The organism is Stenotrophomonas maltophilia (assembly GCF_039555535.1).
In the GTDB taxonomy this organism is placed as follows: Bacteria; Pseudomonadota; Gammaproteobacteria; order Xanthomonadales; family Xanthomonadaceae; genus Stenotrophomonas; species Stenotrophomonas maltophilia_Q.
Window position 1 is genome coordinate 3316687 of record NZ_CP154630.1, and the last position, 57671, is coordinate 3374357.

Sequence of the window (57671 nt, forward strand, 5' to 3'; positions counted from 1 at the left end):
GCGGTACGGGGCCGGCACGTGGCGCGACAGCAGGTACTTCGCCGCCTCGACGTTGGCCGCGATCATGCATTCCTCGATCAGCTTGTGCGCGTCGTTGCGCACCAGCATGCCGGCCTGGGTGACTTCACCGCGGTTGTCCAGCACGAAGCGCACTTCACTGCTTTCGAACTCGATGGCACCGCGCTTGGTGCGCGCCTTGGACAGCACCTTGTACAGCTGGTGCAGGCGCTGTACCTGCGGCAGCAGGTCGCCCATCCAGGCTTTGGTATCGGCATCGTCCTCGCCCACCGCCTTCCACACCTGGGTGTAGGTCAGGCGCGCGTGCGAGTTCATCACCGCTTCGTAGAAGCGCGAATGCGTGACCAGGCCGTCGCGGTCGATCTGCATGTCGCAGACGAAGCACATGCGGTCGACCTTCGGCATCAAAGAGCAGATGCCGTTGGACAGCGTCTCCGGCAGCATCGGCACCACGAAGCCCGGGAAATACACCGAGGTCGCGCGCTTCTGCGCTTCCTCGTCCAGCGGCGTGCCGGGGCGAACGTAGTTGGATACATCGGCAATCGCCACCACCAGGCGGAAGCCATCGGCATTCGGTTCGCAGTACACCGCGTCGTCGAAGTCCTTGGCATCTTCACCATCGATGGTCACCAGCGGCGTGCTGCGCAGGTCGACGCGGTCGCCGATCATCGCCGGCTCGACCACCATCGGCACCGACGCGGCTTCGTCCAGCACTTCCTGCGGGAACTCGAACGGCAGTTCGTGGCCGTGGATCGCGGTTTCCACCACCAGCGAGGCGGTCAGCTTGTCGCCGAGCACGGCGATGATGCGGCCGATCGGCGGACGGCGGCTGTCCGGCGCCTGGGTCAGCTCGCAGACCACCAGCTGGCCGTCACGCGCGCCACCGGTCTGGTCCGGCGGCACCTGCACGTTGCGCTGCACGCGCTTGTCGTCGGGCACCACGTAATTGATACCCATCTCGATGCTGAAGCGGCCGATCAGGCGGGTCATGCCGCGTTCGAGCACGCGTGCAATGCTGCCTTCGCGACGGCCACGGTGGTCGATGCCGGTCACGCGGGCCAGCACCTTGTCGCCGTGCATCACCTTGCGCATTTCATACGGCGGCAGGAACAGATCATCGCCACCCTCGACCGGGCGCAGGAAGCCGAACCCTTCCGGGTTGGCGATCACCACGCCGGTCACCAGGTTCAGGGTCTGGATCGGGGCGAAGCCGCCACGGCGGTTCTGCACCAGCTGGCCATCACGGACCATGGCGCCGAGCCGGCGCGACAGCGCCTCGGCACGGTCCGGCGCGGTCAGTCCCAGGCGTGCGCCCAGTTCCTCGGCGGTCTGCGGCCCTTCGCAACGCTCCAGCAGGGCCAGGATGGCCTCGCGGCTGGCGATGGGCTGTTCGTATTTCTCGGCTTCGCGCGCGGCATAGGGATCGTCGATCACCTTGCCGGTCGGCGGCAGCTTACGGCCCGGCGCCGGGCCGGGGGCAGTGGCATCGGTATTGCGGACCTTGCGGCCGCGCGGCGGTGCGCCGCCTTCATTCAATTCGGGGAACCAGCCCGGCAACGGCTTGCCCGGCTTGGTGATGCGGGCTGCGCCCGCCTTGGCGCCCTTCTTTGGGGCCTGGCTGCGGGAATTGCTCCCGCCCTTGCTTGGTTTTTTGGTAGTCATCGCCCTACATGGTAGCCGTTGATGGCGTGCAGAACGGGTCAGCGCCCGCCTTGGAGGCGTTGGATTAATAAATTTCAGAAAGTCGTTGACAGTCCCCGGATTCATCTTCACAATTGCGCCTCTGGAACGCCCAGGTGGCGGAATTGGTAGACGCACTAGTTTCAGGTACTAGCGGGTAAAACCGTGGAGGTTCGAGTCCTCTCCTGGGCACCAACGAAAAAACTCCTCGCTTCGGCGAGGATTTTTTTTGCCCGCGATTTGGCGTCGAGGGTCGGATCGCTTTCCGCGAGGCAAAGGGCTCTGACCCCGACACCAGCCCTTGGGGTCAGAGCCACTTTCGCACGCGAAACGGGTTCCGACCCCGGCCCTGCAAAAAGTATTGACACCCCCGTCACAGCACCCCATAATCTCGCTCCTCGACGCCCAGGTGGCGGAATTGGTAGACGCACTAGTTTCAGGTACTAGCGGGTAAAACCGTGGAGGTTCGAGTCCTCTCCTGGGCACCACGTCGAGAATGAGAAAAACCCGCGAAAGCGGGTTTTTTCATGCCCGGAATCCGGCATCAGAACAGCGGCCGCAACACCAGTTCCAGCCCAAGCAGCAGCAGGAACCCGAGGAAACAGGCGCGGAACACCCGTGCGCTGATGCGCTGCCGGATCACTTGGCCCAGCCACATGCCCAGCAGCGCCGGCACCACCGCCAGCGCACTCAGGCCCAGCTGCTGGATGCCGAATGCACCGTGCATCACCAGTCCGGTGGTCAGCGAAATCGTTGACACGGTGAACGCCAGCCCCAGCGCCTGCACCAGTTCCTCGCGCTGCAGCCCCAGCGACTGCAGGTACGGCACCGCCGGCATCACGAACACACCCGTCGCACCGGTGACCACGCCCGACAGCGCACCGACCAGCGGCCCCAACCAACGCTCGCGCCGCTGCGGCACGCGGAACACCGGCGCCAGCAGCGCATAGGCCGCATAGACCACCAGGGCCAGGCCCAGGGCAACGCGCGACCCGGTGCGGTCGACCCGCACCAGCAGCGCTGCCGAAGCCAGGGTCACCACCACCACTGCCAGCATCATCGGCCACAGCCGCCGCACGATGCCGCCCAGCGACGGACCGGACACCAATTGCCACGCGTTGGTGACGAAGGTGGGAATGAACAGCATCGATGCGGCCGCCACCGGCGACAACGCGCCGCCCAACAGGCCCATCGCCACCGTCGGCAGCCCCATGCCGGTCACGCCCTTGACCACGCCGGCCAGCACGAACACCACCACCAGCAACCCATAGAAGTACATCGCCTCGTTCATGCCGCCATTGGAGCGGCCGCGGCAACGGCGCACAATGCGGCTTTGCGGCCCCACCCTTCGGACCAGCCGAAGGCAGCCGCCCTGCCGAGGTCATTCCCATGCGACTGGACATTGCCGATCTGCGCCTGTTCCTGGCCGTCGCCGACGCGGGCAGCATCACCGCCGGTGCGGCACAGGCCAACCTGGCCCTGGCATCGGCCAGTGAACGCCTGCGCGCCATCGAAGCCGATGCCGGCAGCACGCTGCTGGACCGGCATCCACGCGGGGTAAGCCTGACCGAAGCCGGTGCCGCCCTCGCCCACCATGCGCGCTTGATCGTGCAGCAGCAGACGCAGCTGCGCGGCGAGCTGCAGGCATTCGCACAGGGCGCGCGCGGCACCCTGCACCTGTATGCCAATACCGCTGCGCTGACCAACTACCTGCCCTCGCGCCTGGCACCGTGGCTGGCCCAGCGGCCACGGCTGCGGGTGGAACTGCACGAGCGCACCAGCAACGAAGTCGTGCGCGCACTGCGCGCCGGGCAGGCCGAGGCCGGCATCATCAGCGACGCCGTGCCGGCCGAGGGACTGCAGCGCCATGTGGTGGCCGAAGATCCGCTGGTGATGCTGTTGCCGGGCCACCACCGTTTCGCCCAGCGCCGCAGCGTGTCCTTCGCCGATGTGCTGGGTGAAACTTTCGTCGCGCTGGCCGACGGCAATGCCCTGCAGACCTACATCGAAGAACTGGCCGCTGCCGCCGGTCGCGTGCTGGATGTGCGCATCCGCATGAAAACCTTCGAGGGCCTGTGCACGATGGTCGGCCACGGCATCGGCGTGGGCATCATGCCGCGCACGCTGGCCCGGCAACACCGGCGCAGCACCGGCACCGTTGCAGTTCCACTGGAAGATGCCTGGGCACAGCGTCGTCTCTGCGTGTGCATTGCCGACGCGCAGGCACTGTCAGCACCGATGCGCAGCCTGCTGCAGCACCTGGGCGTTCGCACTGAAAAATAAGTGTGAAATTGTGTTGACACATCGGCGTGCTTACCGCACAATTTCTCTCCTGAGTCGCCCAGGTGGCGGAATTGGTAGACGCACTAGTTTCAGGTACTAGCGGGTAAAACCGTGGAGGTTCGAGTCCTCTCCTGGGCACCATGACTCAAGATGATCAAACCCGCGAAAGCGGGTTTTTTCGTTTCTGCAGTCCCCGTCGACCTGGATTGACAGCGCGCCCATCCTGAGCGCCTGCAACTGATTCAAGTCCGCCCATCCGGTACCGATATGGAAGGCAGGACCGTGAACATCTGGGCTTATGGACAAGGCAAAGAAAGACCCGATCACACTGGATGTTGCCTCGCTCTTCAACGAGATGAAGGAATTTGATGGCGCTTATGTGAAAGCGCGCAAGGCACACTCCCCTCCGATCCTCAGCGATACGGTACTGGTCGCCCTCGGAATCGCGCTCGCCGTCCTGCTGACCGTGATCGCAATGGCCGCCATCATCAAGCAATTTGCGTATGAAGGCGACCAAACCTTCTGGAATCCCATGGGTCTGGGATTCATGATTTTCCTTGTGGTCCTCGCGCTGCTCTGGGCAGTCTGGTTCGCACTGGATGCCGTTCACTCGGCATTGACGATGTATCGCACACGACTGACAGGTATCGATCAAGCACTCCGCCGCGACGATTGGGTCGCTGCCGCACTTCAGGAGCGGATCTACAGTGCGCAGAAGCAAGCAGCGAATGGCAAGGCTTCCTCGCCCATGGAGCCCGCCGGGACATGCGCGCGTTTGCAGCAATTGATCCGCCACCTGCAGTCGGAATGCCGAGTCCGCTTGGCACGTGCCAATACTGGAGGTCTACTGGGCGCAATGGCGGGCTTGATCATCACCGGGTCGGATACGGCGCAGAAGCTCATGCAGATCAAAGTGCCGATCGAGGTCCCCTCCTACACTGTGGCACTGGCCATCGGAATCATGCTTGGCGCAATCCTCCAAACCTACTTCGCCGCCAGACTCTCACGACTGGCGGAACTGCTGGAACGGGTCGTACTGGGCCTTCAGTCGCATTCATCGGCCAGCGCGGGCCAAAGCCGATAGCCCGTAGCATGCATTTCAGGTGTGACGGCCGCCACGACACCCCTCAAACAAAAACCCCGCCTTGCGGCGGGGTTCTTGCATTTCAACGGCAATGATCGATCAATGGCCGCCGGCAGACGCCGCACCCGCACCCGCGCCGAACGGTGGTTTGGCCAGCCACAGGAACGTGATGATCGCCAGGAAGATCCAGCCCAGCAGGAAGAAGATGTCGTTGAAGCCCATCTGCGAAGCCTGGTGGTTGATCATGTTGTTCAGCACCGCTGCACCGTTCTGCAGGTTGCCCTGCCCCATCGCGGTCACCTGGTCCTGCATGCCCGGCTGATAGGCCGAGATGTGCTCGGTCAGATCCGCATGGTGCACCTGGGTACGACGCGCCCACAGCCACGTGGTCAGCGATGCTGCGAAGCTGCCGCCCAGCGTACGCAGGAAGGTGGCCAGGCCGGAACCCGCCGCGATCTCGCGGCCATCCAGGTCCGACAGCAGGATCTGCAGCACCGGCATGAAGAACAGCGCCACGCCGATGCCCATGATCAGCTGCACGCCGGCCACGTGCATGTAGTCCACCTGCAGGTTGAAGTTCGAGCGCAGGAAGCTGGTCATCGACAGCACGATGAAGGCGATCGTGGCCAGCATGCGCATGTCGAAGCGCGATGCGTACTTGCCCACGAACGGGGTCATGATCACTGGCAGGATACCGATCGGCGCGGTCGCCAGGCCCGCCCAGATCGCGGTGTAGCCCATGTCACGCTGCAGCCACTGCGGGATCAGCAGCGCCACGCTGAAGAACGCCGCATAGGCCACCACCATCGCCAGCGTGCCTGCGCGGAAGTTTCGATGCCGGAACAGCTTGAGGTCGACGATCGGATCCTTGTCGGTCAGCTCCCAGATCAGGAAGACCGTCAGCGTCACCACTGCCACGCAGGCCAGCACCACGATCTTCATCGACGAGAACCAGTCCTCGTCATTGCCCAGATCGAGCACCAGCTGCAGCGCGCCGACACCGATCACCAGGGTGACCAGGCCGACATAGTCCATCTTCGGCTTCTCGATCTGCTCCGGGCGCCCCTTCAACTGGTTGCCCACCACCAGCGCGGCAAAGATGCCCAGCGGCACGTTGATCAGGAAGATCCACTCCCAACTGTAGTTGTCGGTGATCCAGCCACCGAGGATCGGGCCGCAGATCGGCGCCACCACCGTGATCATCGCCAGCAGCGCCAGCGCCTGCCCGCGCTTCTCGCGTGGATAGATCGAGACCAGCAGCGACTGCGTGATCGGATACATCGGGCCGGCCACGAAGCCCTGCAGCGCGCGTGACAGCACCAGCATGCCCATGCTCTGGGCCAGGCCGCACAGCAGCGAGGTGATGACGAAGGCCAGCGTGGCCCAGACGAACAGCTTGCGTTCGCCGAAGCGGCGGCTGAGCCAGCCGGTCAGCGGCAGCGCGATGGCCGTGCTGACCGCGAACGAGGTGATGACCCACGTCGCCTGCTGCGAACTGGCGCCGAGATTACCGGCGATGGTCGGCAGCGAGACGTTGGCGATGGTGGTGTCGAGCACCTGCATGAACGACGCCATCGCCAGGCCCACGGTGCACAGGGCGACGCTGGGCGGCAGGAATCCGGAGGCCGCTCCCGGCGCCGCCGGTGCGCCCGGAGCGCCGGGCGCGGCTGGAGCTTGTGCGGACATGGCGACCTCAGCCCGCCTTCGCCTGCTGCTGCGGCAGGTTGCCCTGGATGATCGTGTGGATCACCTCGTCGGCATCATGCAGCTGCTTGGCATACACGTCGGTGTCGAACACCGTGCCCTTGGCCGGGGTGCTCGGCAGCACTTCACCCTTCTGGTCGCGCAGGCTCACTTCAGCCTTCATCGACAGGCCGATGCGCAGCGGGTGTTCGGCCAGCTGCTTGGCATCGATGGCGATGCGCACCGGCACGCGCTGCACGATCTTGATCCAGTTGCCGCTGGCGTTCTGCGCCGGCAGCAGCGAGAACGCCGAACCGGTGCCCAGGCCCAGGCTCTGGATGCGGCCCTTGTACTTCACGTCACCGGCATACAGGTCCGACTTCAGCTCCACTTCCTGGCCCAGGCGCATGTGGCGCAGCTGGGTTTCCTTGAAGTTGGCCTCGACCCACATCTGCTCGGTCGGCACTACCGCCATCAGCGCGTTGCCCGGCTGCACGCGCTGGCCGACCTGCACCGAACGACGGGCGACGTAGCCGGTGACCGGCGCGACGATGCCGGCGCGGGCGTTGTTGAGGAAGGCCTGGCGCAGCTGCGCGGCTGCCGCCTGCACGTCCGGCTGGGTGGCGATCACGGTGTCGTCGACCAACGCGCGGTTGCGTTCGACGGTCTCGCGCGACCCGGCAACGGCCGCTTCGGCCGCAGCCAGCTCATCGCGGGCGTGGGCCAGTTCTTCGTTGGAGATGGCGCCGGTGGCGGCCAGGTCCTTGCGGCGGGCGAAGTCATCACGCACGCGCTTCAGGGTCACCTGGCGCGCGTTCAAGTCCGCCTGCGCGCCTTCCACGCTGCGGTACAGGCCACGGGTCTGGCGCACGGTCTTGGCCAGGTTGGCTTCGGCCTGCTGCAGCGCCACCGAGGTGTCGGACGGGTCCAGCTGCACCAGCAGCTGGCCGCGCTCCACGCGCATGCCGTCATCGGCGTTGATGGCGACCACGGTACCGGCCACCAGCGGGGTGATCTGCACTTGGTTGCCCTGCACGTAGGCATCGTCGGTCTCTTCGAACCAACGACCGAACATGAAGTACCACAGCGCCAGCGCGGCAAGCAGCAGCACGACGATCACGAACAGGCCGCGCAGCAGGTTGCCACGGCGGTTGGAGGCGGCCGGGGCCGCGGTGTCTTGGGTCTGGCTCATGGCAGGGGTCTTCAGGAATGCGAGGAATCGGAATGGGAGGCGATCGGTGCGCGGTCGGCGTCAGCGGGCTGGAAACCACCACCCAGCGCCTTGCTCAGGCGCACCGAAGTCTGCACCTGCTGCGACTGCAGGCCGGCCAGCTGCTGCTGCGACTGCAGCAGGGTGGACTGCGCGGTCAGCACGTCCAGGTAGCTGCCGATGCCGGCGCGGTAACGCTGCCGGGCCAGGTCGAAGGCCGAGCGGGCGGTGTCCACCGCCTGCTGCTGCGAGTGCGCCTGCTGCGCCAGCGAGCGCACCGCATTGACCTGGTCGGCCACGTCGCGCAGCGCGTCGAGCACGGCCTGGTTGTAGTTGGCCACCGCCAGGTCGTACTGCGCATCGGTGTTGGCCAGGTTGGCACGCAGCTTGCCGCCTTCGAAGATCGGCAGGCTCAGCGCCGGGCCGATGTAGGCGAAGGTGGAGCTGCTCTTCAGCAGGTCACCCACGTTCGGGGCGACCACGCCAGCCAGCGCGGTCAGGTTGAAACTCGGGTAGAACTTGGTCCTGGCCACCTTGATCTGCTTGTCGGCTGCTTCCACGCGCCAGCGTGCGGCAACAATGTCGGGGCGACGGCCCAGCAGTTCGCTGGGCAGCACGCCCGGCAGCTGCAGCGCCAGCGGGTTCAGCGGCTGCGGGCGCTGGATCGACAGGCCACGGTCCGGGCCCTTGCCGACCAGCGCGGCCAGTGCGGTGCGGGCCGCGTCGATGCGCTGCTGCGCGGCCTGCACCTGCTGCTGCGCGGCCGGTACGCGAGCCTCGGCCTGGCGCACCTGCAGGTCGCTGTCGATGCCGGCACTGCGGCGCTGGCGGGTCAGCTCCAGCGACTTCTGCGAACGGGTCAGCTCTTCCTCGGCCACGTCATTGAGCTGCCACGCATAGGCCAGGTCGGCATAGGCCTGGGTGATGCCGGTGGACAGGTTCAGGCGGGCGGCCTGGGCTTCGACGGTGGCGGCGTGGGCACCATCCACGGCGGCTTCCCAGGCAGCGCGCTTGCCGCCCCACAGGTCCACGCCGTAGCTGAAGTCGAAGGCGACCTGGCTGCTGCCGCCGTAGCGGCCACCCATTTCGCTGCCGACCATCGACTCAGGCAGGCGCAGGCCGGTGTAGCCGCCGGACACCGACAGGCTGGGCAGCTGGTCAGCGCGCGCGGTACCGACCTGGGCCTGGGCCTGGCGCAGGCGCGCGTCGGCGGCGTCCAGGCTCGGATGACCGGCCAGGCCCTCGGCAACCAGCGCGTCCAGCTGCGCATCGCCCAGCGCCTTCCACCAGTCCTGCGCCGGGAAGCCGGTGGCGCTCAGGTCGGTGTCGGCCAGGGTGCGTTCGCTGTGCAGGCTGTCCACGTCTAGCACGTGGCCCTGCGGGGTGAGGCCACGGCTGCTGGCGCAGGCGGCCAGGGCCAGGGCCAGCGCTGACACCAGCAGCGCGCGCCCGGACCGGCGGAGAGTGGGATGCGGGATCGGGTTCATGGGGTCGTCAGTGAATCGCGGATTCGGGTAAGGAGGGACAGCAGCAGCGTGCGCTCGTCGGTGGAAAGATCGCGCAAGGCGTAATCCATCACCGCGTCGCCGCGCAGCTTCAGCCGCGCCCACAACGCGCGGCCTTCATCGGTCAGCACGATCTGCAGCGCGCGGCGGTCCTGCGCATGCGGTTCGCGGCGGACGCAGCCCAGCGCCTCCAGCTTGTCCAGCAGGCGGGTGACCGCGCTGGGCACCTGGTCGATGGCCTGGGCCAGCTCGTTGGCGGTGCACGGGGCCATGTGCGAAAGCACCTTCAGCCCGATGTAGTGGGTGAAGCCGATACCCAGATCTTCTTCGGCCATGGACGCGTCGAGTTGCCGGACCAGGCCGTCGCGCACCTGGCGCAGCAGCAGGCCGAAGCTGGGGGGAGTGGTTGCAGGACAGATCATGGGGGAGCATTCTCTTCCAAAAAAAATATTTCTCAATGGAAATATTTGATCTGGCATCGAATGCTGTGTTGCAGCAGTGGGCTGGATCAGTGACGGCGCACACCTTAATGGCCCGCTCAGCTGGCCCGGTAGTACAATTAAGCCAATGGATGACACATTTCAGCCAGCGGATATGATGAACAAGGCAGAAATCCCCCCTCCGAAACGCCTGCTGCGTGACGACGCACTGGACTGGTTCGAGCGCAACGACGGCCCGCCGGTGGTCGCCTTCCGCTTCGACAGCCCCCTCGGCCTGGTCCGGGAAGTGGACTGGCACCACCACCAGCGCGCCCAGCTGATCTGCGTCGAACGCGGCCTGCTGACCACCCGCACCTCGCACGGGACGTGGTCGCTGGCGCCGGGCTCGGCCGGCTGGATGCCGCCGCTGGAGCCGCATACGGTGACCCTGGACGGTCCGCTGCGTGGCTGGGGCATGGCGCTGGCCGCACCGGCCTGCGCCACCCTGCCCGCCGATCCCTGCGTGCTGGGCCTGTCCAAGCTGGCGCAGGCGCTGGCCGACCGCATCTGCGAATGGCCGCTGGGCTACGACACCACGCCCGAGCGCCAGCACATCATCGACGTGCTGCTGGACGAGATCCGCACTGCGCCGCGCCAGCGCATGCACCTGCCGATGCCGCATGACCGGCGCCTGCTGAAGATCGCCTCGCAGCTGCTGGCCGACCCGTCCGACGAGCGCAGCCTGGCCGAATGGGCGCACTGGGCCGGCCTGTCGCCGCGCAGCCTCACCCGCCACTTCCGCGACGAGACCACGCTCAGCTTCGCCCAGTGGCGGCAGCAGGCCCGGCTCTCCGAAGCCCTGCGCCAGTTGACCGATGGCCGCAGCGTGGCCGACATCGCCCACGCACTGGGCTTCAGCAGCGCCAGCGCCTTCGTCACCGTGTTCCGCCGCCACTTCGGGCTGCCGCCCGGGCGCTACCTGGCGCGGGCCGGGCATGGCCTGGAAACCGGGCTGGACCCTGCGCGCGGCTTGGCATCCCCCGCCGCATCCGGATAATCACAGGATTGCGAGCGGCGACCGCCGTCGCCGCCTCCCGACAACAGGTAACAACGCCGCATGACCGAACTTGCCCGCCCCGTGTTCCACGGATTCGAACAACTGCCGCTGCGCGAGTACGCCGAACGCGCCTACCTCGATTACTCGATGTACGTGGTCCTGGACCGCGCCCTGCCGTTCATCGGCGACGGCCTGAAGCCAGTGCAGCGCCGCATCATCTATTCGATGAGCGAGCTGGGCCTGAATGCCGCGTCCAAGCCGAAGAAGTCCGCGCGCACCGTCGGTGACGTCATCGGTAAGTACCACCCGCACGGCGACAGCGCGTGCTACGAGGCGCTGGTGCTGATGGCGCAGCCGTTCTCGTACCGCTACCCGCTGATCGAGGGCCAGGGCAACTTCGGCTCCAGCGACGACCCGAAGTCGTTCGCGGCGATGCGTTACACCGAATCCAAGCTGACCCCGATCGCCGAAGTGCTGCTGGGCGAGCTGGGCCAGGGCACCACCGACTGGGCGCCGAACTTCGACGGCACCCTGCAGGAACCGACCTGGATGCCGGCGCGGCTGCCGCACCTGCTGCTGAACGGCACCACCGGCATCGCCGTCGGCATGGCCACCGACGTACCGCCGCACAATCTCAGCGAGATTGTCAGCGCGCTGCTGCACCTGCTGGACAACCCCGATGCGACCGTGCGCGACCTGTGCGAGCACGTGCAGGGCCCGGACTACCCGTCCAGCGCCGAGATCATCACCGCGGCCAACGATCTGCGGAACATGTACGAGACCGGCAATGGCAGCGTGCGTGCGCGTGCGACCTTCACCAAGGAAGCCAACAACATCGTGGTGACGGCGCTGCCGTTCCAGGTGTCGCCGTCGAAGGTGATCGAGCAGATTGCCGCGCAGATGCGCGCCAAGAAGCTGCCGTGGCTGGAAGACATCCGCGATGAATCCGACCACGCCAACCCGGTGCGCGTGGTGCTGGTGCCGCGTTCCAACCGCGTCGACGCCGAGCAGCTGATGGGCCACCTGTTCGCCACCACGGACATGGAGCGCAGCTACCGCGTCAACCTCAACGTGATCGGGCTGGACGGCCGTCCGCAGGTGAAGAACCTGAAGATGCTGCTCAGCGAATGGCTGACCTTCCGCAGCAACACCGTCACCCGCCGCCTGCAGCACCGCCTGCAGAAGGTCGAGCGCCGCCTGCACCTGCTGGAAGGCCTGCTGATCGCCTTCCTCAACCTGGACGAGGTGATCCACATCATCCGTACCGAGGACGAACCGAAGGCGGCGCTGATCGCGCGCTTCGGCCTGTCCGAGGAACAGGCCGAGTACATCCTGGAAACCAAGCTGAAGCAGCTGGCCCGCCTGGAGGAGATGAAGATCCGCGGCGAGCAGGACGAGCTGGCCAAGGAGCGCGAGAAGATCCTCGGCATCCTCGACAGCAAGGCCAAGCTGAAGAAGCTGATCCGCGACGAACTGACCGCCGACGCCAAGAAGTTCGGCGACGCACGCCGTTCGCCGCTGGTGCAGCGCCAGGCCGCGCAGGCCATCGATGAGACCGAGCTGGTGCCGAGCGAGCCGATGACCGTGGTGCTGTCGGAGAAGGGCTGGATCCGTGCCGCCAAGGGCCACGACGTCGATGCATCGGCCCTGTCCTACCGCGAAGGCGACGGACTGCAGGGCGCGGTGCGCGCGCGCAGCACCCAGCAGGTCGCGTTCCTCGACAGCGAGGGCCGCGCCTACTCGACGCCGGTGCACACCCTGCCCTCCGCGCGTGGCAATGGCGAACCGCTGACCGGCCGCTTCTCGCCGGCGCCGGGCACCAGCTTCGTGACCCTGGCCAGTGCCGAGCCGGAGGCCCGCTTCGTGCTGGCCTCCAGTCATGGCTATGGCTTCGTCACCCGCTTCGAGAACCTGATCGGTCGCAACAAGGCCGGCAAGGCGATGCTGAATCTGTCGTCCGGCTCGTCGGTGCTCACTCCGTCGGTGCTCGCCAACGTGGCCACCGACCGCATCGTGGCGGTGACCAGCTCGGGCAACCTGCTGGCGATCGCCGCCAACGACCTGCCGGAACTGGACAAGGGCAAGGGCAACAAGATCATCGAGATCCCGAAGGCCAAGCTCGCCACCGAACGCGTGGTCGCCATCGTGGCGATCAGCCCGGGGCAGACCCTGCAGGTGCGCAGTGGCCAGCGCACGATGGGGCTGAAGTTCAACGAGCTCGACGCCTACCTCGGCGCCCGCGCCACCCGTGGCCACCTGCTGCCGCGCGGCTGGCAGAAGGTGGAAGGGTTGTCGGTGGAATAAGGGCTGGGGCCCTGCCCTGGTGGGTGTCAACCTTGGTTGACACGCCTTGCCGGGGATCAGACACGAAAAAGCCGGGGCAATCCCCGGCTTTTTCGTTGTCGGCTGGCGGGCGGTGGAGCAGCTGGCGGGCGAAGGCTGGCTGGCGGTGCGCCGGTGCTGGCGGGCGACAGAACGTTGTAGAGTCGAGCCATGCTCGACTCGGATCCAACAGCAGCCGAGCATGGCCCGGCTCTACAGAGAGCGGTGCCGGCTCAGTGCGCCGGGGCGCCGCTGCCGTCGATCTTGCTCAGCTGGTACAGCTCCAGGCCGATGCGCTTGATCAGGCCGAGCTGCTGTTCCAGCCACCAGGCGTGGTCTTCTTCGGTGTCCTTCAGCTGCGCCAGCAGGATGTCGCGGCTCACGTAGTCGCCGTTCTCCTCGCACAGCTTCATGCCGGCGGCGAGATTGTTCCGAACGGCGTATTCAGTGTCGAGATCCTTCTGCAGCATCTCTTCCACAGTCTTGCCCGGCTCGGTGGCATGCGGGCGCATGTCCGGGTCGCCGCCCAGGAACAGGATCCGGCGCAGCAGCGCATCGGCGTGCTGGGTTTCCTCTTCCATCTCGTGGTTCAGGCGTTCGTACAGCGCGAACAGGCCCTGATCCTCGTAGCGGCGGGAATGGATGAAGTACTGGTCGCGGGCAGCGAGCTCGCCGCGCAGCAGTTCCTTCAGACAGGCGATGACGTCCGGGTTGCCTTTCATGGGGGGGCTCCTGTGAATCGATGTGGCATAGGGTGCCGCATTTCAGAATACGGTGATCTAATCGGAATCAGTCGCAGTTGCGCCTGCGGCTACAATCGGCCCACGAGTTCGGAAAGGACGTGCGATGCGACGTACATGGCGTTGGGTGCTGGGCGTATTGATCGCCATCGTCCTGGTCACCGCCCTGGTGCTGTGGCTGCTGCTGCGCGGCAGCCTGGCCGACCTGGACGGCGAGCATGCGCTGCCGGGGCTGGCCAAGCCGGTCACCCTCGAACGCGATGCGCTGGGCGTGGTGACCATCACCGCCGCCAGCCAGGCCGACGCGATGCGCGCATTGGGTCGCGTGCATGCGCAGGAACGTTATTTCGAAATGGACCTGATGCGCCGCAGTGCCGCCGGTGAGCTGTCGGCGCTGTTCGGGCCGAAGGCCATCGACGCCGACAAGCGCATGCGCGTGCATCGGCTGCGCGCGCGCACCGAGGCGAACATGCAGGCTGCACTGGGCGACAACATCGAAGCCGTGAGCGCCTACGTCGGTGGGGTCAATGAAGGCCTGGCCGATCTCTCCGTGCGCCCGTGGGCCTACCTGCTGCTGCGGCAGTCACCGCAACCGTGGAAGGCCAGCGACAGCGTGCTGACCGGGCTGGCCATGTACGCCGACCTGCAGGACCCGGGCAACCAGACCGAGCTTGCACTGAGCCGCATCCGCGCAGTGGTGCCGTCCGCGCTGTACGCGCTGATCGCCCACGACGGCACCGAATGGGATGCACCGCTGTTCGGCGAACCGACCGGCAACGCCACGCTCCCCGATGCCAGCCAGCTCGACCTGCACACATTGAAGGGAAAATCCGGCACCGCGCAGGAAGAGGCGGACGCTGTCGGCAGCAACAACTTCGCGGTGGCGGGGGCGCTTACCGCCGATGGCCGCGCTATCGTCGCCGACGACATGCACCTGGGCCTGCGCGCACCGGGCCTGTGGTTCCGCGTGCGCCTGCGCTACCCCGACCCGCAGGCTGCCGGCGGCCAGGTCGACGTCACCGGCTTCTCGCTGCCCGGCCTGCCGGCCGTGATCGTCGGCAGCAACGGGCACGTGGCCTGGGGCTTCACCAACAGCTACATCGACACGGCGGACTACCGGACTGAACCGGCCAACGCCGCCGCGACCGTACATGAAGAACGCATCACCGTAGCCGGCCGGGCCGACGTGGTGTTCCCGGTGCGCGAAACCGCCTGGGGCCCGATCCTGCACACCCATGCCGATGGCCGCAGCGACGCGCTGCGCTGGGTCGCCCATCTGCCGGGCGCGGTACGGCTGGACTTCAGTGACCTGGCCCGCGCTGGCGATCTGGACGCGGCCCTGCGGTTCGCCGACCACGCCGGCATTCCCGCGCAGAACCTGGTGGTCGGCGACCGCAGCGGACGCATCGCCTGGCGCCTGATCGGCGCCCGCCCGGACCGCGGTCCGGGCTGTGCACCGGCCGGCTTCACGGCCACCAGCAACCAGGACTGCGCCCCCTGGCCGATCCGCAGCGATGCCTCGCCGGCACTGATCGACCCACCCAACCATCGCCTGTGGACCGCCAACGGCCGCGTCCTCGACGGCGAGGCACTGGCCAGTGTCGGCAACGGTGGTTATGACCTCGGCGCTCGTGCGCGGCAGATCCGCGACCTGCTGGCGATCCAGGAGCGCTTCGACGAACACGACCTGCTTGCGATCCAGCTCGACGACCGCGCGGTGTTCCTGCAGCGCTGGTGGGCACTGCTGCACGACGTCATCGAACGCAGTGACGATCCCGCGCTGAAGCGATTGAAGGCGGTCAGCCATCAGTGGGGCGGGCGCGCTTCCGCCAACTCGGTCAGCTACCGGGTGGTGCGCGAGTTCCGCACGCAGGTGATGGAGACGCTGTCCGATGCGCTGCTGGCACCGGCCAATGCGCAGCTGGGTGAGGACTACCTCGATCCGCGCCTGGCGCAGCTGGAAGGCGTGGCCTGGCCGATGCTGCAGCAGCGCCCGGCCAACCTGCTGCCGCCAGCGTTCGACAGCTGGGATGCGCTGCTGATCGATGCAGCACGTCGCACGGAAGCCGAGCTCTCCAGGCAAGGCCCACTGGCCAAGCGCACGTGGGGGGAACGCAATACCGCGGCAATCTGCCATCCGATCGCACGCGCGCTGCCGGAGTTCGCCAAGCGCTGGCTGTGCATGCCGGCCGACCGCCTGCCTGGTGACCGCGACATGCCGCGGGTGCAGACGCCGAACTTCGGTGCTTCCGAGCGCATGGTGGTATCGCCCGGCCACGAGGCCGACGGCATCGTGCACATGCCCGGCGGCCAGAGCGGGCATCCCCTGTCTCCGTACTGGGGCGCCGGCCACGAAGACTGGGTGCATGGCCGCCCGACCCCGTTCCTGCCCGGCAAGGCGCAGCACACCATGACGCTGGTGCCAGCGCGCTGACGGCGGCACCCACGTGCCCGAGGGTGCGCTGCACGCTGTAGAGCCGAGCCCATGCTCGGCTGCTTCTGGCGCGGAGCCGAGCATGGGCTCGGCTCTACGGAATGCCCTCGCCGCGCTACCGGGTCAGCTTCTACGCCGCTCGATCAGGTTCAACAGCGGCCCGGTCATCGCCGTGGTCACCAGCGCCATGATCACCAGCACCGCAAACAGGCGGTCACCGAGCAGGCCCAGCTCGTAGCCCAGGTTGAGCACGATCAGCTCCATCAGGCCGCGGGTATTCATCAGCGCGCCCAACCGCCATGCCTCACGCGTGGGCATGCCGGCACTGCGCGCAGCACTGAAGGTGCCCAGCAGCTTGCCGGCCGTGGCCACCACGATCACCACCGCGCACAGCACGATATCGCTGGCCTGCAATGCGTCGGCGCGCATCCGCAGACCGGTCATGGCGAAGAACAGCGGCAGCAGCAGCGTCACCGCGAACGGTTCGACGCGGGCCATCAGCAGCTCGCGCAGCTGCACGTTGGACGACACCGCCACGCCCGCAGCAAAGGCACCGAACAGCGCATGGATGCCGAGCATCTCGGTGAACAGCGCACTGGCCAGCGACAGCAGCAGGATGCCCAGCAGCCAGCGCCCTTCGCGTCCCGGCGCGATCTGCTGGCGGGCGAACCAGGGCTTCACCAGCCCCAGCATCAACGCCACGAACGCAACCACGCACAGCAGGTTGAGGCTGGCCGGCAGCCAGCCACTCGCCTGGGCCGCGGCAACGATCAGCGCCAGCAGGCACCACGCGGTGGCGTCGCCCAAGGCGGCGCAGGCGATGGCGGTCTGGCCCAGCGATGTCTGGGTGATGCCACGGTCGGCGAGGATGCGCAGCAGCACCGGGAACGCGGTGATGCTCATCGAGATGCCGACGAACAGCGCGAACGCAGTGAAGCCCACACCTTCGGGGCCGTGCTGCGGGTACAGCCAGATCGCCAGCGCGATGCCGAGCACGAACGGCACCGCGATGCCGGCATGGCTGACCGTGAACGCAAAACGCCGTCGCCCGCGCAGCGCAGCCAGATCCAGCTCGGCACCGGCCACCAGCAGGAACATCAGCACGCCCAGCTGGCTGAGCATGCCCAGCGGCCCCAGCGAACTGCCCGGGAACAGCGCCCCATGCAGCTGCGGCAGCACGCTGCCCAGCACCAACGGGCCCATCATCAGGCCGGCCGCCATCTCGCCGATCACCGCCGGCTGGCCCAGCCGCTTCAGCAGTGCGCCCGCCCCCTTGGCCACCAGCAACAGCACCAGCAACTGCAGCAGGAACAGGCCCAGCGGCGAGGCCAGATGCTGCGCCCAGCCGCCCTCTGCCACAGCCGTAGCGCGGGCAACCGCAGCGGGTGCAGCAGGGCCAGCGAAGCGTGCCAGCAGTACACCGGCAAGCAAGGGCAGCGCGGCCCATGCCAGATAGCGCCATCCCCACTTCATCGGCGGCCGTTGGCTACCGCGCGGTACGTCCATGAACATTCCCCAATGTGCAGGGCGCCGATGATACGTCGCAAAAAGGGGACGGAGGGGACTAAGTCCTCCTTGTGCTCGCCGGTCATGGCCCGGCGGAAGCATTACGCCAGGGCTTGTTCGTGCACGCCGGCGATCGCGCGTCCGGAAGGGTCGGCCGCCGCCGCGAAGCTGGCATCCCAGGCGATCGCCGCCGGCGAGGAACAGGCAATCGATTTGCCGCCCGGCACGGTCTCGGCCGCCGCGCGGCTCGGGAAGAACTGCTCGAACAGGTGGCGGTAGTAGTACGCCTCCTTGGTCTGCGGCGGGTTGTGCGGGAAGCGCTTGTCGGCGGCCGCCAGCACACGATCGCTCACCTGCGCTTCGGCATGCGCCTTCAGCCCATCGATCCAGCCGTAGCCGACGCCATCGCTGAACTGCTCCTTCTGCCGCCACAGGATGCTGTCCGGCAGGTAGCCATCGAACGCCTCGCGCAGCACCGCCTTCTCGATGCGACGGCCACCGAACCCGGCACCGACCATCTTGTGCGCGGCATCGAAGCGCATCGCCACGTCGAGGAATTCACGATCCAGGAACGGCACGCGCGGCTCCACGCCCCAGGCCATCATCGATTTGTTGGCACGCAGGCAATCGTAGTTGTGCAGGGCGTCGAGCTTGCGCACCAGCTCGTCGTGGAATTCGCGCGCATCCGGCGCCTTGTGGAAGTACAGGTAACCACCGAAGATCTCGTCGCTGCCTTCGCCGGACAGCACCATCTTCACGCCCATCGCCTTGATCCGCCGCGCCAGCAGGAACATCGGCGTCGACGCGCGGATGGTGGTGACGTCGTAGGTTTCGATGTGGCGGATCACTTCCGGCAGCACGTCCAGGCCTTCTTCGAAGGTGTATTCGAACCCGTGGTGCACAGTACCCAGCGCTTCGGCAGCAACCGCGGCAGCGGCCAGATCGGGGGATCCCTTCAGCCCGATCGCGAACGAGTGCAGGCGCGGCCACCAGGCTTCGGTCTGCCCGCCGTCCTCGATGCGACGGCGCGCGTAGCGTGCGGCCACGGCGGCCACCAGCGATGAATCCAGACCACCGGACAGCAGTACGCCATACGGCACGTCGCTCATCAGCTGGCGCTCCACGGCGTGCTCGAAGGCCTGCCGCAGTTCGGCGAGGTCGGCCTGGCGGCCCTGCACATCCGCATACTCACGCCACGGCTGCTGGTAGTAGCGCACCAGTTCACCACTGGCGCTGTCGAAATAGTGGCCCGGCGGGAACTGCGCGACATCGGCGCAGGAATCGACCAGCGCCTTCATCTCCGAAGCCACGCGCAGGCGCCCCTGCGCATCGTGGCCCCAGTACAGCGGCACCACGCCGACCGGGTCGCGCGCCACCAGCACGCGGCCGCTGTCACGGTCCCACAGCGCAAAGGCGAAGATGCCGTTGAGCTGCTCCAGCCACTGCGCCGGCGATCCGCCCTGGCGGTACAGCGCGTTGATCACTTCGCAGTCCGAGCCGGTCTGGAAGTCGTAGGCGGTGGTCAGCGCGGCCTTCAGTTGCTGGTGGTTGTAGATTTCGCCGTTCACCGCCAGCGCCAGCTGGCCGTCGGCAGACAGCAGCGGTTGCGAGCCGCCGGCCGGATCGACGATGGCCAGCCGCTCGTGGACCAGCAATGCGCCTTCGTCCAGGTACACGCCGCTCCAGTCCGGGCCACGGTGGCGCTGGCGCTGCGACAGTTCCAGCGCGTGCCGGCGCAGGGCGGGAAGATCGTCACCGGCCTGCAGGCCGAAGATTCCGAAGATCGAACACATGGCGGAGCTCCTGTTGGGGGATTTCACGAGGGGAAGGTGTTCGACCGGCCATCCAGGCCCGGGAAGGCTGCGCCCGGGCACAAAAAAACCCGCATCGGCCGATGCGGGTTTTCTGGTGTCCGGGCGTGTGTTGCTGTCTATCTACCCAGGGCGCAGTCCCGCATCGGCCGCGCACGATTATTCGCGCGCAGATTATTGCGGTTGTTGTTATTGACGGCGGTGGCCAGGCGGATCGACATGGGATCGACCGTACCCCGGTTTCCGGCGCGGCGCAACAGTTGCGTTGGCAACCACGCGTGAAGCGCATAATGGCGCGCCCAGCAATGTGTAATGGAAATGCAACACCGCACTGGATGCACTGCCGTACTGGCCGCCCTGCTCTGCCTGGGCCTGGCGGCCTGCCATACCCTGTCCCCGCCCTCCAGGCTGCCGCCCGCGCAGCAGCAGGCCCTGGAACAGCGCGGCAGCGACGGCAGCTTTGACGGCGCCTGGGATACCGCAGAGACCTTCGAGCGCTTCAACGACCCGCGCGCGATCGCCTACTACGAGCGTGCCGCTGCGGCCACGCCCTGGACCTTCCACAACACCAAGGCGGAAGAAGCACTGGGCCGGATCTGGACCTTCGGCACGCTGCGGCATGCCGACAGCCCCCGCATCGATCCTGCACCGGTGCTGCGCGCTTCGTGGCGACGCGGCGAGCGCGCCTACCTGGCTGCGGCCAACCACGGCAATCCCTACGCGTTCCACGACTTGGCTGCAGCCTATCGCCAGCAGGGCGACGCACAGCAGGCCCTGCGCTGGGACCTGCGCGCGATGATCCATCACCGCTATCCAAGCCGTTCCTCGCGACTGCCGGATGCAGTGGCCGCGAAGGCCGGCACCGTGCACCCGCTGGTCGCCCACCTGCAGCGTCGCGCGGCGCGTGGCGATGCCGAGGCGCAGGTGGATCTGGGCGCGCTGCTGGAACGCGGCGTGGGCGTGCCGAGCGATCCGGCACATGCGTTGCAGCTGTATCAGCGTGCCGGGGAACAGGGCAATGTGTTCGGCCAGTACTTTGCCGGGCTGCTGCTGGGCCGGAGTGCGCCGGGCGTGGAGAAGGACACCGAGGCGGCGGCACGCTGGTTCGCGAAGGCCGAAGCGCAGCACTTCTACATGGCGGCGCCCAGCTACTGGAAAAAAGCGGTCGAGCCGCCGTTCTTCCTTTTTTCGGAATAGTAGAGCCGGGCCGTGCTCGGCTGCTTCTGCCGGTAGACACCAGCCGAGCATGGCTCGGCTCTACAGGGATGCAGCCCCGGCGGGGGGCGTGCCGACCAACGGTCGGCACCCACCATTCCCACCTCACCGTCCTTACACCAGCAGCCGTTCCACCAGCCGCTGGTACAGCCCGGGCAGTGCTTCCAGTTCGTCCACGCGCACGTTCTCGTCCACCTGGTGGATGCTGGCGTTGACCGGTCCTACTTCGATGCACTGCGCACCCAAGGGTGCGATGAAGCGCGCATCGGAGGTACCGCCGCCGGTACTTTCTTCCGGCGCGCGGCCGATGTGCTCGGCCAGCACTGCGCGTGCAGCGGCGCGCAGCGTGCCTTCCGGGGTGTAGAACGGCTCGCCGCTACGGTGCCACTTCAGCGTGTACTGCAGGCCATGCCGGTCCAGCAGTGCGGCGATCTCTGCTTCCAGCTTCGGCGCGTCCCAATGCGGGTTGTAGCGGAGGTTGAAATCCACTTCGAGCTCGCCGGGAATCACGTTGTTGGCACCGGTGCCGGCGTGGATGTTGGAGATCTGCAGGCTGGTCGGCGGGAAGCTCTCGTAGCCGTCGTCCCAGCGTCGCGCACTCAGTTCGGCCAGTGCCGGCGCCGCCTGGTGGATCGGATTGCGCGCTTTCTCCGGGTACGCCACATGCCCCTGAACGCCCTGCACGCGCAGCTTGGCGGACAGGCTGCCGCGGCGGCCCACGCGCAGCAGGTCGCCCAGCGTCGCGGTCGATGACGGCTCACCGGTGATGCACCAGTCGATGCGCTGCCCCCGTGCGGCGAACAGGCGTGCAACGTGGCGCACGCCATCGATGGCATCGCCCTCCTCGTCGCTGGTCAGCAGTACCGCCAGCGTGCCGGGATGATCGGGATGCGCGGCGACGAACTGCTCGGCGGCGACCACGAACGCAGCCACGCTGCCTTTCATGTCGGCAGCACCGCGCCCATACAGCACGCCATCGCGGATCTGTGGGGTGAACGGGTCGCTGGTCCAGGCTTCGCGCGGGCCGGTTGGCACCACGTCAGTGTGGCCCAGCAGGACCAGTACCGGTGCGCCCTGGCCATGGGTCGCCCACAGATTGTCGACATCGCCCAGGCGCAGGTGGTCACAGTGGAATCCAGCCTGCTTCAGCCGCGCCGCCAGCAGCGCCTGGCAACCCGCATCGTCCGGCGTCACCGAAGGCCGTGCGATCAGCTCGCAGGCCAGGTCAAGGACGGTACTCATGCGTCGCCCAGGCCGAAGCGGGCCTTGAAGCCGTTGTCACTGAAACCCTGGCTGGCCTTGCCATCGGCGGTGACCACCAGCGGGCGCTTGATCAGCTGCGGGTACTCGCGCAGCAGCAGCTTCCACTCGGCCTCGGAATCGGCGGCCTTGCGGTTGTCCGGCAGCTGCCGCCAGGTGGTGGAGGACTTGTTGACCATCGCCGCCAGCCCCCCCAGCTGCGCGGCCCATTCCAGCAGCATTTCCGGGCTGGGTTTGTTCTCGCGGTAATCGACGAAGGTGTACGGCACGCCGAAGCGGTCGAGCCACTTGGTCGCCTTCTTGCAGGTATCGCAGTTCTTCAAACCGTAGACAGTGGTGCTCATGGCCATCTGTGATGCTGGAAAACAGGGGTCCAGAATCTCACAACAGGCGCTCGGACACGACCCGGAACGGCACTCTCGGCAAGCGGAAGACCAGGCCCGATTCAAGCGCCACGCCCATCGCCTGCAGGCGCGGGCAGTGCAGCTCGCCCGACAGGCGCAGCGGCTGCAGGCTGCCGATGTCCACCGGCAGCGCGATGCGGGTACTGGCCCAGTACTGATCGCAGGTGCGGGCGATGGCTTCGTCCTGGCAGGTCAGGAAGCGCAGCAGGGCCTGACGGCCACCGAACGCCGCCGACCATGCGTCGTGCCGCCAGCCATCGGCTGCCTGCCACTGCAGTCCCAACGCGGGTGCACTGCCCTGCCCGCCTTCAATCAGCGTGTGGCCACGACCCGAGGCATCCAGCACATGTTCGAAGCGGATGGAAAGATGGGGTTGCATGGCATCGCTGAACGCGCGCGCGCCAGCGACGAAGGCCAGCTGGTCCATCACATTGCGATCAAACAGCACCACCGGTGTGCCTTCCGGATCGTCGTCGCGGCGCAGGTACCAGCGCCAGTTGCTCTGCCGCGGCGACGGCATCAGCGCGCGCAGCGGCCCGGCCAGCGCGGGCCCGAAGTGCCCGTGACGGTAGCTGAGGATGGTGTACGGCGTGCGCCCGGCATGCACCACGTAGTGATGGCCCGGTGGCGGCAACGGTGCATGGCGCACGTCGACCCACCAGCTCGCGTAGACCACGTCGCGCACATCGCTGGCCAGCGCTGGCATCGGCCAACGCCGTGACAGCGCGCGACGCAGCCGGCTCCAGCGGGATGCATGCAGCAGGCGCGGCAGCATCCGTCCGAACGCGGTGTCGGACGGATGCCGGTAGATCGCGGACTGCGCCAGGTCTTCCGGCGCAGCCACCTTCAGTCGGCCAGGCCGCGCAGCAGATCGTTGACGCTGGTCTTGCTGCGGGTCTTGGCATCGACCTGCTTGACGATCACCGCGCAGTACAGCGAGTGGGTGCCGTCCTTGCTCGGCAGCGAGCCGGATACCACCACGCTGTACGGCGGGATGTAGCCGTAGCTGATCTCGCCGGTGGCGCGGTTGTAGATGCGGGTGCTCTGGCTGAGGAACACGCCCATGCCGATCACGCTGTGGTGGCCGACCACCACGCCTTCCACCACTTCCGAACGCGCGCCGATGAAGCAGTGGTCTTCAATGATGGTCGGGCTGGCCTGCAGCGGTTCCAGCACGCCGCCGATACCGGCACCGCCGGACAGATGGCAGTGCTGGCCGATCTGCGCGCAGGAACCAACGGTGGCCCAGGTATCGACCATGGTGCCTTCACCGACATAGGCGCCGATGTTGGTGAAGCTCGGCATCAGCACCACGTCCTTGCCGAAGTACGTACCGCGGCGGGCAATGGCGCCCGGCACCACGCGCACGCCACCACGACGGAACTTCGCTTCGTCATAGCCGGCAAAACGCGATTCGACTTTGTCCCAGAACGGCGCCGGGCGCGCATCGACCACGGCCATGTCGTTGACGCGGAAGTACAGCAGCACCGCCTTCTTCAACCACTCGTTGACCTTCCAGCCACCATGGCCGTCCGGTTCGGCAACGCGGAATTCCCCGCTTTCCAGGCCATCGATCACACGGTTGACCAGCGGCCTGGTCGAGCCTTCCAGTTCGTGCAGGGTCAGCGTGGCGCGGCGTTCGAAGGCACTTTCGATGCCGAACTTCAGTTCTTCCACGCCCGGCGTGGCCGGCTTGCGCAGCGATTTGCGGGCGATGGTTTCGGCGCGTGCGGCTTCGGCACTCTTGGCCGGGGCCTTCTTCGGTGCCGCCACCTTCTTCGCCGGCGCCTTCACCGCTGCGGCTTTCTTCGGCGCAGCCGCCTTCTTCGCGGCCGGCACGGCGGCAGTTTTTTTGGCCGCTGCGCTATTGGCGGTGGCAGCAGTCTTCTTAACAGGCTTGGTGGCCATCAGGCGGGGTCTCCGGCGTTTCGATCAGGGTCCAGGCAGGCCAGCATCGCGTCATGCAGCTGCTGCCGGGCAGGTTCAGTCAGGGGGAGGTCGTGTTCGTCACTGATCACGAAGGTGTCTTCGGCGCGTTCGCCGAACGTAGCAATGCGCGCATCATGCACGCGCAGGCCCTGGTTGCGCAGCACGAACGCCACGTCGGCCAGCAGGCCAGGACGGTCGGGAGCGACCAGGGCAAATCGGGTTGCGCCCGGTTCATCGCGGAACTCGATGCGCGGCGCGAAGCGGAAATGACGCAGCTGCCGCGGCACCACCCGGCGCGACGGGCGCAGGCGCGACAGGTCACCACTGAGTGCCTCGCGCAGCGCGGCCTCCAGATTGGCACTGCTGCCATCGGCGAAGCTGTCGGCCGGGTTCACTTCGAAGGTATCGAAAATGGTGTCGGCCGGACCATCCAGCACGCGCGCGCGATGGATGCCGTAGCCCTTGCGGTCCAGGGTCATCACGATGGCGGCGAACAGGCCGTCGCGGTCCGGTGAATGTACAAACACTTCCAGTGCCGGGTCGTCGACGCTGATGCGGCGCACCTTCACCAGCGCCTGGCCCTGTTTCACCGGTACCAGCGCGGCGGCCTGCCAGGCCAGCTGCTCCGGGCGCAGGCGGATGAAGCCTTCGTCGGGCATCACCGCGAACTGGCGGTCGATGGTGGCATCGTCGTAGCCCTGCTCGCGCACCAGCGCACGCACGCTGTCACGCGCCTCGGCCACGCGCTCGGCGGCAGGCACCGGGTGCTCAAGGCCTTCACGCAGCGCGCGCCGGGTGGCGAAATACAGGTCGGCCAACAGGCGGTCCTTCCACGCGTTCCAGAGCTTCGGGCTGGTGCCGGCGATATCGGCACAGGTCAGCAGGTACAGGTAGTCCAGCCGGTCGCGGCTGCCGACCAGGGTCGCAAAGCGATGGATCACCACCGGATCGGCGATGTCCTGCTTCTGCGCGGTCACCGACATGCGCAGATGCTGTTCGACCAGCCAGGCCACCAGTTCGGTGTCGGAGATGCTCAGGGCATGGGTCTGGCAGAACGCGCGCGCATCGACCGCGCCCAGTTCGGAGTGATCACCGCCACGACCCTTGGCGATGTCATGGAACAGGCCGGCCAGCAGCAGGAGCTCCGGCTTGCGCAGGCGCGGCCACACTTCATGCGCGATCGAGAAGCGCTCGTCGGCGCGGCTGCTGGCGAACTGGCCGATGTTGCGCAGGACCATCAGCGTGTGCTGGTCCACCGTATAGACATGGAACAGGTCGAACTGCATGCGCCCGCTGACCTGGGCGAATGCCGGAATCCACTGGCCGAGCACGCCAAGCCTCGCCATGCGCGAAAGCGTATCGACCGGGCGCTGGCCACGCAGCAGGGCCAGGAACTGCTCGCGCGCGTCGGCGTCGGCCTGGTCGTAGGCCGGCAGCAGCGGCAACGATTCGGCCAGCGCGCGCGCGGTCAGCGAATGCAGGCCGCGTACCTGCGGATTGTTGGCCCAGCCGGAGAACAGCGCGAACACCTGGCCGATATCGCCGCGCGGCCAGTCAGCATCATTGGCCGCCAGGTAGCCGCGTCGCAGGGAAAAACCCACGGTCAGCGGTTCCGGCTGCGCCTCGCCATCGAACTGTTCCTCGAAGCGCTGCAGCAGGCGGTCACTGATCCGGCGCACCACCAGCGCGGCGCGGTAGAAGCCCTGCATCATCTTTTCGACACCGAGATTCTCGGCATCGTCTTCGAAGCCCAGGCGCGCGGCCAGGGTCTTCTGGTAATCGAAGCGCAACCGTTCTTCCGGGCGCCGCGCCACCAGGTGCAGCCCGAAGCGCAGACGCGCCAGCACCGCACGCTCGCGCTTCAGCGCGGCCGCTTCGTCGGCCCCCAGGTGGCCCAGGCCGACCAGCGCTTCCAAGTCGCGTACGCCAAAGGCGCGCAGCGCCATCCAGCCCAGCGTGTTGAGATCGCGCAGGCCGCCGGGGCCATCCTTGAGATCCGGTTCCAGGTTGTCGGCGGTATCGCCGAAACGCTGGTGGCGGTTGCGCAGCTCTTCCAGCTTGGCCAGGAAGAAGGCACGTGCAGGCCACAGCTCACGGTCGTCGATGGCCTCGCGCAGCGCACGGCGGGCAGTGTCCTCGGCCAGGATCGGACGCGCCTCGATCAGCGCGGTCAACACGGTCTGGTCGGCAGCAGCCTCGCGGCACTGCGCTGCACTGCGCACCGCATGGCTGACCGCCAGCCCGCAATCCCACAGCAGCGCGAACAGGCGTGCCAGTGCGGATTCGTGCGCCAACTGTGCCGGCGGGTCGCCAAACACCAGCAGGTCGATGTCCGAGCGCGGGAACAGTTCGCCGCGCCCATACCCCCCCACTGCGAACAGCGACAGGCCGCTGTCGAACGGCAGGCAGCGCTGCCAGGCCAGGCGGATCAGATGGTCGGCCGCACGCGCACGCAGCGCCAGCAGGCGCTCGATGTTGTCGCCCTGGTCGAAGCGGCGGTACAGGCGCGCGTCCGCCTGCTGCAGCGCCTGGCGCGCAGCAGCAGCCCAGTCCGGGTCGTTGAGCGACGCGGCCGGCGTGTCCAGCAGCGAACTCGCCGGCAACATCCTCAGGAGACCTGCGACTCGCCCGGCGACAGGGTCAGCACGTCGACGCCGGTCTCGGTGACCGCGATCATGTGCTCCCACTGCGCCGACAGCTTGCGGTCCTTGGTCACCACGGTCCAGCCATCCGGCAGCACCTTGTTGTAACGGGTGCCCTCGTTGATCATCGGCTCGATGGTGAAGGTCATGCCCGGCTGCAGCACCAGGCCCTGGCCCGGACGGCCGTAATGCACCACCTGCGGCTCGTCGTGGTAGACCTTGCCGATGCCGTGGCCGCAGTACTCGCGCACCACGCTGAATCGCTCGCCTTCGGCGTAGCTCTGGATGGCATGGCCGATGTCGCCCAGGGTTGCGCCTGGACGCACCGCACGGATGCCGCGCCACATCGCTTCGTACGTGGTTTCCACCAGGCGGCGGGCCATCACCGACGGCGTGCCGACGAAGTACATGCGGCTGGTGTCGCCGTGCCAGCCATCCTTGATGACGGTCACGTCGATATTGATGATGTCGCCATCCTTGAGCACCTTCCCTTCGCTGGGAATGCCGTGGCAGATGACGTTGTTGACCGAGGTGCACACGGTCTTCGGGAAGCCGCGGTAGCCGACGTTGGCCGGAATCGCGCCCTGCACGTTCACGATGTGGTCGTGGCAGATGCGGTCCAGCTCCTCGGTGGTGACACCGGGCTTGACGTGGGGGGTGACGATGTCGAGCACTTCACTGGCCAGGCGGCCAGCGATGCGCATCATCTCGATTTCCTGCGGGGTTTTCAGATTCACGCTCATGGCGCCCATTATCGCCGATCCGGCTGCAATCTGAACGAACGCCACCCAACTGGCGATCCGGGGCATGCACGGTTCCGGCAAGGAAAGTGAAAGCGTGACGTGCTCCACTCTTTCGCATGCCTATTTATCACGGATTACAGACACTTACCCGCACAAGCTGGCCCTGACCATGATCAAAGCGGCCCTGAACGTGCCGCCTTCGCCTTGTTCAACAGACCTTCGGGTCAGGGAGGTTGTCCATGCGATCCACGCTCCGCTCACCGCTCGCCTGGGCCCTGACCGGACTGTTGCTGGCCGGCCCCGCACTGGCGGCCGATACCACGACCTTCAACGTCACCCTGGTGGTCACCAAGGCCTGCACGATCACGGCCGCGGCCGCCACCAACGTTGATTTCGGCACGGCGGCTTCGACCACGGCGACCCCCACCCTGGGCCAGGGTACGGTGACCGCGCAGTGCTCGGCGCTGACCCCGTACACGATCTCGCTGAACGCGGGCGCCAACGCCAGCACGGCCAACGACGTCACCACCCGCCGCATGAAGAACACCAATGCGGCCGTGACCGCCAACAACTACGTCGGCTACCAGCTCTACCAGGACGCCGCCCACACCCTGGTCTGGGGCGCCACCACCGGCACCAATACCCAGGCCGGCATCGGCACCGGCCTGGCCGTGCCCTACATCGTCTACGGCCAGATCCTGAACCTGAGCACCAACAATCCGGCCACCGGCAACTACCTGGATACGGTCACCGCCACGATCACCTATTGATGGAGCACGCCCGCATGGCCGGACCCCGCCCGTGGCGCGCCACCGGCGTGGCGCTGCTCGCCCTGAGCCTGCTGCTCGCCACCGCCGTCGGCGCCACCAGCCTGCAGGTCGCCCCCACCAGCCTGCAGCTCGAAGCCCGCCAGCGCGCAGGCGAACTGTGGCTGACCAACAGCGGCACCTCGCCGGTCAGGCTGCAGGTGCGGGTCTTCCGCTGGGTACAGCAGGATGGCCAGGAACAACTGCTGCCCACCGATGAACTGCTGGCCACCCCTCCGATGCAGGAACTGGGCGCTGGCCAGCAGCAGCTGGTTCGGGTGATGCGCCCGAACCACGAACCGCCTGCGGCACAGCAGTACTACCGGCTGATCGTCGACGAAGTGCCTGACCTGGCGACCCGCGCCAACGGCATGCAGTTCGTGCTGCGCTATTCGATTCCGGTGTTCGTGCAACCCTCGGGGGGCAAGCTGGCCGCGCAACTCCGGGCGCACCTGGTGAAGCTGGAAGACGGACGCAACGGCGTGGAGGTGGCCAACACCGGCAACAGCTATGCACAGATCGCCGACCTCGCGCTGGGCAGCGTCCAGCGTCCGCGCATCGTGCACCCCGGCCTGCTGGGGTATGTACTGCCCGGGCAGGTGATGCGCTGGCCGATCGAGCGCACGGCCATCGACCGCGACAACGACCAGATCACGGCCAAGCTCAATGGCGAGTCGGAACAGACGCCGCTGTCGCCACCACCGGCTCGCTGAGGCGTTGATGGGCGCGCTGTTGGCTGCTCTGGCTCCTGCGGCGACCGAGGCCGCCGATGTGTCCGGCATGGCTGCTGCCGGGGCTGCGGATGTCTCCGGTGTATCGGCCGATGCGATCCTGCCTGCGCCCACGCCCCTGACCGCCGGCCAGACGCTTTACCTGGATGTCTCGCTCAACAGCACGCCGCGCGGCCTGCTGCCGTTCACCGAAAACCGTGGCCGGCTGCAGGCCAGTCCGGACGTGCTGCGCCAGCTCGGCTTCAGCGCCCGCGGCGATGCGCCGGTCTATCTGGACCAGATCAGCGGGGCCGTGGTGCGCTACGACGCGCATATGCAGACCCTGGCCCTGGACGTGCCACTGGACCAGCTGACCCTGCCGACCACCGTGCTCAGCCAGCCGCAGACCCGCGCACCGGCCGGCAGCGCCTCGCCCGGTCTGCTGCTGAACTACGACGTCTATGGCAGCCGGGTCGACACGCTCGGCAACCTCAGCCTCAGCTCGGAGCTGCGCCTGTTCGGGATCGGCAACGGCACCTTCGAAAACACGGCGATCAGCCGCCGCTACCAGCAATCCGGTGACCGCCGCTGGCGTGGTGAGAGCGTGCGCCTGGACACCCGCTGGAGCCTGGACTTCCCCGACAGGGCGATGACCCTGGACGTCGGCGACTTCTACAGCGGTTTCGTCGACTGGACCCGCCCCGTGCGCATGGGCGGCCTGCAGATCGGCCGCAACTACGGCCTGCAGCCCTACCGCGTGCTCACGCCCACCCCCAGCTTCCTCGGCCAGGCCGTGGTGCCGTCCACGGTCGAGCTGTACGTCGACGGCCTGCGCCAGTACAGCGGGCAGGTGCCGGTCGGTCCATTCCAGCTGGCCGCGCAACCCGGCATCAGCGGCACCGGCAGTGCACAGGTGGTGGTGACCGATGCATTCGGGCGCATGCAGACGCTGGATTTCAGTTTCTATGGCACCCAGCAGCTGCTGGCCAAGGGCCTGTCGGACTGGTCGGTCGGCGTTGGCCACCTGCGTGAGGATTTCGGCCAGCGCTCCTTCACCTACGACGATCGCACCGTGGCCAGTGCCAGCTGGCGCGGCGGCGTCAGCGATACCTTTACCGGTGAAGCGCATGCCGAAGGCGGTGGGGGTCTGACCCAGGCCGGCATCGGCGGCTGGTGGCTGCTCGGCGGTGCGGGCGTGTTCAACGCCGCCTATGCGCACAGCGACTACCACGGCCTGCAGGGTAGGCAATGGGCACTGGGCTACAGCTGGAACAACCGCCGACTCAACGTCAATCTGCGCACCGTGCGCAGCCATGGTGATTACCGCGACCTGGGCGCACTGCAGGGCAACCTGCCGCCGAGCATCAGCGAACAGGCCACGGTCGGCGCCGATCTGCTGCGGCTGGGCACACTCAGCGCCAGCTACCTGCGACTGCGCTACCCCGACGGCGAGGACAACCGCTACGCCAGCCTGTTCTGGTCGCGCACCTGGAGCCAGCGCTGGTCGGCGTACCTGTCGGTGAACCAGAACCTGGACAAGAGCGATGACCGCAGCATCTACCTCTCGGTCACCGCCAGCCTGGGCAACAACCGCCAGGCCAGCCTGTCCAGCCAGCGCAATGGCGACAGCCAGAGCTGGGTGGCCGATGTCACCCAGCCGGTGCCCGGCGACGGCAGCGCCGGCGGTGTCGGTTGGCGCGCGCAGGTGCGCCATGGCGAGGATGGCAATGGTGGCCTGGCCGAAGTCGGCATCCTCAATGACGTCGGTCGCTACTCATTCGGCGCCTCGCGCCAGGGCGGCCTGAACTATGCCTACGCCAGCGCCAGTGGAAGCCTGGTGTGGATGGGCGGGCACGCCTTCGCCACCCGCGAGGTCTCCGACGCATTCGCGGTGATCAGCACCAATGGCGTCGGCGGCGTGCCGGTGCGGCTGGAAAACCGGCTGATCGGCGTGACCGATGATCGCGGCCTGCTGCTGGTCAGCCCGCTGCTGTCCTGGCAGCGCAACCGCGTCTCCATCGATACCCTGGACCTGCCTGAGGACATGCGTGCCGACCGCATCGAAGACTGGGTGACCCCACGCCAGCGCGCGGGCACGCGGGTGACCTTCGCACTGCGCTCGCGGCCTTCGCTGAGCCTGACCCTGTACGGCATGGACGGGCAACCGCTGGAGGTCGGCAGCGAGGTGCAGCTGCCGGACGGGCGCCAGGCGCTGGTGGGCTATGACGGTCTGCTGTACCTGGAAGACGTGGCCGCCGGCAGCGTGTTGTACATCACCACCAGCCGCGGCCAGTGCCGGGTGAAGGTGCCGGACCTGCCCAAGGTGGTGGCCACCGGTGCACGCCCCAAACCGGCGCCGCTGCAGTGCATTCCGGAGGTGGCGCCATGAAGGTGCTGCTGCTCGGATTGCTGCTGGTTGCCTGCCTGCTGGCGGCCGTGCCGGCACGTGCCACCGCGGTCTGCACCGCCATCGCCGACCCGACGCTGCCGTTCGGCAATGTGAACAGCAATGCGCCCGGCGCAACCACCGGCACGCTCAACATCACGGTGTCCTGTACCACCGCCGCGCTCAGCCTGCTGGCCACCACCGGCGTGCGGGTCTGCGTGGGCATCGGCGCCGGCAGCGGCGGCGGCAGCAGCTCCACCTGGCGCACGATGAAGACCAGCGCCAGCGACAGCATGAATTTCCAGCTCTACAACACCTCCAACTTCAGCCAGGCAACCGGGCTGACCCCGCGCGGCACGCCGCCGGCGCAGGAACTGACCATGACCTACAACGTGCCGTTGCTGACCGGCGGCAGTGGCGCGCAGGCCACCCAGCTGTTCGCGCAGATCCCGGCCAACCAGGTGCTGGCCTCCGGCGCTTACAGCAGCACCTTCAGTGGGGCGAACGTGGTGCTGACCTGGGCCTGGAACGAAGTGCTGCTCGGCACGGCCACCGTGCCCGCCACCTGCAACGGCGGCGCCACCGGCACCAACAGCGCCAGTGCCGCCTTCAGCTTCACCGCCACCGCCGAGGTGTTGCCGCAGTGCGGGAGCTACGTCACCACCAACATGAACTTCGGCAACGTCTCCGGCAGCATCCCCGCCAACATCGACCAGACCGCCACCTTGACCCTGACCTGCCTGAAGAACACCGCCTACCAGGTCAGCCTCAACAACGGCCAGAACAACCCCACTGCCACCAGCACGCGACGCATGGCCACCACCATCGGCGCCAGCACCTACTACCTCACCTACGAGCTGTACCGCGATTCCACACGCACCCAGCGCTGGGGCAACACGCTGACCGTCGATACCGCCAGCGGCACCGGCACTGGCAGCGCGCAGCAGCTGACGATCTATGGCCGGGTGCCGCCGGTCACTGGCCAACCGCCGGCCGGCACCTACAACGACGTTGTGCAGGTGACGATCACCTATTGAGTCCCCTGTAGAGCCGAGCCCTTGCTCGGCTGCATTTTTTGGCAGCCGGCAGGCCGAGCATGGGCTCGGCTCTACAGTTCCGGCACATCCAGCCGATACCGCGCAGCGAGATCTTTCAGCACGGTGGTTGGCAGGTGGTTCGCGCAATTCTGATCGGGGCGATGCTGGTCGCCAGCACGCCCGCATGGGCTGAACCCAGTCCCGCGCCGCTGCAGATCCGCCTGACCGTGGTCGAAGCCTGTCGCGATGACCCCGGCAGCACCCACTGCCCCGCCCCCCACCAGCGCAGCGACGCACCGCAACTGCCTCCCCAGGTCCGCGAGCTCGCACCTCCCGCCGACGACGAAGACTCGACGTCCGCCGTAACCGTCATCTACTGATGCGGGCACTTCCGACCCTGTTGGCGATGCTGCTGGCGTGGCCTGCCGCAGCACTGGACCTGTTGCCGACCACACTGCAACTGCCCGCCGAAGGTGGCCAGGGCGAACTGTGGCTCTACAACCCCGGTCCCGGCCGCTGGCAGGGGCGGGTGCAGATCCTGGCGTGGGAACAGCAGACCGACGCCGAAGTGCTGCGCCCCACCGACCAGGTTCTCGCCAGCCCCACCCAGCTCGACATCCCGCCCGGTATCCGCCAGCGCATCTGGCTGCTGCCACGCCAGCCGACACCCTCAGTCGGCGAACAGGCCTATCGGGTCGTCCTGGCCCCCGCTACGCCAGGCCTGCAGCGCTATTCCCTGCCGCTGTTCCGAGGGCACGCCACACCAATGGCCCAGCCGCGGCTGCATGCAGGGATCGAACCGGGCCAGTCACAGACCTTTCTGCGACTGCGAAACACCGGTACCCTGCACGCACGCCTGAACGATCTCGCCTACATCGCCAGCGACGGCCGGCGCACCCTGCTGCTGCCGGGCCTGGCCGGCTATCTGCTGGCCGGCCGTGAGCGCCGCTGGGCCCTGCCCGCCCACGCCGATGGCTACGCCGGCGGTCATTTCCAGGCCCGGCTGCAGGATGGCCGCGTGGTCGATCTGGCCGCTCCAGACCCGGCAATTGCAGCGAGCGCACCGAGCGGGCTATAATCGACCGGATTCCTGCCGCCTGCGTGCGCGGGAGCCCGTCCACACCGGACGTCACCGGTGAATCCACACCTGCTGCCCCCATCCGTGCCGGGGTGCTCCGCAAGGAGTTCGGCCACGGAGGCAACAGGGAAGCCCAACCCCGGAACCGATCGCGCTTCCACGTGTCCCGCATACCTATCCCCGCGGGCGGAATCGCTGGTTCCATATCAGGAGTATTGCAATGCCCCAGGTCACCATGCGTCAGATGCTGGAAGCCGGCGTCCACTTCGGCCACCAGACCCGCTACTGGAACCCGAAGATGGCTCCGTACATCTTCGGCGCCCGCGGCAAGATCCACATCATCAACCTGGAAAAGACCGTCCCGCTGTTCAACGACGCGATGAACTTCATCTCGTCGGTTGCCCAGAAGCGCGGCACCGTCCTGTTCCTGGGCACCAAGCGCAGCGCCCGCGAAACCATCAAGGAAGAAGCCGAACGTTGCGGCATGCCGTTCATGAACCAGCGTTGGCTGGGCGGCACCCTGACCAACTTCCGTACCGTCAAGCAGTCGGTTGCCCGCCTGAAGGAACTGGAAGCCGGTGAAACCGACGGCACCTTCGAGAAGCTGGTCAAGCACGAAGTGCTGGGCCTGCGTCGCGAGCGCGACAAGCTGGAAGCCTCGCTGGGCGGCATCAAGGACATGAACCGCCTGCCGGACGCCATCTTCGTGATCGACATCGGCCACGAAGACATCGCGATCAAGGAAGCCAAGAAGCTGGGCATCCCGGTCATCGCCGTGGTCGACACCAACTACAACCCGGAACTGGTTGATTACGCCATCCCGGGCAACGACGACGCCATCCGCGCCGTGCAGCTGTACGCCCGCGCCGCTGCCGACGCCGTGCTGGAAGGCAAGGCCGCTGCTCCGCACGCCGCTTCGGTGCGCGAAGAGGAGTTCGCTGAAGCCGCTGCCGAAGGCGAAGAGAAGCCGGCCCGCCGCGCTCCGGCCAAGAAGGCTGCCAAGAAGGGCGACGACGCCCAGGCCTGATCCAGGCCCCGGGGTGGACGCCCGGCGTCCACCCTCCCTGCGCGCAGCCCCTTGGCGCGTGACAGGACCGTGTCACACGGGCCGGCCACCATGCCGGCCCTACCCCTTTCTTTCGTGAGGTAATCCCGTGGAAATCACTGCTTCCCTGGTCAAGGAACTGCGCGAGCGCACCGGCGCCGGCATGATGGAATGCAAGAAGGCGCTCACCGAAGCCAACGGCGACATCGACGCTGCTGCTGAAGCCATGCGCAAGTCCGGCGCTGCCAAGGCCGACAAGAAGGCTGACCGCGTGGCCGCCGAAGGCCGTCTGGGCCTGGCCCAGGACGGCGGCAAGGCCGTGCTGGTCGAAGTCAACTCGGAAACCGACTTCGTCGCCAACGATGACAACTTCAAGTCCTTCGTCAACGCCGTCGCCGCTGCCGCCCTGGCATCGGGCGCCACCGACGTGGAAGCCGTGAAGGCTGCCAAGCTGGCCGATGGCCGCACCGTTGAAGAAGCCCGCGCCACCGCCGTGCAGACCCTGGGTGAGAACATCCAGATCCGTCGCATGGTGAATGTCGACACCACCGGCAACATCGGTGCGTATGTCCACACCAACGGCAAGGTCGGCGTGCTGGTCGATCTGATCGGCGGCGACGTCGAGCTGGCTCGTGGCCTGGCCATGCACGTGGCTGCGCTGAAGCCGCCGCACAACAAGGCTGCGGACGTTCCGGCCGACTTCGTCGAGAAGGAAAAGGAAATCGAGCTGGCCAAGATGTCCGAAAAGGACAAGGCCAAGCCGGCCGACATCCTGGAAAAGATCATCAGCGGCAAGATCAACAAGATCGTCAGCGACGTGACCCTGTACGGCCAGACCTACGTGCTGGGCGACACCACCGTCGAGCAGGTGGTCAAGGCCGCTGGCGCCGATGTTGCTGGCTTCAAGCTGCTGATCGTCGGCGAAGGCATCGAGAAGGTGGTGGAAGACTACGCCGCCGAAGTTGCCAAGGCGATGCAGGTCTGATTCCAGCCCTCGGGCTGTGAAACGACCAGAAGGAGCCGCGGGAAACCGCGGCTCTTTTTTTATGTCCGGGACAACGGGAGGCCCATGCTCCACCTGTAGGCGCCCCCGCCTTCTGTGGGTGCGCACCGTTGATGCGCACACCTGCACCTTTGCGTTGCGCGCGAATCAGGCCGATACTCGGCACAGGGAATCAACAGTCATTTAGCAGGAACGAAAATCGCGGACTGTGATGCATTCCTAGGTATTCTTGTCCCAATGGAATTGAACGACCCGACATGCCTCCCGAGCTGACAGCTGCCCTGGCGCTCTGCCGCAACCTGCCCTCGCCACCCGGTATTGCCCTGCGCATCATCGAACTGGCACAGGACCCGGAAGCGGATATCGCCACCGCCGCCGACATCATCGCCATCGACATGGCGCTGAGTGCTCGCATGCTGCGCATCGCCAATTCGCCGCTGTACGCCAGCCGCCGCCGGATCGAGAACCTCGGCCAGGCGCTGACCATGCTCGGCCTGAATGCCACGATCAGCCTCGCCCTCGGCTTCACCGTCACCGAGGGACTGACCGGCGGTACCGGCGCCGACCACGACCTGCGCCAACGCGCCTGGAAGCGCAGCATCCTCAGCGCGCTGGCCGCCAGCCAGCTGGGCCAGGCCCGCGGCCTGCGCCGGCTGGAAGAACTGATGCTGGCCGGCCTGCTGCAGGACCTGGGCGTACTGTGCCTGGCCCAGGCCGAATCGGAGCGCTACCTGCCGCTGCTGCGCAAAGCGCGCGACAACATCGATCTGGTCGCGCGCGAGCGTGACGAACTGGGCTGCAGCCACGCCGAGGTCGGCGCCTGGGTGGCCGAGCAGTGGGGCCTGCCCCGCTATCTGGTGGAGAGCATCAGCCACAGCGAAGACCTGGACGCTGCGGAATCGCCATTCCAGGCCTGCGTGCAGCTGTCCGGCGCGGTGGCCGACATCTGGCTGGACGATGACGCCGATGCCGCCCGCGAGCGCGCCCTGCAGCAGGTGCATGACCGCCTTGAACTGGACAGTGCCCGCTTCGACCAGGTCCTGGCCCGCATGAGCGAGGCGCTGCCGGACATCGCCAGCCTGTTCGAGGCCGGCCTGAATTCCCCCTCGCGGGTGCGCGAGCTGATCGACCACGCGCAGGAGCTGGCAACCCTGCGCAACCTGCGCGAGCTGCAGGATGCCGACCAGGCCCGTCGCCGCGCCGACGAATTCGAAGCCCGGGCCAAGCGCCTGGCCGACCAGGCCCATCGTGACGCCCTCACCGGCGTGCTCAACCGGCGCCAGCTGGAAGCCGTGCTGGAGCAGGAATTCCTGCGCGCCGGTCGCCAGGGCTGGCCACTGTCGGTGGCCTTCATCGACCTGGACGACTTCAAGAAGATCAACGACGCCCATGGCCACCTGACCGGCGACGAGGTGCTGCGGGCCTTTGCCGGCAAACTGCAGGGCCAGCTGCGCCACAGCGACACCGTGGCCCGCTTCGGCGGTGAGGAGTTCGTCGCGCTGCTGCCCAACACCAGCGAAACGGTGGCCCTGGACGTGATCCGCCGGGTGCTGGCCAACATCGTCGCCACGCCGATGGCCGAACTGGAAGGCGGCCCGCTGTTCGTCACCTTCTCCGCCGGCGTGGCCACCCAGGGCGGCTACGAACGCTTCGCCGACGTGCAGGACCTGCTGCGCGCCGCCGACGACGTGCTGTACCGCTCCAAGAACCTCGGCCGCAACCGGGTGATCGCGCGCTCCCCCGGCGCCCTCGGCCACGACGAGCTGTCAGCGACCGCGGGCGCCGAGCTGGGCTGAACGGGAAGCCCCGGATGACCGGGGCGGATGCCAGGATTTTGCGCCGCAGTGCACAAAACACTATGGCCTGACGCCGCATGCGCGTAGAATCGCCCGCGATTTCCACGCACCCGAGGTCCCCATGTCCAAGCTCGCCTATCGCCGCATCCTTCTGAAACTGTCCGGGGAGGCGCTGATGGGAGATGAGGACTACGGCATCGACCCGAAGATCATCAACCGCCTGGCCCGTGAGGTCATCGAAGCCCAGCAGGCCGGTGCCGAAGTGGCGCTGGTGATCGGCGGCGGCAACATCTTCCGCGGCGCCGGCCTGGCCGCCGGTGGCATGGACCGGGTCACCGGCGACCAGATGGGCATGCTGGCCACCGTCATCAACGCCCTGGCCATGCAGGACGCGCTGGAGAAGCTCGGCGCCAAGGCGCGCGTGATGAGCGCCATCAAGATCAACGACGTGTGCGAGGACTACATCCGCCGCCGCGCCATCCGCCACCTGGAAAAGGGACGCCTGGTGATTTTCGCCGCCGGCGTCGGCAGCCCCTTCTTCACCACAGACTCCGGTGCCGCCCTGCGCGCGATCGAGATCGGCGCCGACCTGCTGCTGAAGGCCACCAAGGTCGATGGCGTGTACGACAAGGACCCGAACAAGCACAGCGATGCGGTCCGCTTCGACAGCCTGAGCTACGACGAAGTGATCCGCCGCGGCCTGGAAGTGATGGATACCGCCGCCTTCGCACTGGCCCGCGACAGCGACCTGCCGATGCGCGTGTTCGACATGGGCCAGCCGGGCGAGCTGCTGAAGATCCTCAACGGCGAGAACATCGGCACCCTGGTCCAGGGCCGCGATCCGGCCTGAGCCTGAGCGGGCGGCGACAACCGGGCCGATTCAGGCCCGGCAGCGTCCCGTATTCGCCTATAATCGCCCGATTCCAGATACATCCAGGACCGGGCGATGCTCAACGACATCAAGAACAACGCGCAGACGCGCATGGCCAAGAGCATCGACGCTCTGAAGCACACCCTCACCTCCATCCGGACCGGGCGTGCCACGCCGGCCCTGCTGGACCGCGTGACGGTCAATGCCTACGGCAACGCCAGCACCCCGCTGAACCAGGTTGCCTCGATCTCCAATGCCGACGCGCACTCGCTGCTGGTCACCCCGTTCGACAAGGGCATGATCAAGGAGATCGAAAAGGGTCTCTACAACGCCGAGTTCACTCCGAACACGCTCGGCACCGCGATCCGCATCAACATGCCGCCGCCGACCGAAGAGCGCCGCAAGGAGCTGGCCAAGCAGGTGCAGAAGGAAGGCGAAGGCGCCAAGATCGCGATCCGCAACATCCGTCAGGACGCGAACAAGGAAATCGCCAAGCTGGTCAAGGACAAAGCGATCAGCGAAGACGAAAAGAAGCGCGGCGAAGACGACATCCAGAAGCTGACCGACGCCAACATCAAGGACGTCGACAAGGTCGTCGCCGACAAGGAAAAAGAACTGCTGTCGGTCTGAAGTCGATGCCTTCAGTCCCGCCTCCGTTGCCGGCCGCCCTGCCCCGCCACGTTGCCATCATCATGGATGGCAACGGGCGTTGGGCACAGCAGCGCCGCCGCCCGCGCGTGATCGGCCACCGCGCCGGCGCGCGCGCGGTCAACCGCACCATCGAGCGCTGCCTTGAACTGGGCATTCCGGCGCTTACCCTGTTCGCGTTTTCCAGCGAGAACTGGGGCCGGCCGCAGGAAGAAGTCGACGCCCTGATGAAGCTGTTCCTCGGCGCGCTCGACCGCGAAGTGGACGAGCTGCACCGGCGTGGCGTGCGCGTACGCTTCATCGGCGAACGCGAGCGCTTCGGTGCCGGACTGGTCAGCCGCATGCAGCTGGCCGAGCAGCGCACCGCCGACAACACCACCCTGACCCTGTCGATCGCCGCCAGTTACGGCGGTCGCCAGGACATCGCCCGTGCCGCGCGCGCGCTGGCCACTGAAGTCGCCGCAGGTCGCCTGCTGCCCGAACAGATCGACGAATCGCTGCTGGGCAGCCAGGTCGCCCTGGCCGACCTGCCGCCGCCGGATCTGTTCATCCGCACCGGTGGCGACACCCGCATCAGCAACTTCCTGCTGTGGCAGCTGGCCTACACCGAGCTGTGGTTCACCGAGGCGCTGTGGCCGGACTTCGATGCCGCCCTGCTGCAGCAGGCGTTGGATGCCTATGGCAGCCGCGAGCGTCGTTTCGGCCTGACCAGCGCCCAGATCGCCGCACTGGCCACCGAGACCTCCAGCCCATGACCAAGACCCGAGTCCTCGCCGCGCTGATCATGGCGCCGGTCGCCATTGCTGCGATCCTGCTGCTGCCCACGCAATGGCTGGCCGCCGCCGCCGCCGCCGTGCTGCTGATCGGCCTGTGGGAATGGCTGAAGCTGGCCGGCATCGAAGACACCCTCGCCCGCACCGTGCTGCTGGTGCTGAACCTGCTGCTGATGGTGCTGCTGGTGTGGGCCGATGGCAGCACGCTGGTACTGTTCCAGATCACCACATTGGCGGGTGTCGCCTGGTGGCTGGCGGCGCTGGTCTGGCTGCGCTTCTTCAACTTCGGCGCACAGCCCACGGCCCCCTCGCGGATCGTGAAGATGCTGGCCGGCACCCTGGCCATCGTCCCGGCCTGGGCAGCACTGGTGCTGATCCATGCCGGCGGTGACCCGCCGGGCAAGCAGGGTCACCTGTGGCTGCTGGCGGCACTGGCACTGGTCTGGGCAGCCGATTCGGGTGCCTATTTCGCCGGTCGTCACTTCGGCAAGCACAAGCTGGCCCCGCGCATCAGCCCCAACAAGACCTGGGAAGGCCTGTTCGGCGGCCTGCTGGCCGGTGTCGCCGTCGCCGTCGGCCTTGGTTGGCTGGCCGGCGTCGACGTCGCCCACCTGCCGGGCCTGCTGATCACCTCGGTGGTGGCGGTATTCGCGTCGGTGCTGGGTGATCTGTTCGAAAGCCTGATCAAGCGTCACGCCGGTGCCAAGGACTCGGGCCACCTGATCCCGGGCCATGGTGGCGTGCTCGACCGCGTCGACGGCGTCCTCGCCGCCGTGCCGGTGTTCGCGCTGGGCAAGGAAATCTTCGGGTTCTGACCATGAATGCTGTCGCAGACCTGCGCCGGGTCGCCGTATACGGCGCCACCGGCTCGATCGGTGCCTCCACGCTGGACGTGATCGCCCGCCACCCGCAGCGCTACCAGGCCACGGTGCTGGCCGCCGGCCGCCAGGTGCAGGCGCTGCTGGCGCTGTGCCGCCAGCACAAGCCCGCGCACGCGGTCATCGCCGATGAAGCGCTGTTCACCGAACTGCGCGACGGCCTGCGCGATGCCGGGCTGTCCACCGAGGCCCACGCCGGGCATGCCGCACTGGACCAGCTGGCAGCAAGCGATGCCTGCGACACCGTCGTCGCAGCCATTGTCGGTGCTGCCGGGCTGTCCTCGACCCTCGCCGCCGCTGCGGCCGGCAAGCGCATCCTTCTGGCCAACAAGGAATCGCTGGTACTGGCCGGCGAACTGCTGACCCGCACCGCCGAGCGCGCCGGCGCCGAGATCATTCCGATCGACAGCGAGCACAGCGCGATCTTCCAGTGCCTGCGTTCGCGCGACGCCAGCATCGACGGCGCCGGCGTGCGCCGGATCCTGCTGACCGCGTCGGGTGGCCCGTTCCGCGGCCGCAGCCGCGCCGAGCTGGCCAAGGTCACCCCCGCCCAGGCCGTGGCCCACCCGAAGTGGTCGATGGGCCCGAAGATCTCGGTCGATTCGGCGACGTTGATGAACAAGGGCCTTGAAGTGATCGAGGCCCACCACCTGTTCGCGGTGCCCGGCGAGCGCATCGAGGTACTGGTGCACCCGCAGAGCCTGGTGCATTCGCTGGTCGAGTTCGTCGACGGCTCGACCCTGGCCCAGATGGGCCTGCCGGACATGCGCACCACCCTGGCGGTCGGCCTGGGCTGGCCGCAGCGCATCGAATCCGGCGTGTCCGGACTGGACCTGCTGGCGCAGGGCCGGCTGGATTTCGAGGCCCCCGACACCGACGCCTTCCCCTGCCTGGCGCTGGCCTGGCAGGCGATGCAGGCCGGCGGTACCGCCCCGGCGGTGCTGAACGCCGCCAACGAAGAGGCGGTTTCAGCATTTCTTCAGGGCCGGATCGGTTTCCTGACCATCCCGGAGCTGGTTGCTAACGCTCTTTCAACACTGCCGACCCAGCCAGCCGATACACTGGAGGTCCTGTTGTCCGCCGACCAGCGGGCACGCCAGCTCACCCTGAACGCCATCGACGCCGCCTGAACGACCGCCTCGCCCAGCATGACGCCGCCGCCCCTGCCCGCCACTGTGAGCCTGCATGACTGACTTCATCGGATCGGTCTGGTGGATGATTGTCAGCCTCGGGCTGCTGGTCACGTTCCACGAGTTCGGGCATTACTGGGTCGGCCGCCTCTGTGGGGTCAAGATCCTGCGCTTCTCGGTCGGCTTCGGCCGCCCGCTGTGGTCGCGCCGCGACAAGCACGGTACCGAGTTCGCCATTGCCGCCATCCCGCTGGGTGGCTACGTGAAGTTCCTCGACGAACGTGAGGTCGAAGTCCATCCCCACGAGCGTGGCCAGGCCTTCAACCACAAGACCGTGTGGCAGCGCATCGCCATTGTTGCTGCAGGGCCGATCGCCAATCTGCTGCTGTGCATCCTGCTGCTGTGGGCGATGTTCGTGATCGGCAAGCAGGACTACTCGCCGACGATCGGCCGGGTTGACGGCATCGCCGCCAGTGCCGGCCTGGCCAGCGGTGACCGCGTTCTGCGGGTGGATGACCGCCAGGTCGCCACCCTGGGCGAGGCCAGCATGGCGCTGACCGCCGCCGCCATGGATCGCCGCGACGTCAAGCTTGAAGTACTCGACCCTGCGGACCAGGTGCGCGTGCGCACCCTGCCGCTGTCGCAGCTGCCCGCCGGTTTCGATGAACGACGGGTGCCGATCCTTGCCGGTCTGTATTGGCAGTCGTGGCTGCAGCCTGCGCTGGTCGACTCGCTCACCGCCGATTCGGTGGTCACCGGGCTGCTGCAGCCGGGCGACCTGATCGTCGCGATCGACGGCCAGCGCATCGACAGCGTCGACCAGGTGATCGGCCAGATCCAGGCCCTCGGCCGTGCCGGAGGCCCCGGCATGATCGAGGTCCTGCGCGGCGGTGAACGGCTGGCACTGGAAGTCACGCCCCGCCAGGGCAAGGATGGCAAGGGCAACCCGGTCTGGCAGATCGGCGTCGGCTTCCCCACCACCTACAGCCCCTCCTACGACACCCTGCTGCGCTATGGGCCGCTGGATGCCGTGACCGTCGCCGTACGTGAAACCGGCCGGCTTGCCGCCGATTCGCTGGGCATGATGGGCCGCATCGTCACCGGCAAAGCCTCGCTGCAGAACGTTTCCGGGCCCGTCACCATCGCCCGCGTGGCCAATGTCTCGGCCAAACGCGGCCTCGACTGGTTCCTGCAGTTCCTTGCCCTGCTGTCACTCAGCCTGTGCATCATCAACCTGTTGCCGATCCCGATCTTGGACGGCGGCCACCTGCTGTATTACCTTATCGAGTTGGTCAAGGGCAGCCCGCTGAGCGAGCGCGCCATCGCCGCCGGCCAATACATCGGCCTGGCGTTGCTGGCCGGGCTGATGGGGTTGGCGTTCTACAACGACATCCTCGGCCTGGTCCCGCGATGAACTTTTCCACGTTGTTGCCGTCTACAGCGTCGGCATCCCGCACCAATGAAATCGACCTTCCTACCGGACGTGACATGACGCGACTCCCCAATCGCCGCCTGCTGGCCCTCGCCCTCGCCGCCGTCACCGGCGCTCCCGCCCTGGCCCAGGCAGCCGAGCCCTTCACTGTCAGCGACATCCGCGTCGATGGCCTGCAGCGCATCAGCTCGGGCACGGTGTTCACCTACCTGCCGGTGGAACGTGGCGAGACGATCACCGACAACAAGGTCGGCGAGACCATCCGCGCCCTGTACAAGACCGGCTTCTTCGAAGACGTGCAGCTGGACCGCCAGGGCAGCATCCTGGTGGTGACCGTCAAGGAACGCCCGGCGATCAACAAGCTGACCGTGACCGGCAACAAGGACATCAAGTCCGAGCAGCTGCTCAAGGGCCTGTCCGACATCGGCCTGACCGAGGGTGGCACCTTCGACCGCCTGAGCCTGGACCGCGTGACCCAGGAACTGCGCCGCCAGTACAACGACCGCGGCAAGTACACCGTCGAGATCACCCCGACCGTGAGCCCGCTGGACCGCAACCGCGTCGACATCGCGATCGCCATCAAGGAAGGCAAGGCGGCCAAGATCCGCCACGTCAACCTGGTCGGCACCGAGAAGTTCGAGAGCAAGGACATCCTGGAGACCTGGGAGTCCAAGGAGCACAACTGGGCGTCGTGGTACCGCCGTGACGACCAGTACTCCAAGGAAAAGCTGTCCGGCGACCTGGAAAAGCTCAACTCCTGGTACCTGGACCGCGGCTACGTCGACTTCAGCATCGATTCCACCCAGGTCTCGATCAGCCCCGACAAGCGCGACATGTTCCTCACCGCGGGCGTGACCGAGGGTGCGCAGTACAAGATCTCCGAGATCAAGGTCAGCGGCGACACCATCCTCCCGCAGGAGGACGTCGAGCGCATGGTGATCCAGAAGTCGGGCGACACCTTCTCGCGTGCCCTGCTGGAATTCAGCTCGGACACCATCACCAACTCGCTGTCCAACATCGGCTACGCGTTCGCCAAGGTGAACCCGATCCCGACCACCAACCGCGCCGACCAGACCGTGGCCATCAACATGCAGGTCGTTCCGGGCCCGCGCGTGTCGGTGCGCCGCATCCTGTTCCGTGGCAACACCCGCACCTCCGACGAAGTGATGCGTCGCGAAATGCGCCAGTTCGAGAACAGCTGGTACTCGCAGGCCGCGATCGACCGTTCCAAGATCCGCCTGCAGCGCCTTGGCTACTTCGAGTCGGTGGACGTCGAGACCCCGGCCGTCAGCGGCAGCAACGACCAGGTCGACGTCGTCTACAACGTCAAGGAAACCACCTCCGGCAGCTTCGTGTTCGGCCTGGGCTACTCCCAGTCCTACGGCATGACCACTTCGGTGCAGCTGTCGCAGAACAACTTCCTCGGCGGCGGCAACCGCGTGTCGGTCGAAGCCTCGCGCAGCAGCTACCTGCAGCGCTACGGCTTCAGCTACACCAACCCGTACTTCACCGATGACGGCGTGTCGCTGGGCTACAACCTGTCCTGGCGTGAACTGGACTACTCCGACTTCAACACCGCGCAGTACAACAGCACCAATGGCTCGGCGCAGGTGGTGTTCGGCGTGCCGCTGACCGAGACCGATACCGTCTCGCTGATGTTCGGCATCGACAGCAACCAGATCACGACCTATCGTGGCTCGACCCCGGCCTCGATCATCGATTACATCGATGCGGTCGGTTCGCGCACCTTCCATGCCTGGCGCACGGAACTGGGCTGGGCGCGCGACTCGCGCAACGACTACTTCATGCCGACCCGCGGCACCTACCAGCGCGTCGGCCTGGAAACCACCCTGCCGGGTTCGACCATCGAGTACTACAAGCTGAACTACCAGATCAGCAAGTACTGGCCGATCATGCCGTCGCTGGTGATCAACACCCGCGCCGAAGTGGGCTACGGCGACGCCTACGGCAAGGACTACACCCGTACGATCACCAATGCCGATGGCACCACCCGTACCGTCACCGCCAGCGGCCTGCCGTTCTTCGAAAACTTCTATGCCGGTGGTACCAACTCGGTACGCGGCTTCGAGGACAACACCCTCGGTCCGCGCGAAGTGACCGACGGTTACCCGGAAGGCCAGCCGCTGGGTGGTTCGCTGAAGACCGTCGGTTCGGTCGAAGCCTACTTCCCGCGCCTGTTCGACAGCCCGTCGGCACGCGTGTCGGCCTTCGTCGACTTCGGTAACGTCTACAACGGCACCAAGAACTTCAAGGCCAACGAGCTGCGTGTGTCCTCCGGTGTCGCCCTGCTGTGGCGCGCCCCGGTCGGCCCGATCTCGATCAGCTACGCGTTCCCGCTGAAGAAGGAAGACGGCGACAAGATCGAACGCCTGCAGTTCACGTTCGGCGGGCAGTTCTGACGAACCGCCCTGCGGTTCATCAGAACTGCACGCGCATCCCTCCTATCCCCCGCGCCGTCGGCGCGCGCCCCTTAACAAAGGGGGGCTCTCCACCAGACGGAGCGCGAAGCGCCGGGCACTGCCCGGCGTTTTCGTTTGGCCCGGATGCCGGAAACGCCCGCTCTGCTTTTGATCTTTTCTGTTTTTCCGTGGCTGGCACTCGCGCCACGCCGTCGGAGGTCGGACGGGGCGGGGCTGCGGGGGTGTGAGCCGCATGGATGCGGCGACCAAGGCTACATGGACGTACTTGCGCCGCCCCCCGCAGCCCCGCCCCGTCCGACCCAGCCCATGACACTGGCTCTGCCGGCCGCGAGGGGCCCTGCCGTTGGCTGCATGCCCCCCGCATGACCGCAATGGCGTCACACGTTAAACTCCCGCCGTGAATACTCCCACCTACACCGCCCAGCAACTCGCCGAGCAGTTCGGCCTGCAGGTCCATGGCGACCCCGCCACCGCCATCCATGGCGTGGCCACCCTCGCCCATGCCGGTCCTGGCCAGCTGACCTTTCTCGCCAACCCGCGCTACCGCGCCCAGCTGGCCGACAGCCTGGCCTCGCTGGTCGTGCTGCGTGCCGACGACGCCGAGACCGCCCCCGGCGCCGCGCTCGTGGCCAAGGACCCGTACACCACCTTCGCCAAGATCGCCGCGCTGTTCGACATCGCGCCGACGCGCCCGCCAGGCATCCACCCCAGCGCCGTCATCGATCCCAGCGCCCAGGTCGCCGACAGCGCCCATATCGGTCCCTTCGTCTCCATCGGCGCGCGCAGCGTGGTCGGTGAGAACTGCATCATCGGCACCGGCAGCGTGATCGGCGAAGACTGCAGCCTGGACAGCGGCTGCGAGCTGATCGCCCGGGTCACCCTGGTCACCAGGGTCAGGCTCGGCAAGCGCGTGCGCGTCCACCCCGGTGCCGTGCTCGGCGCCGATGGCTTCGGCCTGGCGATGGACGCCGGCAAGTGGATCAAGGTGCCGCAGCTCGGCGGCGTGCGCATCGGCGACGACTGCGAAATCGGCGCCAATACCTGCGTCGACCGCGGTGCGCTGGAAGACACCGTGCTGGACGAGGACGTGCGCCTGGACAACCTGGTGCAGATCGCGCACAACGTGCAGATCGGCGCGCACTCGGCCATCGCCGGCTGCACCGGCATCGCCGGCAGCGCCAAAATCGGCCGCTACTGCCTGCTCGGCGGCCATGTCGGCGTGGTCGGCCACCTCGAGATCTGCGACAAGGTCGTGATCACCGGCAAGTCCGTGGTCCGCAATTCCATCCATGAGCCGGGCGAGTACTCGTCCGGCACCCCGTTGACCGACAACCGCACGTGGCGCAAGAACGCCGCGCGCTTCAAGCAGCTGGACGCATTGGCTCGCCGCGTCCTGGCTGCTGGCAAGGAGAAAGAATGAACGACACGCTGCAGCTTCCTATCGACGTCTGCCAGATCCAGGAACTGCTTCCGCACCGTTACCCGTTCCTGCTGGTGGACCGGGTGCTTGAACTCGACATCGACGCCAAGCGCATCCTGGCGCAGAAGAACGTCAGCATCAACGAGCCGTTCTTCCAGGGCCACTTCCCGGGCCGCCCGATCATGCCCGGCGTGCTGATCATCGAAGCGCTGGCCCAGGCCGGTGGCGTGATGACCCAGCTGACGCTCGGCCGCGATGCGCAGTCCAAGCTGTTCTACATGGTCAAGGTGGAAAACGCCCGCTTCAACAAGCAGGTCGTCCCCGGCGACGTGCTGATGCTGGATGTGCAGATGAAGCGCCTGATCCGCAACATGGGCTGGTACTACGGCGAAGCCAAGGTCAACGGTGAAGTCGTCGCCTCGGCCGAAGTCATGTGCGCCGGTGCCAAGGGCTGATCCACGGGAGGCAGCAATGACTGACAACGCACCACGGATCCACCCGACTGCCGTCATCGATCCGGCCGCGCGCCTGGCCGACGACGTCCAGGTCGGCGCGTTCACCCTGATCGGTGCCGATGTCGAAATCGGTGCCGGCACGGTGGTGGGCCCCCACTGCAGCATCCACGGCCCGACGAAGATCGGCCGTGACAACCGCTTCGTGGGCCACGCGGCGGTCGGCGGCGAGCCGCAGGACAAGAAGTTCGCTGGCGAACGCACCGAACTGGTGATCGGCGATCGCAACGTGTTCCGCGAGTTCGTCACCCTGAACCGTGGCACCGGCGGCGGCGGCGGCATCACCACCATCGGCAACGACAACTGGATGCTGGCCTACACGCACGTGGCGCACGACTGCCATGTCGGCAACTTCTGCGTGTTCTCCAACAACACGACGCTGGCCGGCCACGTGACCGTGGGCGACTACGTGATCATCAGCGGCTTCGCCGGTGCCCACCAGTTCTGCCGCATCGGTGCGCATGCCTTCCTCGGCATGGGCGCGCTGACCAATGGCGACGTACCACCGTTCACCATGGTCGGCACCGATTCGCTTGGCCGCCCGCGCGGTATCAACAGCGAAGGCCTGAAGCGCCGCGGCTTCGATGCCGAGCGCATCTCCGCCATCAAGCGTGCCTACCGCACCCTGTACGTGGCAGGCCTGCCGCTGGCCGAAGCCAAGGTGCAGCTGACCGAACAGGCGCGTGACAGCGATGACGTGAAGGCGATGCTGGACTTCATCGAGCACGCCGAGAGGCCCTTGCTGCGATGAGCAGCGCGACCGGCCAGGCGCCGGCCGGCGCCGCCGTGATTCCGCTGGCCTCGATGGCCGGCAGCGTTCCCGCGCAGCGGGTGCTCAGCGAGCGCCCGTTGCGGATCGCCCTGGTGGCCGGTGAGGCCTCCGGCGATCTGCTCGGTGCGGGCCTGGTGCGCGAACTGAAAGCACGCTTTCCGAATGCCGAATTCGCCGGCATCGGCGGCGATGCCATGCGCAGCGCCGGCTGCCAGACCTGGCACGACGCCAGCGAACTGGCGGTGATGGGCCTGACTGAAGTACTGCGCCACCTGCCACGCCTGTTGAAACTGCGTTCGGCGTTCCGCCAGCGTGCGCTGGAATGGCAGCCGGACGTGTTCATCGGCATCGACGCGCCCGACTTCAACCTGGGCATCGAGCGCTGGCTGAAGCAGCGCGGCGTGCGCACCGTGCACTACGTCAGCCCCTCGGTCTGGGCCTGGCGCGAGAAGCGGGCGGAGAAGATCGGCAGCAGCGCCGACCTGGTGCTGTGCCTGTTCCCGATGGAACCGCCGATCTATGCCAAACACGGCATCGACGCGCACTTCGTCGGCCACCCGATGGCCGATGACATTCCGCTGCAGGGCAACCGCGAGGAGGCCCGTGCCGCGCTTGGCCTGCCGACCTCGGCCAAGGTACTGGCAGTGTTGCCAGGCAGCCGCCTGGGCGAGATTTCGCGCCTGGGCGAACCGTTCTTCGAGGCCGCCTGGCAGGTCTCCGAACGCATCCCCGGCCTGCACGTGGTGGTGCCCGCGGCCAACCCGGCCTGCAAGCGCCTGATCGAAGAGCAGCTGTCGCGCTCAGCGCTGCCGGTGGCCTTCTCGCACGTACTCGACGGTGAGGCACGCAACGCGATGATCGCCGCCGATGTGGTGGTGCTGGCATCGGGCACCGCGACGCTGGAGGCGATGCTGGTCAAGCGGCCGATGGTGGTCGGTTACCGCGTCAACGAGCTGACCTACCGCCTGGTCAAGGCGCTGGGCCTGATCAAGGTCGACCGCTTTGCCCTGCCCAACATCCTGGCGGGCCAGGACCTGGCACCGGAACTGATGCAGCACGACTGCACGCCGGACAAGCTGGCGGCAGCCATCCAGCAGTGGTTCGACCACCCACAGCGGGTGACCGACCTGCAGGACACCTATGCCCGCCTGCACGAGCGCCTGCGCCGCAATGCCTCAGCCCGCGCCGCCGACGCAGTGGGCGAGCTGCTGATGCGCGACCAGGCCCAGGCATGAGCCGCCGCCACGCCGCAGCGGCCAGCCTGGCCCTGTTCGACGGCGCCGCCGTGGTCGAGCCGGAGCGCCTTGTCGCCGGCGTCGACGAAGCCGGGCGTGGTCCGCTGGCCGGACCGGTCGCGGTGGCAGCAGTGGTGTTCGATCCATCCCGGCCGCGCATCAACGGCCTGGACGATTCCAAGCAACTGACCGCGGCCCGCCGCGAGCAGCTGCATGACCGCATCATCGAACGTGCCCTGGCCTGGCACGTGGTGCTGGTGGACGCGGACACCATCGACCGCCTGAACATCTACCAGGCCACCCTGCAGGGCATGCGCGACGTGGTCGCAGCGGTGGCCCACGTGGCCGGCTTCGCCCGCATCGACGGCAACGTCGTGCCCAAGGGTCTGGTGCTGCCGGCGCAGGCCCTGGTCGGGGGTGATGGCATCGACCGTTCGATCATGGCCGCCTCGATCCTGGCCAAGGTCTCGCGCGACCGCTACATGCAGGACGTGCACGCCCGCCACCCCCAGTATGGGTTCGAGCAGCACAAGGGCTATGGCACCCCGGCTCACCTGGCCGCGTTGCGCCAGCACGGCCCCTGCGAGGAGCACCGCCGCAGCTTCGCCCCGGTACGGGAGTGCCTGGAAGCGCCGCAGCCGGTGGCTGCCGACATCGCGATTGCCTGAATCGTCTGAACGGCCGCTGCAACACGTCTGGAGAAGAGTCCCCCTGAGTCAGGGGGACGCGCCGACGGCGCGGGGGTCTGGAAGCATGGTGAGACGGGGCCCGCGGTTCGCCTGCGAACCGTGGGAAGCGATAGCGCGAATGCGATATCGCGTACCGTCAAGAGCTTGTCGCGCCTCCCTGCCCTCGCTACCCTGACCGGGCACTCCAGCGCTTCCCGACCCCGGCGACGATTCCCCCGTCGGCACCCGGGGCCCGCGCGCTCCAACCTGGTCCGGCATGTCCAACTCCCGCTTCGTACATCTCCACGTCCACACCGAGTTCTCGCTGGCGGACTCCACCATCCGTGTGCCGGCCAAGCCGGACCAGGCGGACCCGAAGAAGGCCAAGCAGGCCAACCTGCTGTCGCGCTCGGTCGAACTCGGCCTGCCCGCGCTGGCGGTGACCGACCTCAACAACCTGTTCGCCCTGGTCAAGTTCTACAAGGCCGCCGAAGGCGTGGGCATCAAGCCGATCGCCGGTGCCGACGTGCTGATCGCCGAGGAAGGCCAGGACCCGTGGCGGATGACCCTGCTGTGCCGCGACCGTGAGGGCTACCTGAGCCTGTCGCGGCTGCTGACCCGCGCCTGGATGGAAGGCCATCGTCCGGAAGGCGGTGTGGCCATCCACCCGGACTGGCTGAAGGCCGGCAACGCCAACCTGTTCGCGCTGGCCGGCCGGCAGAGCCTGGCCGGGCGCCTGGCGCTGGACGGCAAGCATGAACTGGCCGAGCAGCAGCTGGCCGACTGGCAGCGCGTGTTTGGCGATGGCCTGCACCTGGAACTGACCCGTACAGGCCGCGAAGGCGAGGAAACCTTCAACCAGTTCGCGCTGATGGCGGCCGGCCAGCGTGGCCTGCCGGTGGTGGCCAGCAACGATGTGCGCTTCCTGTCGCCCACCGATTTCAGCGCGCACGAAGCGCGCGTGTGCATTTCCACCGGCCGCGTGCTGGACGACCCCAAGCGGCCGCGCGAGTACAGCGACCAGCAGTACCTGAAGTCGGCCGAAGAGATGTGCGCACTGTTCGCCGACATCCCCGATGCGATCGACAACACGCTGGCGCTGGCCGAGCGCTGCAACATCGAGATGCGGCTTGGCACCTACTTCCTGCCCAACTACCCGGTGCCCGACGACGAGACCTTGGACACCTGGATCCAGAAGATGTCGCGCGATGGCCTGGAAGAGCGCCTGGAGAAGAATCCGCTGGCGCCCGGCAAGACCCGCGAAGAATACTTCGAGCGCCTGGAATTCGAGCTCAACACCATCATCAAGATGGGCTTCCCGGGCTACTTCCTGATCGTGGCCGACTTCATCCAGTGGGGCAAGAACCAGGGCATCCCGATCGGCCCGGGCCGTGGTTCGGGTGCCGGTTCGCTGGTGGCCTGGGCACTGAAGATCACCGATCTGGACCCGCTGCCGTACAACCTGCTGTTCGAGCGCTTCCTGAACCCGGAACGCGTGTCGATGCCCGACTTCGACATCGACTTCTGCATGGACCGCCGCGACGAGGTGATCGACTACGTCGCGCGCAAGTATGGGCGCGAGCGCGTAAGCCAGATCATCACCTACGGCACCATGGCCGCCAAGGCGGTGGTACGCGACTCCGGCCGCGTGCTCGGTTTCCCCTACGGCCTGGTCGACGGCGTTTCCAAGCTGATCCCGAACATCCTCGGCATCCACCTGAAGGATGCACTGGGCAAGGGCAAAGAAGGCCCCAGCTCGGAAATGGCCTCGCCGGAGCTGATCCAGCGCTACGAGACCGAGGACGATGTCCGCGACCTGATCGACCTGGCGCTGCAGCTGGAGGACCTGACTCGCAACGCCGGCAAGCACGCCGGTGGCGTGGTGATCGGGCCCGAACCGCTGAGCGAGTTCTGCCCGCTGTACGCCGAACACGACGAGAACGGCCTCGGTAAGAACCCGGTCACCCAGTTCGACAAGAACGACGTGGAAGAAGTGGGCCTGGTGAAGTTCGACTTCCTCGGTCTGCGCACGCTGACCATCATCGACTGGGCGGTGAAGGCGATCAACAAGCGCCACGAACGCGCGGGCATTCCGCCGGTGGACATCGCCGCGATTCCGCTCGACGACACGCCCACCTACAAGGACATCTTCGCCAACGGCAATACCGGCGCGGTGTTCCAGTTCGAATCCTCGGGCATGCGCCGCCTGCTGAAGGACGCGCGCCCCGACCGTTTCGAAGACCTCATCGCGCTGGTGTCGCTGTACCGCCCCGGCCCGATGGACCTGATTCCCTCCTTCAACGCGCGTAAGCACGGCCAGGAAGAAATCATCTATCCCGATCCGCGCACCGAAGCGATCCTGAAGGACACCTACGGCATCATGGTGTACCAGGAGCAGGTGATGCAGATGGCGCAGATCGTCGGCGGCTACTCGCTGGGCGGCGCCGACCTGCTGCGCCGTGCGATGGGCAAAAAGGTGCCGGCCGAAATGGCCAAGCACCGCGAGATCTTCCGCGAGGGCGCGGCCAAGGACGGCGTGGACGAGGCCAAGGCCGACGCCATCTTCGACCTGATGGAGAAATTCGCCGGCTACGGCTTCAACAAGTCGCACGCCGCTGCCTATGCGCTGGTCAGCTACCAGACCGCGTGGCTGAAGCGCCATTACCCGGCCGAATTCATGGCCGCGACGCTCTCGTCCGACCTGGACAACACCGACAAGGTGGTCGGCTTCCTCGACGAAGTGCGCAACCTCGGCCTGACCGTGCTGCCGCCGAAGGTGAACCAGTCGGCCTTCATGTTCGAAGCGGTCACCCCGGACACCATCCAGTACGGCCTGGGCGCAATCAAGGGCGTGGGCCAGGGTGCCTGCGAGGCGGTGGTCGAGGAGCGGCTGAAGGGCGGCCCGTTCAAGGACCTGCTCGACTTCTGCACCCGCGTCGGCTCGGCCAAGCTCAACCGGCGCACGCTGGAAGCGATGATCAACTGTGGTGCGCTGGACGAGCTCGGCCGCAACCGTGCCTCGCTGATGCTGCAGCTGCCGGAAGTGATCAAGGCCACCGACCAGATGGCGCGCGAGCGTGCGTCCGGGCAGAACTCGCTGTTCGGCGGCCCGGACCCGAGCGCGACCACGATCCAGCTGGACCTGCCCGAGGCCGAGGAATGGCCGCTGCTGCAGCGCCTGAACGGCGAGCGCGACACGCTGGGCTTCTACCTCAGCGGCCACCCGTTCGATCCCTGGCGTGACGATGTACGCGACCTGGTCGGCAACGACCTGGGTTCGGTGGAGAAGATCTGGAGCGCCAACAGTGGTGGTGGCGGAGGCGGCGAAAAGCGCTGGCGCCCGGAAGTACAAACCGTGCTGGCCGGCCAGGTGGTCGGTGTGCGTCGCAAGGGCGAGAGCCAGATCTTCATCCAGCTGGAAGATGGGCGCGGGCGCGTCGAGTGCAGCGCGTTCTCCGACACGATGGCCGAGTTCGGCCACCTGATGACCAAGGACCGCATCCTGGTGGTCAAGGGCGGCCTGCGCGAGGACGAGTTCAACGGCGGCTACGCACTGCGCATCCGCCAGTGCTGGGACTTCGATGAAGTCTGCGCCAACTACGCCACGCGGCTGTCGCTGCGCCTGGACCTGCGCCAGCAGCGCCCGGTCTGGGAGCGCGTCAATGCCCTGCTCGACCGCCATCGCCCCGGACGCACCCCCCTGCGCCTGGACCTGCTGCTGAAGGGCCCGCAGGGCGGCGTGGCCGGCATGCTCGACGTGTCCGGGCAGAGCGCGGTGCGCATCGACTCCAAACTGATGGAGGCGCTGCGCGCCGACCCGGCCGTACGCACGCTGAAGGTGCGCTACAGCCCACCGTGGGCCAGCTGAAGCTGGCTCCCCGGTTTTCCTGAACCCCCTGTTTCCCCGTTCCAAGTATCAAGGACGATTGCCGATGAAGACCCTGCTGTTCCCGTTTGCCGCCGCACTGGCCCTGGCCGCCTGCTCGCCGTCGAAGATCGAGTTCCAGATCGACAACCCGACCGACACGCCGCTGGCGCTGAGCATCGATGGCAAGGACCTGCCGGTGGCCGCACAGGGGTCGCGCCCGATCTCGCTCGCCGTCGGTGAGCACCGCCTGCACACCGACAAACTGGGCGACGTGCGCTTCATCGTCTACGTCGATGGTCGCGGTGGCCTGATCAACCCGACCCTGAGCGAGTACGTGGTCGCCCGCGAGATCTACGTCACCGACGAGAGCAAGCTGAAGAACTTCGGCACCGGCAAGGCCGGCATCGAGCTGGGCGGCGTCGACTTCGAAGGCCCGTTCGAGAAGCACCACGAACTGTTCATCGACAAGTCCTGGACCTACGGCGTGCGCGAGCCCTTCCCGAAGGAAAAGGTCGTGGCCCACGTCGACTCCAGCGGCGGCCAGATCGTGGCCAAGGTGTTCACCGCCCCCGACTTCATCGCCTACGTCGAAGAAGGCATGGGCGAGCCCGGCGCGTTCAAGCGCGAACAACCGGCCGGCTACGTGGCCCCGAGCTACAGCCTGGAACCGGCCCCGGCCAGCCTGCCGGCGCTGGTGCCGGCCTTCGAAGCCCACGCCGCGCCGCTGCGCGAGGTCTATGCGCGCTGGCTGAAGGCCACCACCGCTGATGAACAGAAGGCCCTGCGCAAGCAGGACTTCGCCGCGCAGATGGCCTTCACCTCGGCCACCGCCACCCTCGGCAGCGGGCTGGGCCGGGAGGCCAACGAGGCCTACAACGACTTCGTCTCCCAGCGCAGCCAGCTGATGGGCCGCAGCGCCCTGGTGGTGCCCTGAGCTGACTGGCGCCCCCTGCCCGGCTGCGCTACCGTCGCCTTCCAGACGAGGGCGTACGGGTGGTTTGCACGCATTCGGCTAGAATTCCCCTCTTCTTTACACGACGGCTTCCGATGAATCCGAACTACCTCGACTTCGAGCAACCCATCGCCGACCTGGAAGCCAAGATCCAGGAGCTGCGCAACGCCAGTGCCGGGCCTGCGGTCAATGTCGAGGCGGAAGTGCATGCGCTGCAGGACAAGCTGCGCATGCGCACCGCGCAGATCTTCCGCAACCTGACCTCGTGGCAGGTGCTGCAGCTGGCCCGCCACCCGTCGCGTCCGTACACCGCCGACTACATCCGCGTCATGTTCGATGAGTTCCAGGAGCTGGCCGGTGATCGCGCCTTTGCCGACGACAAGGCCATCATGGGCGGCCTGGCCCGTATCAATGGCCGTTCCGTGATGGTGATCGGCCACCAGAAGGGCCGCGACACCAAGGAAAAGATCAAGCGCAACTTCGGCATGCCCAAGCCGGAGGGCTATCGCAAGGCCCTGCGCCTGATGAAGATGGCCGAGCGTTTCGGCCTGCCGGTGCTGACCCTGATCGACACCGCCGGCGCCTGGCCGGGTATCGACGCCGAATCGCGCGGCCAGTCCGAGGCGATCGCACGCAACCTGATCGAGATGGCCGAACTGAAGGTGCCGATCATCTGCACCGTGATCGGTGAAGGCGGCTCCGGCGGCGCGCTGGCGCTGGGCGTGGGCGACCGTACCGTGATGCTGGAGTACGCGGTGTACTCGACCATCACCCCGGAAGGCTGCGCCTCGATCCTGTGGAAGGACGCGGGCAAGGCCAAGGACGCTGCCGAGCAGCTGGGCCTGACCGCCCCGCGCCTGAAGAGCCTGGGCCTGGTGGACAAGGTCGTGCGCGAGCCGACCGGTGGCGCTCACCGCAACCCGACGCAGATGGCCAAGCGCCTGAAGGCCGTACTGCTGAACGAACTGGATGCGCTGGAAAAGCTGACCACCGAGCAGCTGCTGGAGCAGCGCTACGCGCGCCTGCGCAGCTACGGCACGTACGAAGCCGCCTGATTCATCGGCGTGTTACTTTCTTGCTCGTGCAAGAAAGTAACCAAAGAACACGCCGCCGAACGCGAGCCGGTGCCACGCACCGGTTCCCTGCGCTTCTCGGTGAATCAGGGGACGGCGCCGAACTCGCTGCGCTCAGACATCGGCGCCTCTTCGCCCCTGTTTCACCTGCGATGCTCGGCTCGCTCATGGCGGACCTGAACATCAAAAGCCACAGCTGCACCCAGTAGATCCACGCCATGCGTGGATGCTTCTGCTTTGGCGAAGAATCAAGCGAACCCGTAGAGCCAAGCATGGCTCTACGGATAATGGACTGTCAGAACGGCTTGGCCAGCACCAGCCACACGATCGGAATGAACGCCAGCAACGGGATCTCGTTGATCCAGCGCAGCGCGCGCGAAGACGGCAGCGCGCGGCCCTTGGCCACGCCCTTCAGCAGGCGACCGATCCAGATGAAGTACGCCAGCAGCACCACCACCAGCCCCAGTTTGGCATGCAGCCAACCGGCGCCGCCCGGCGCGACCATGGTCGGGAAATCCGGAATGACCCTGTAGCCCAGCCACAGCACCAGGCCCAGCAGGAAGGCCAGGCCGAACATCGAGTGACCGAAGCGGTACAGGCGCAGCCCCATCAGTTGCAGGCGCTCGGTCACGGCCGGCTGGCCTGCGGTCTCGGCCAGGTTCACCAGGATGCGCGGCAGGTAGAACACCGTCGCCATCCAGGCCACCACGAACACGATGTGGAAGGTCTTGACCCAGTAGTAGCTCTGCATGCGCTCGCTCCGGCGGCTGGCGTAGGTTGGCAGCCATTCTCGCATGCCGTGGCCGGCCCTCTCCGCGTGCCGCCGCCGCGACGGATCGACGCATGGCGCGCCGCAACGCCGTACGATAGGCGCCGTTTTCCCGACCGCACGACGCCTGCATGGACAAGACCTACGACGCCGCCTACTTCCAGCGCTGGTACCGCCGCGCCGATATCGGCGGCAGCGCCCGCCTGGCGCGCAAGGTGGCCCTGGCCGTGGCCAGCGCCGAGTACTATCTGGAGCGACCGATCCGCAGCGTGCTGGACATCGGCTGCGGCGAAGGTGCCTGGCGCGCACCGCTGCTGAAGCTGCGTCCGAAGGTCGAATACCTCGGCTTCGACAGCAGCGAGTACGCTGTGCGCCGCTACGGCCGCACCCGCAACCTGCACCTGGCCGGCTTCGGCGACTTCG

47 protein-coding genes and 3 tRNA genes (2 of these 50 only partly in view) are annotated in these 57671 nt (G+C 67.1%); 34 read left to right on the forward strand and 16 right to left on the reverse strand.

What is annotated here, in order from left to right; genetic code table 11:
* A protein-coding gene (rnr, locus tag AASM09_RS15415; protein ID WP_049430106.1) for a ribonuclease R crosses the window boundary here: on the reverse strand, positions 1 to 1680 show its 5' portion. Its footprint begins 786 nt before the window's first position; 1680 of the gene's 2466 nt are visible here — the first part of the coding sequence; it begins with the start codon at positions 1678 to 1680; its stop codon lies beyond the left edge, outside the window.
* 128 nt (positions 1681 to 1808) lie between these two features.
* On the opposite strand from rnr, the gene AASM09_RS15420 reads away from it, so the two are divergent.
* A tRNA-Leu gene (locus tag AASM09_RS15420) sits at positions 1809 to 1893 on the forward strand.
* Positions 1894 to 2101: 208 nt separating this feature from the next.
* Positions 2102 to 2186: transfer RNA gene (locus AASM09_RS15425), tRNA-Leu, on the forward strand.
* A gap of 56 nt (positions 2187 to 2242) precedes the next feature.
* Here AASM09_RS15425 and AASM09_RS15430 read toward each other — a convergent pair.
* Positions 2243 to 2989: a sulfite exporter TauE/SafE family protein gene (locus AASM09_RS15430; protein WP_049426719.1), complete on the reverse strand. Its 747-nt coding sequence runs from the start codon at positions 2987 to 2989 to the stop codon at positions 2243 to 2245.
* Positions 2990 to 3087: 98 nt separating this feature from the next.
* Between AASM09_RS15430 and AASM09_RS15435 the strand changes: the two genes are divergently transcribed.
* The 3 genes from AASM09_RS15435 to AASM09_RS15445 all read left to right on the forward strand — a co-directional run bounded on the left by AASM09_RS15435 (position 3088) and on the right by AASM09_RS15445 (position 5065).
* A complete protein-coding gene (locus tag AASM09_RS15435; protein WP_049426718.1) occupies positions 3088 to 3981 on the forward strand; it encodes a LysR family transcriptional regulator in 894 nt (297 codons plus the stop codon).
* 56 nt (positions 3982 to 4037) lie between these two features.
* Positions 4038 to 4122, forward strand: a tRNA-Leu gene (locus tag AASM09_RS15440).
* A gap of 157 nt (positions 4123 to 4279) precedes the next feature.
* Positions 4280 to 5065 carry a hypothetical protein gene (locus AASM09_RS15445; RefSeq protein WP_049427535.1) on the forward strand — a complete coding sequence of 262 codons (786 nt, stop codon included), beginning with the start codon at positions 4280 to 4282 and terminating at the stop codon, positions 5063 to 5065.
* A gap of 99 nt (positions 5066 to 5164) precedes the next feature.
* Here AASM09_RS15445 and emrB read toward each other — a convergent pair whose 3' ends face one another.
* The 4 genes from emrB to emrR are packed head-to-tail and all read right to left on the reverse strand — an operon-like array spanning position 5165 to position 9885.
* On the reverse strand, positions 5165 to 6751 hold the full coding sequence (gene emrB / locus AASM09_RS15450) for a multidrug efflux MFS transporter permease subunit EmrB (protein WP_049427532.1): 1587 nt from the start codon (positions 6749 to 6751) through the stop codon (positions 5165 to 5167).
* Positions 6752 to 6758: 7 nt separating this feature from the next.
* A complete protein-coding gene (emrA, locus tag AASM09_RS15455) occupies positions 6759 to 7940 on the reverse strand; it encodes a multidrug efflux MFS transporter periplasmic adaptor subunit EmrA (RefSeq protein ID WP_049427530.1) in 1182 nt (393 codons plus the stop codon).
* An 11-nt stretch (positions 7941 to 7951) separates the two neighbouring features.
* Positions 7952 to 9445: a multidrug efflux transporter outer membrane subunit EmrC gene (gene emrC / locus AASM09_RS15460; RefSeq protein ID WP_100443629.1), complete on the reverse strand. Its 1494-nt coding sequence runs from the start codon at positions 9443 to 9445 to the stop codon at positions 7952 to 7954.
* On the reverse strand, positions 9442 to 9885 hold the full coding sequence (gene emrR / locus AASM09_RS15465; protein ID WP_049429561.1) for a multidrug efflux system transcriptional regulator EmrR: 444 nt from the start codon (positions 9883 to 9885) through the stop codon (positions 9442 to 9444). The genes emrC and emrR overlap by 4 nt, the downstream gene beginning before the upstream one ends.
* Before the next feature lie 172 nt (positions 9886 to 10057).
* On the opposite strand from emrR, the gene AASM09_RS15470 reads away from it, so the two are divergent.
* Both AASM09_RS15470 and parC read left to right on the forward strand, forming a co-directional pair.
* Positions 10058 to 10939, forward strand: coding sequence for a helix-turn-helix domain-containing protein (locus tag AASM09_RS15470; RefSeq protein ID WP_180849161.1), 882 nt, complete (start codon positions 10058 to 10060; stop codon positions 10937 to 10939).
* A gap of 60 nt (positions 10940 to 10999) precedes the next feature.
* Positions 11000 to 13243 carry a DNA topoisomerase IV subunit A gene (parC, locus tag AASM09_RS15475; RefSeq protein WP_343368482.1) on the forward strand — a complete coding sequence of 748 codons (2244 nt, stop codon included), beginning with the start codon at positions 11000 to 11002 and terminating at the stop codon, positions 13241 to 13243.
* Positions 13244 to 13494: 251 nt separating this feature from the next.
* Here the strand turns inward: parC and bfr are convergent, their stop codons facing one another.
* A complete protein-coding gene (gene bfr / locus AASM09_RS15480; protein ID WP_049429558.1) occupies positions 13495 to 13983 on the reverse strand; it encodes a bacterioferritin in 489 nt (162 codons plus the stop codon).
* 124 nt (positions 13984 to 14107) lie between these two features.
* Here bfr and AASM09_RS15485 point away from each other — a divergent pair, with 124 nt between their 5' ends.
* A complete protein-coding gene (locus tag AASM09_RS15485) occupies positions 14108 to 16435 on the forward strand; it encodes a penicillin acylase family protein (RefSeq protein ID WP_100443631.1) in 2328 nt (775 codons plus the stop codon).
* 123 nt (positions 16436 to 16558) lie between these two features.
* Here the strand turns inward: AASM09_RS15485 and AASM09_RS15490 are convergent, their stop codons facing one another.
* Together AASM09_RS15490 and asnB are read right to left on the reverse strand one after the other, a co-directional pair.
* Positions 16559 to 17947, reverse strand: coding sequence for a cation:proton antiporter (locus AASM09_RS15490; RefSeq protein ID WP_100443632.1), 1389 nt, complete (start codon positions 17945 to 17947; stop codon positions 16559 to 16561).
* A 95-nt stretch (positions 17948 to 18042) separates the two neighbouring features.
* Entirely contained in the window at positions 18043 to 19734 is a 1692-nt protein-coding gene (asnB, locus tag AASM09_RS15495; RefSeq protein WP_049427311.1) for an asparagine synthase B, read from the reverse strand.
* 336 nt (positions 19735 to 20070) lie between these two features.
* On the opposite strand from asnB, the gene AASM09_RS15500 reads away from it, so the two are divergent.
* Positions 20071 to 20949, forward strand: a complete 879-nt coding sequence (locus tag AASM09_RS15500; protein ID WP_370672020.1) for a tetratricopeptide repeat protein — start codon at positions 20071 to 20073, stop codon at positions 20947 to 20949.
* A gap of 132 nt (positions 20950 to 21081) precedes the next feature.
* On the opposite strand, the gene dapE is transcribed toward AASM09_RS15500, so the two are convergent.
* Genes dapE through map form a run of 6 tightly spaced genes read right to left on the reverse strand, consistent with a single transcriptional unit; the run spans position 21082 to position 28011 of the window.
* A complete protein-coding gene (gene dapE / locus AASM09_RS15505; protein ID WP_049429630.1) occupies positions 21082 to 22209 on the reverse strand; it encodes a succinyl-diaminopimelate desuccinylase in 1128 nt (375 codons plus the stop codon).
* Positions 22206 to 22577 (reverse strand): arsenate reductase, encoded by a 372-nt coding sequence (locus AASM09_RS15510; protein ID WP_180849163.1) that lies wholly within the window; start codon positions 22575 to 22577, stop codon positions 22206 to 22208. The genes dapE and AASM09_RS15510 overlap by 4 nt, the downstream gene beginning before the upstream one ends.
* A gap of 31 nt (positions 22578 to 22608) precedes the next feature.
* A complete protein-coding gene (locus AASM09_RS15515; RefSeq protein ID WP_049429631.1) occupies positions 22609 to 23475 on the reverse strand; it encodes a hypothetical protein in 867 nt (288 codons plus the stop codon).
* A 2-nt stretch (positions 23476 to 23477) separates the two neighbouring features.
* Positions 23478 to 24539 carry a 2,3,4,5-tetrahydropyridine-2,6-dicarboxylate N-succinyltransferase gene (gene dapD, locus AASM09_RS15520; protein WP_100443634.1) on the reverse strand — a complete coding sequence of 354 codons (1062 nt, stop codon included), beginning with the start codon at positions 24537 to 24539 and terminating at the stop codon, positions 23478 to 23480.
* Positions 24539 to 27166, reverse strand: coding sequence for a [protein-PII] uridylyltransferase (locus AASM09_RS15525; RefSeq protein WP_100443635.1), 2628 nt, complete (start codon positions 27164 to 27166; stop codon positions 24539 to 24541). Before AASM09_RS15525 ends, dapD begins: the two co-directional genes overlap by 1 nt.
* Before the next feature lie 2 nt (positions 27167 to 27168).
* Positions 27169 to 28011: a type I methionyl aminopeptidase gene (gene map / locus AASM09_RS15530; protein WP_005408754.1), complete on the reverse strand. Its 843-nt coding sequence runs from the start codon at positions 28009 to 28011 to the stop codon at positions 27169 to 27171.
* Positions 28012 to 28184: 173 nt separating this feature from the next.
* Here map and AASM09_RS15535 point away from each other — a divergent pair, with 173 nt between their 5' ends.
* The 24 genes from AASM09_RS15535 to AASM09_RS15650 all read left to right on the forward strand — a co-directional run bounded on the left by AASM09_RS15535 (position 28185) and on the right by AASM09_RS15650 (position 56461).
* Positions 28185 to 28715: a Csu type fimbrial protein gene (locus AASM09_RS15535; protein WP_049427402.1), complete on the forward strand. Its 531-nt coding sequence runs from the start codon at positions 28185 to 28187 to the stop codon at positions 28713 to 28715.
* The gene (locus AASM09_RS15540) at positions 28715 to 29464 is read left to right on the forward strand and encodes a fimbrial biogenesis chaperone (RefSeq protein ID WP_049427399.1); all 750 of its coding nucleotides are present in this window, start codon (positions 28715 to 28717) and stop codon (positions 29462 to 29464) included. The genes AASM09_RS15535 and AASM09_RS15540 overlap by 1 nt, the downstream gene beginning before the upstream one ends.
* Positions 29465 to 29471: 7 nt before the next feature.
* Positions 29472 to 31850: a fimbria/pilus outer membrane usher protein gene (locus AASM09_RS15545; protein WP_100443636.1), complete on the forward strand. Its 2379-nt coding sequence runs from the start codon at positions 29472 to 29474 to the stop codon at positions 31848 to 31850.
* Positions 31847 to 32884 (forward strand): Csu type fimbrial protein, encoded by a 1038-nt coding sequence (locus AASM09_RS15550; protein WP_343368483.1) that lies wholly within the window; start codon positions 31847 to 31849, stop codon positions 32882 to 32884. Before AASM09_RS15545 ends, AASM09_RS15550 begins: the two co-directional genes overlap by 4 nt.
* 59 nt (positions 32885 to 32943) lie before the next feature.
* A complete protein-coding gene (locus AASM09_RS15555; protein ID WP_238378633.1) occupies positions 32944 to 33264 on the forward strand; it encodes a hypothetical protein in 321 nt (106 codons plus the stop codon).
* Entirely contained in the window at positions 33264 to 33962 is a 699-nt protein-coding gene (locus tag AASM09_RS15560) for a fimbrial biogenesis chaperone (RefSeq protein ID WP_049428030.1), read from the forward strand. The genes AASM09_RS15555 and AASM09_RS15560 overlap by 1 nt, the downstream gene beginning before the upstream one ends.
* 220 nt (positions 33963 to 34182) lie before the next feature.
* Positions 34183 to 34989, forward strand: a complete 807-nt coding sequence (gene rpsB, locus AASM09_RS15565; protein ID WP_005408748.1) for a 30S ribosomal protein S2 — start codon at positions 34183 to 34185, stop codon at positions 34987 to 34989.
* A 127-nt stretch (positions 34990 to 35116) separates the two neighbouring features.
* Positions 35117 to 35992, forward strand: a complete 876-nt coding sequence (gene tsf / locus AASM09_RS15570; RefSeq protein ID WP_005408747.1) for a translation elongation factor Ts — start codon at positions 35117 to 35119, stop codon at positions 35990 to 35992.
* A 275-nt stretch (positions 35993 to 36267) separates the two neighbouring features.
* Positions 36268 to 37806 carry a sensor domain-containing diguanylate cyclase gene (locus AASM09_RS15575; protein ID WP_049427356.1) on the forward strand — a complete coding sequence of 513 codons (1539 nt, stop codon included), beginning with the start codon at positions 36268 to 36270 and terminating at the stop codon, positions 37804 to 37806.
* Between the two features lie 121 nt (positions 37807 to 37927).
* Complete coding sequence (pyrH, locus tag AASM09_RS15580) at positions 37928 to 38656, forward strand: UMP kinase (RefSeq protein WP_005408745.1); 729 nt, start codon at positions 37928 to 37930, stop codon at positions 38654 to 38656.
* A 96-nt stretch (positions 38657 to 38752) separates the two neighbouring features.
* Positions 38753 to 39307: a ribosome recycling factor gene (gene frr, locus AASM09_RS15585; RefSeq protein WP_049427358.1), complete on the forward strand. Its 555-nt coding sequence runs from the start codon at positions 38753 to 38755 to the stop codon at positions 39305 to 39307.
* Positions 39308 to 39312: 5 nt separating this feature from the next.
* Positions 39313 to 40080 carry a polyprenyl diphosphate synthase gene (uppS, locus tag AASM09_RS15590; protein WP_049427360.1) on the forward strand — a complete coding sequence of 256 codons (768 nt, stop codon included), beginning with the start codon at positions 39313 to 39315 and terminating at the stop codon, positions 40078 to 40080.
* The gene (locus AASM09_RS15595) at positions 40077 to 40913 is read left to right on the forward strand and encodes a phosphatidate cytidylyltransferase (RefSeq protein WP_100443637.1); all 837 of its coding nucleotides are present in this window, start codon (positions 40077 to 40079) and stop codon (positions 40911 to 40913) included. The genes uppS and AASM09_RS15595 overlap by 4 nt, the downstream gene beginning before the upstream one ends.
* 2 nt (positions 40914 to 40915) lie before the next feature.
* Positions 40916 to 42106: a 1-deoxy-D-xylulose-5-phosphate reductoisomerase gene (locus AASM09_RS15600; protein WP_049432378.1), complete on the forward strand. Its 1191-nt coding sequence runs from the start codon at positions 40916 to 40918 to the stop codon at positions 42104 to 42106.
* Between the two features lie 55 nt (positions 42107 to 42161).
* Positions 42162 to 43520: an RIP metalloprotease RseP gene (gene rseP / locus AASM09_RS15605; protein WP_049432376.1), complete on the forward strand. Its 1359-nt coding sequence runs from the start codon at positions 42162 to 42164 to the stop codon at positions 43518 to 43520.
* 74 nt (positions 43521 to 43594) lie between these two features.
* Positions 43595 to 45958 (forward strand): outer membrane protein assembly factor BamA, encoded by a 2364-nt coding sequence (bamA, locus tag AASM09_RS15610; RefSeq protein WP_100443638.1) that lies wholly within the window; start codon positions 43595 to 43597, stop codon positions 45956 to 45958.
* Positions 45959 to 46376: 418 nt separating this feature from the next.
* On the forward strand, positions 46377 to 47399 hold the full coding sequence (lpxD, locus tag AASM09_RS15615; protein WP_049426784.1) for a UDP-3-O-(3-hydroxymyristoyl)glucosamine N-acyltransferase: 1023 nt from the start codon (positions 46377 to 46379) through the stop codon (positions 47397 to 47399).
* Positions 47396 to 47854 (forward strand): 3-hydroxyacyl-ACP dehydratase FabZ, encoded by a 459-nt coding sequence (fabZ, locus tag AASM09_RS15620; protein ID WP_005408737.1) that lies wholly within the window; start codon positions 47396 to 47398, stop codon positions 47852 to 47854. The genes lpxD and fabZ overlap by 4 nt, the downstream gene beginning before the upstream one ends.
* Before the next feature lie 16 nt (positions 47855 to 47870).
* On the forward strand, positions 47871 to 48662 hold the full coding sequence (lpxA, locus tag AASM09_RS15625) for an acyl-ACP--UDP-N-acetylglucosamine O-acyltransferase (protein ID WP_049426783.1): 792 nt from the start codon (positions 47871 to 47873) through the stop codon (positions 48660 to 48662).
* Positions 48663 to 48715: 53 nt separating this feature from the next.
* Positions 48716 to 49918: a lipid-A-disaccharide synthase gene (lpxB, locus tag AASM09_RS15630; protein ID WP_100443691.1), complete on the forward strand. Its 1203-nt coding sequence runs from the start codon at positions 48716 to 48718 to the stop codon at positions 49916 to 49918.
* Positions 49915 to 50586: a ribonuclease HII gene (locus AASM09_RS15635; protein WP_049426781.1), complete on the forward strand. Its 672-nt coding sequence runs from the start codon at positions 49915 to 49917 to the stop codon at positions 50584 to 50586. The genes lpxB and AASM09_RS15635 overlap by 4 nt, the downstream gene beginning before the upstream one ends.
* A 277-nt stretch (positions 50587 to 50863) precedes the next feature.
* Positions 50864 to 54454 (forward strand): DNA polymerase III subunit alpha, encoded by a 3591-nt coding sequence (dnaE, locus tag AASM09_RS15640; RefSeq protein ID WP_100443639.1) that lies wholly within the window; start codon positions 50864 to 50866, stop codon positions 54452 to 54454.
* Between the two features lie 64 nt (positions 54455 to 54518).
* Entirely contained in the window at positions 54519 to 55388 is an 870-nt protein-coding gene (locus tag AASM09_RS15645) for a hypothetical protein (RefSeq protein WP_100443640.1), read from the forward strand.
* 113 nt (positions 55389 to 55501) lie between these two features.
* A complete protein-coding gene (locus AASM09_RS15650; protein ID WP_049429544.1) occupies positions 55502 to 56461 on the forward strand; it encodes an acetyl-CoA carboxylase carboxyltransferase subunit alpha in 960 nt (319 codons plus the stop codon).
* A gap of 313 nt (positions 56462 to 56774) precedes the next feature.
* Here AASM09_RS15650 and AASM09_RS15655 read toward each other — a convergent pair whose 3' ends face one another.
* Positions 56775 to 57230: a CopD family protein gene (locus AASM09_RS15655; RefSeq protein ID WP_049426663.1), complete on the reverse strand. Its 456-nt coding sequence runs from the start codon at positions 57228 to 57230 to the stop codon at positions 56775 to 56777.
* 149 nt (positions 57231 to 57379) lie between these two features.
* Here AASM09_RS15655 and AASM09_RS15660 point away from each other — a divergent pair, with 149 nt between their 5' ends.
* Positions 57380 to 57671 carry the beginning of a class I SAM-dependent DNA methyltransferase gene (locus AASM09_RS15660; protein ID WP_049426664.1) on the forward strand. Its footprint extends 299 nt past the window's final position, so the window shows 292 of its 591 coding nt (coding positions 1–292); its start codon is at positions 57380 to 57382; its stop codon lies off the right edge, out of view.

What these genes read in the sequence shown, in the direction of transcription:
- AASM09_RS15470 (WP_180849161.1), top strand. Translation starts at nt 10,058, where the DNA reads ATGATGAACAAGGCAGAAATCCCCCCTCCGAAACGCCTGCTGCGTGAC.
- map (WP_005408754.1), bottom strand. Translation starts at nt 28,011, where the DNA reads ATGCCCCGGATCGCCAGTTGGGTGGCGTTCGTTCAGATTGCAGCCGGA.
- asnB (WP_049427311.1), bottom strand. Translation starts at nt 19,734, where the DNA reads ATGTGTTCGATCTTCGGAATCTTCGGCCTGCAGGCCGGTGACGATCTT.
- AASM09_RS15595 (WP_100443637.1), top strand. Translation starts at nt 40,077, where the DNA reads ATGACCAAGACCCGAGTCCTCGCCGCGCTGATCATGGCGCCGGTCGCC.
- AASM09_RS15490 (WP_100443632.1), bottom strand. Translation starts at nt 17,947, where the DNA reads ATGTTCATGGACGTACCGCGCGGTAGCCAACGGCCGCCGATGAAGTGG.
- AASM09_RS15535 (WP_049427402.1), top strand. Translation starts at nt 28,185, where the DNA reads ATGCGATCCACGCTCCGCTCACCGCTCGCCTGGGCCCTGACCGGACTG.
- AASM09_RS15545 (WP_100443636.1), top strand. Translation starts at nt 29,472, where the DNA reads ATGGGCGCGCTGTTGGCTGCTCTGGCTCCTGCGGCGACCGAGGCCGCC.
- bamA (WP_100443638.1), top strand. Translation starts at nt 43,595, where the DNA reads ATGACGCGACTCCCCAATCGCCGCCTGCTGGCCCTCGCCCTCGCCGCC.
- fabZ (WP_005408737.1), top strand. Translation starts at nt 47,396, where the DNA reads ATGAACGACACGCTGCAGCTTCCTATCGACGTCTGCCAGATCCAGGAA.
- AASM09_RS15600 (WP_049432378.1), top strand. Translation starts at nt 40,916, where the DNA reads ATGAATGCTGTCGCAGACCTGCGCCGGGTCGCCGTATACGGCGCCACC.
- AASM09_RS15435 (WP_049426718.1), top strand. Translation starts at nt 3,088, where the DNA reads ATGCGACTGGACATTGCCGATCTGCGCCTGTTCCTGGCCGTCGCCGAC.
- AASM09_RS15510 (WP_180849163.1), bottom strand. Translation starts at nt 22,577, where the DNA reads ATGGCCATGAGCACCACTGTCTACGGTTTGAAGAACTGCGATACCTGC.
- rseP (WP_049432376.1), top strand. Translation starts at nt 42,162, where the DNA reads ATGACTGACTTCATCGGATCGGTCTGGTGGATGATTGTCAGCCTCGGG.
- rpsB (WP_005408748.1), top strand. Translation starts at nt 34,183, where the DNA reads ATGCCCCAGGTCACCATGCGTCAGATGCTGGAAGCCGGCGTCCACTTC.
- emrR (WP_049429561.1), bottom strand. Translation starts at nt 9,885, where the DNA reads ATGATCTGTCCTGCAACCACTCCCCCCAGCTTCGGCCTGCTGCTGCGC.
- AASM09_RS15430 (WP_049426719.1), bottom strand. Translation starts at nt 2,989, where the DNA reads ATGAACGAGGCGATGTACTTCTATGGGTTGCTGGTGGTGGTGTTCGTG.
- AASM09_RS15540 (WP_049427399.1), top strand. Translation starts at nt 28,715, where the DNA reads ATGGAGCACGCCCGCATGGCCGGACCCCGCCCGTGGCGCGCCACCGGC.
- dapD (WP_100443634.1), bottom strand. Translation starts at nt 24,539, where the DNA reads ATGGCCACCAAGCCTGTTAAGAAGACTGCTGCCACCGCCAATAGCGCA.
- AASM09_RS15560 (WP_049428030.1), top strand. Translation starts at nt 33,264, where the DNA reads ATGCGGGCACTTCCGACCCTGTTGGCGATGCTGCTGGCGTGGCCTGCC.
- frr (WP_049427358.1), top strand. Translation starts at nt 38,753, where the DNA reads ATGCTCAACGACATCAAGAACAACGCGCAGACGCGCATGGCCAAGAGC.
- AASM09_RS15575 (WP_049427356.1), top strand. Translation starts at nt 36,268, where the DNA reads ATGCCTCCCGAGCTGACAGCTGCCCTGGCGCTCTGCCGCAACCTGCCC.
- emrB (WP_049427532.1), bottom strand. Translation starts at nt 6,751, where the DNA reads ATGTCCGCACAAGCTCCAGCCGCGCCCGGCGCTCCGGGCGCACCGGCG.
- AASM09_RS15485 (WP_100443631.1), top strand. Translation starts at nt 14,108, where the DNA reads ATGCGACGTACATGGCGTTGGGTGCTGGGCGTATTGATCGCCATCGTC.
- AASM09_RS15650 (WP_049429544.1), top strand. Translation starts at nt 55,502, where the DNA reads ATGAATCCGAACTACCTCGACTTCGAGCAACCCATCGCCGACCTGGAA.
- dnaE (WP_100443639.1), top strand. Translation starts at nt 50,864, where the DNA reads ATGTCCAACTCCCGCTTCGTACATCTCCACGTCCACACCGAGTTCTCG.
- AASM09_RS15525 (WP_100443635.1), bottom strand. Translation starts at nt 27,166, where the DNA reads ATGTTGCCGGCGAGTTCGCTGCTGGACACGCCGGCCGCGTCGCTCAAC.
- emrC (WP_100443629.1), bottom strand. Translation starts at nt 9,445, where the DNA reads ATGAACCCGATCCCGCATCCCACTCTCCGCCGGTCCGGGCGCGCGCTG.
- lpxA (WP_049426783.1), top strand. Translation starts at nt 47,871, where the DNA reads ATGACTGACAACGCACCACGGATCCACCCGACTGCCGTCATCGATCCG.
- AASM09_RS15645 (WP_100443640.1), top strand. Translation starts at nt 54,519, where the DNA reads ATGAAGACCCTGCTGTTCCCGTTTGCCGCCGCACTGGCCCTGGCCGCC.
- dapE (WP_049429630.1), bottom strand. Translation starts at nt 22,209, where the DNA reads ATGAGTACCGTCCTTGACCTGGCCTGCGAGCTGATCGCACGGCCTTCG.
- AASM09_RS15635 (WP_049426781.1), top strand. Translation starts at nt 49,915, where the DNA reads ATGAGCCGCCGCCACGCCGCAGCGGCCAGCCTGGCCCTGTTCGACGGC.
- AASM09_RS15445 (WP_049427535.1), top strand. Translation starts at nt 4,280, where the DNA reads ATGGACAAGGCAAAGAAAGACCCGATCACACTGGATGTTGCCTCGCTC.
- emrA (WP_049427530.1), bottom strand. Translation starts at nt 7,940, where the DNA reads ATGAGCCAGACCCAAGACACCGCGGCCCCGGCCGCCTCCAACCGCCGT.
- AASM09_RS15555 (WP_238378633.1), top strand. Translation starts at nt 32,944, where the DNA reads ATGGGCTCGGCTCTACAGTTCCGGCACATCCAGCCGATACCGCGCAGC.
- AASM09_RS15550 (WP_343368483.1), top strand. Translation starts at nt 31,847, where the DNA reads ATGAAGGTGCTGCTGCTCGGATTGCTGCTGGTTGCCTGCCTGCTGGCG.
- lpxB (WP_100443691.1), top strand. Translation starts at nt 48,716, where the DNA reads ATGGCCGGCAGCGTTCCCGCGCAGCGGGTGCTCAGCGAGCGCCCGTTG.
- uppS (WP_049427360.1), top strand. Translation starts at nt 39,313, where the DNA reads ATGCCTTCAGTCCCGCCTCCGTTGCCGGCCGCCCTGCCCCGCCACGTT.
- AASM09_RS15500 (WP_370672020.1), top strand. Translation starts at nt 20,071, where the DNA reads ATGCAACACCGCACTGGATGCACTGCCGTACTGGCCGCCCTGCTCTGC.
- AASM09_RS15655 (WP_049426663.1), bottom strand. Translation starts at nt 57,230, where the DNA reads ATGCAGAGCTACTACTGGGTCAAGACCTTCCACATCGTGTTCGTGGTG.
- pyrH (WP_005408745.1), top strand. Translation starts at nt 37,928, where the DNA reads ATGTCCAAGCTCGCCTATCGCCGCATCCTTCTGAAACTGTCCGGGGAG.
- parC (WP_343368482.1), top strand. Translation starts at nt 11,000, where the DNA reads ATGACCGAACTTGCCCGCCCCGTGTTCCACGGATTCGAACAACTGCCG.
- bfr (WP_049429558.1), bottom strand. Translation starts at nt 13,983, where the DNA reads ATGAAAGGCAACCCGGACGTCATCGCCTGTCTGAAGGAACTGCTGCGC.